This window comes from Neisseria elongata subsp. elongata (assembly GCF_900113545.1).
Classification (GTDB): Bacteria; Pseudomonadota; Gammaproteobacteria; order Burkholderiales; family Neisseriaceae; genus Neisseria; species Neisseria elongata.
In genome coordinates this window covers 1-57671 of sequence record NZ_FOPS01000003.1, presented here as the reverse complement: position 1 = coordinate 57671, position 57671 = coordinate 1, and the positions used below count along the sequence as shown (strand labels likewise).

49 protein-coding genes, 2 tRNA genes and 4 pseudogenes (1 of these 55 running past the window's edge) are annotated in these 57671 nt (G+C 52.6%); 29 read left to right on the top strand and 26 right to left on the bottom strand.

Annotated features, from left to right (window positions below):
- The 13 genes from BM261_RS03795 to BM261_RS03735 all read right to left on the bottom strand — a co-directional run.
- On the bottom strand, positions 1 to 551 hold the 5' portion of the coding sequence (locus BM261_RS03795; protein WP_240317936.1) for a metallophosphoesterase family protein. The gene continues 49 nt to the left of window position 1, outside the view; 551 of the gene's 600 nt are visible here — the first part of the coding sequence; its start codon is at positions 549 to 551; its stop codon lies beyond the left edge, outside the window.
- 125 nt (positions 552 to 676) lie between these two features.
- Positions 677 to 1330, bottom strand: a complete 654-nt coding sequence (locus tag BM261_RS03790; RefSeq protein ID WP_074895332.1) for an IS1595 family transposase — start codon at positions 1328 to 1330, stop codon at positions 677 to 679.
- Positions 1331 to 1351: 21 nt separating this feature from the next.
- Complete coding sequence (locus BM261_RS12860) at positions 1352 to 2023, bottom strand: DUF4917 family protein (protein ID WP_074895330.1); 672 nt, start codon at positions 2021 to 2023, stop codon at positions 1352 to 1354.
- Between the two features lie 407 nt (positions 2024 to 2430).
- Positions 2431 to 2688: a DUF1524 domain-containing protein gene (locus BM261_RS03780; RefSeq protein ID WP_240317859.1), complete on the bottom strand. Its 258-nt coding sequence runs from the start codon at positions 2686 to 2688 to the stop codon at positions 2431 to 2433.
- Entirely contained in the window at positions 2651 to 3055 is a 405-nt protein-coding gene (locus BM261_RS03775) for a hypothetical protein (RefSeq protein WP_174888220.1), read from the bottom strand. The genes BM261_RS03780 and BM261_RS03775 overlap by 38 nt, the downstream gene beginning before the upstream one ends.
- A 16-nt stretch (positions 3056 to 3071) precedes the next feature.
- On the bottom strand, positions 3072 to 3794 hold the full coding sequence (locus BM261_RS03770; protein WP_074895328.1) for a hypothetical protein: 723 nt from the start codon (positions 3792 to 3794) through the stop codon (positions 3072 to 3074).
- Positions 3791 to 5806 carry a BREX-3 system phosphatase PglZ gene (gene pglZ, locus BM261_RS03765; protein ID WP_074895326.1) on the bottom strand — a complete coding sequence of 672 codons (2016 nt, stop codon included), beginning with the start codon at positions 5804 to 5806 and terminating at the stop codon, positions 3791 to 3793. The genes BM261_RS03770 and pglZ overlap by 4 nt, the downstream gene beginning before the upstream one ends.
- Positions 5803 to 8634 carry a DEAD/DEAH box helicase gene (locus BM261_RS03760; protein WP_205277211.1) on the bottom strand — a complete coding sequence of 944 codons (2832 nt, stop codon included), beginning with the start codon at positions 8632 to 8634 and terminating at the stop codon, positions 5803 to 5805. The genes pglZ and BM261_RS03760 overlap by 4 nt, the downstream gene beginning before the upstream one ends.
- A gap of 49 nt (positions 8635 to 8683) precedes the next feature.
- A complete protein-coding gene (locus BM261_RS03755) occupies positions 8684 to 9403 on the bottom strand; it encodes a hypothetical protein (RefSeq protein ID WP_074895324.1) in 720 nt (239 codons plus the stop codon).
- A gap of 116 nt (positions 9404 to 9519) precedes the next feature.
- On the bottom strand, positions 9520 to 12336 hold the full coding sequence (locus tag BM261_RS03750) for a DNA methyltransferase (RefSeq protein ID WP_074895322.1): 2817 nt from the start codon (positions 12334 to 12336) through the stop codon (positions 9520 to 9522).
- Between the two features lie 48 nt (positions 12337 to 12384).
- Positions 12385 to 16125 carry a DUF6079 family protein gene (locus BM261_RS03745; protein ID WP_205277212.1) on the bottom strand — a complete coding sequence of 1247 codons (3741 nt, stop codon included), beginning with the start codon at positions 16123 to 16125 and terminating at the stop codon, positions 12385 to 12387.
- 23 nt (positions 16126 to 16148) lie between these two features.
- Entirely contained in the window at positions 16149 to 16604 is a 456-nt protein-coding gene (gene brxF, locus BM261_RS03740; RefSeq protein WP_074895665.1) for a BREX-3 system P-loop-containing protein BrxF, read from the bottom strand.
- Positions 16605 to 16614: 10 nt separating this feature from the next.
- On the bottom strand, positions 16615 to 17529 hold the full coding sequence (locus BM261_RS03735; protein ID WP_074895320.1) for a helix-turn-helix transcriptional regulator: 915 nt from the start codon (positions 17527 to 17529) through the stop codon (positions 16615 to 16617).
- 159 nt (positions 17530 to 17688) lie between these two features.
- Between BM261_RS03735 and BM261_RS03730 the strand changes: the two genes are divergently transcribed.
- The gene (locus tag BM261_RS03730; RefSeq protein ID WP_074895318.1) at positions 17689 to 17925 is read left to right on the top strand and encodes a hypothetical protein; all 237 of its coding nucleotides are present in this window, start codon (positions 17689 to 17691) and stop codon (positions 17923 to 17925) included.
- An 80-nt stretch (positions 17926 to 18005) separates the two neighbouring features.
- On the opposite strand, the gene BM261_RS03725 is transcribed toward BM261_RS03730, so the two are convergent.
- Positions 18006 to 18227: a hypothetical protein gene (locus tag BM261_RS03725; RefSeq protein WP_074895315.1), complete on the bottom strand. Its 222-nt coding sequence runs from the start codon at positions 18225 to 18227 to the stop codon at positions 18006 to 18008.
- 106 nt (positions 18228 to 18333) lie between these two features.
- On the opposite strand from BM261_RS03725, the pseudogene BM261_RS12320 reads away from it, so the two are divergent.
- Positions 18334 to 18450, top strand: a pseudogene (locus tag BM261_RS12320) (IS5/IS1182 family transposase); the annotation flags it as partial.
- A 162-nt stretch (positions 18451 to 18612) separates the two neighbouring features.
- On the top strand, positions 18613 to 18981 hold the full coding sequence (locus BM261_RS12990; protein WP_205277219.1) for a minor capsid protein: 369 nt from the start codon (positions 18613 to 18615) through the stop codon (positions 18979 to 18981).
- On the opposite strand, the gene BM261_RS03705 is transcribed toward BM261_RS12990, so the two are convergent.
- Both BM261_RS03705 and BM261_RS03700 read right to left on the bottom strand, forming a co-directional pair.
- A complete protein-coding gene (locus tag BM261_RS03705; RefSeq protein ID WP_074895310.1) occupies positions 18976 to 20256 on the bottom strand; it encodes a hypothetical protein in 1281 nt (426 codons plus the stop codon). The genes BM261_RS12990 and BM261_RS03705 overlap by 6 nt on opposite strands.
- A gap of 249 nt (positions 20257 to 20505) precedes the next feature.
- Complete coding sequence (locus BM261_RS03700) at positions 20506 to 22605, bottom strand: GTPase (protein WP_083426643.1); 2100 nt, start codon at positions 22603 to 22605, stop codon at positions 20506 to 20508.
- Between the two features lie 168 nt (positions 22606 to 22773).
- Between BM261_RS03700 and BM261_RS03695 the strand changes: the two are divergent.
- Positions 22774 to 23277, top strand: a pseudogene (locus BM261_RS03695) (IS1595 family transposase); the annotation flags it as partial.
- A 27-nt stretch (positions 23278 to 23304) separates the two neighbouring features.
- Here the strand turns inward: BM261_RS03695 and BM261_RS12050 are convergent.
- From BM261_RS12050 to BM261_RS03670, 6 genes are all read right to left on the bottom strand, one after another.
- The gene (locus tag BM261_RS12050) at positions 23305 to 24141 is read right to left on the bottom strand and encodes a hypothetical protein (RefSeq protein WP_114910537.1); all 837 of its coding nucleotides are present in this window, start codon (positions 24139 to 24141) and stop codon (positions 23305 to 23307) included.
- Positions 24142 to 24173: 32 nt separating this feature from the next.
- On the bottom strand, positions 24174 to 24491 hold the full coding sequence (locus BM261_RS12045; RefSeq protein ID WP_083426641.1) for a hypothetical protein: 318 nt from the start codon (positions 24489 to 24491) through the stop codon (positions 24174 to 24176).
- 249 nt (positions 24492 to 24740) lie between these two features.
- Entirely contained in the window at positions 24741 to 25796 is a 1056-nt protein-coding gene (locus tag BM261_RS12985) for a TniQ family protein (protein ID WP_074895304.1), read from the bottom strand.
- Complete coding sequence (locus tag BM261_RS03680) at positions 25793 to 26674, bottom strand: TniB family NTP-binding protein (RefSeq protein ID WP_083426639.1); 882 nt, start codon at positions 26672 to 26674, stop codon at positions 25793 to 25795. Before BM261_RS03680 ends, BM261_RS12985 begins: the two co-directional genes overlap by 4 nt.
- Positions 26674 to 28575, bottom strand: a complete 1902-nt coding sequence (locus BM261_RS03675; protein ID WP_074895299.1) for a Mu transposase C-terminal domain-containing protein — start codon at positions 28573 to 28575, stop codon at positions 26674 to 26676. Before BM261_RS03675 ends, BM261_RS03680 begins: the two co-directional genes overlap by 1 nt.
- Positions 28568 to 29203, bottom strand: a complete 636-nt coding sequence (locus BM261_RS03670; protein ID WP_074895297.1) for a TnsA endonuclease N-terminal domain-containing protein — start codon at positions 29201 to 29203, stop codon at positions 28568 to 28570. The genes BM261_RS03675 and BM261_RS03670 overlap by 8 nt, the downstream gene beginning before the upstream one ends.
- 208 nt (positions 29204 to 29411) lie before the next feature.
- On the opposite strand from BM261_RS03670, the pseudogene BM261_RS03665 reads away from it, so the two are divergent.
- A pseudogene (locus BM261_RS03665) lies at positions 29412 to 30062 on the top strand (ATP-binding protein); the annotation flags it as partial.
- Between the two features lie 42 nt (positions 30063 to 30104).
- Here the strand turns inward: BM261_RS03665 and BM261_RS03660 are convergent.
- The 4 genes from BM261_RS03660 to BM261_RS03645 form a co-directional block, all read right to left on the bottom strand.
- Positions 30105 to 30941, bottom strand: coding sequence for an alpha/beta hydrolase (locus BM261_RS03660; RefSeq protein ID WP_074895293.1), 837 nt, complete (start codon positions 30939 to 30941; stop codon positions 30105 to 30107).
- 137 nt (positions 30942 to 31078) lie between these two features.
- Positions 31079 to 31154: transfer RNA gene (locus BM261_RS03655), tRNA-Ala, on the bottom strand.
- Between the two features lie 6 nt (positions 31155 to 31160).
- Positions 31161 to 31237 (bottom strand) — tRNA-Met (locus BM261_RS03650).
- 97 nt (positions 31238 to 31334) lie between these two features.
- Complete coding sequence (locus BM261_RS03645) at positions 31335 to 32489, bottom strand: class I SAM-dependent methyltransferase (RefSeq protein ID WP_074895291.1); 1155 nt, start codon at positions 32487 to 32489, stop codon at positions 31335 to 31337.
- Positions 32490 to 32810: 321 nt separating this feature from the next.
- On the opposite strand from BM261_RS03645, the gene BM261_RS03640 reads away from it, so the two are divergent.
- From BM261_RS03640 to tuf, 24 genes and pseudogenes are all read left to right on the top strand, one after another.
- Positions 32811 to 33266, top strand: coding sequence for a division/cell wall cluster transcriptional repressor MraZ (locus tag BM261_RS03640; protein WP_003774032.1), 456 nt, complete (start codon positions 32811 to 32813; stop codon positions 33264 to 33266).
- Positions 33263 to 34231, top strand: a complete 969-nt coding sequence (gene rsmH / locus BM261_RS03635) for a 16S rRNA (cytosine(1402)-N(4))-methyltransferase RsmH (protein ID WP_074895289.1) — start codon at positions 33263 to 33265, stop codon at positions 34229 to 34231. Before BM261_RS03640 ends, rsmH begins: the two co-directional genes overlap by 4 nt.
- A 15-nt stretch (positions 34232 to 34246) precedes the next feature.
- A complete protein-coding gene (gene ftsL / locus BM261_RS03630; RefSeq protein ID WP_074895287.1) occupies positions 34247 to 34507 on the top strand; it encodes a cell division protein FtsL in 261 nt (86 codons plus the stop codon).
- Between the two features lie 22 nt (positions 34508 to 34529).
- Positions 34530 to 36527 (top strand): peptidoglycan D,D-transpeptidase FtsI family protein, encoded by a 1998-nt coding sequence (locus BM261_RS03625; protein WP_074895285.1) that lies wholly within the window; start codon positions 34530 to 34532, stop codon positions 36525 to 36527.
- Between the two features lie 30 nt (positions 36528 to 36557).
- On the top strand, positions 36558 to 38036 hold the full coding sequence (locus tag BM261_RS03620; RefSeq protein WP_074895282.1) for a UDP-N-acetylmuramoyl-L-alanyl-D-glutamate--2,6-diaminopimelate ligase: 1479 nt from the start codon (positions 36558 to 36560) through the stop codon (positions 38034 to 38036).
- A 35-nt stretch (positions 38037 to 38071) separates the two neighbouring features.
- Positions 38072 to 38158 (top strand): annotated as a pseudogene (locus tag BM261_RS12980) (M23 family metallopeptidase); the annotation flags it as partial.
- 24 nt (positions 38159 to 38182) lie between these two features.
- Positions 38183 to 39043 carry a hypothetical protein gene (locus tag BM261_RS03610; protein ID WP_049230309.1) on the top strand — a complete coding sequence of 287 codons (861 nt, stop codon included), beginning with the start codon at positions 38183 to 38185 and terminating at the stop codon, positions 39041 to 39043.
- 39 nt (positions 39044 to 39082) lie between these two features.
- Entirely contained in the window at positions 39083 to 40450 is a 1368-nt protein-coding gene (locus tag BM261_RS03605; RefSeq protein WP_074895662.1) for a UDP-N-acetylmuramoyl-tripeptide--D-alanyl-D-alanine ligase, read from the top strand.
- A 2-nt stretch (positions 40451 to 40452) separates the two neighbouring features.
- Positions 40453 to 40617 (top strand): hypothetical protein, encoded by a 165-nt coding sequence (locus BM261_RS12310; RefSeq protein WP_114910538.1) that lies wholly within the window; start codon positions 40453 to 40455, stop codon positions 40615 to 40617.
- Between the two features lie 14 nt (positions 40618 to 40631).
- Entirely contained in the window at positions 40632 to 41057 is a 426-nt protein-coding gene (locus BM261_RS03600) for a DUF2127 domain-containing protein (RefSeq protein WP_074895280.1), read from the top strand.
- A 91-nt stretch (positions 41058 to 41148) separates the two neighbouring features.
- The gene (mraY, locus tag BM261_RS03595) at positions 41149 to 42231 is read left to right on the top strand and encodes a phospho-N-acetylmuramoyl-pentapeptide-transferase (protein ID WP_074895278.1); all 1083 of its coding nucleotides are present in this window, start codon (positions 41149 to 41151) and stop codon (positions 42229 to 42231) included.
- 125 nt (positions 42232 to 42356) lie between these two features.
- A complete protein-coding gene (locus BM261_RS03590; protein ID WP_074895276.1) occupies positions 42357 to 43277 on the top strand; it encodes an SEL1-like repeat protein in 921 nt (306 codons plus the stop codon).
- A gap of 85 nt (positions 43278 to 43362) precedes the next feature.
- The gene (gene murD, locus BM261_RS03585) at positions 43363 to 44700 is read left to right on the top strand and encodes a UDP-N-acetylmuramoyl-L-alanine--D-glutamate ligase (protein ID WP_074895274.1); all 1338 of its coding nucleotides are present in this window, start codon (positions 43363 to 43365) and stop codon (positions 44698 to 44700) included.
- Between the two features lie 28 nt (positions 44701 to 44728).
- The gene (ftsW, locus tag BM261_RS03580; RefSeq protein ID WP_074895272.1) at positions 44729 to 45895 is read left to right on the top strand and encodes a putative lipid II flippase FtsW; all 1167 of its coding nucleotides are present in this window, start codon (positions 44729 to 44731) and stop codon (positions 45893 to 45895) included.
- A 3-nt stretch (positions 45896 to 45898) separates the two neighbouring features.
- On the top strand, positions 45899 to 46972 hold the full coding sequence (murG, locus tag BM261_RS03575; RefSeq protein WP_074895270.1) for an undecaprenyldiphospho-muramoylpentapeptide beta-N-acetylglucosaminyltransferase: 1074 nt from the start codon (positions 45899 to 45901) through the stop codon (positions 46970 to 46972).
- A gap of 301 nt (positions 46973 to 47273) precedes the next feature.
- A complete protein-coding gene (murC, locus tag BM261_RS03570) occupies positions 47274 to 48686 on the top strand; it encodes a UDP-N-acetylmuramate--L-alanine ligase (protein WP_074895268.1) in 1413 nt (470 codons plus the stop codon).
- A 124-nt stretch (positions 48687 to 48810) separates the two neighbouring features.
- Complete coding sequence (locus BM261_RS03565; protein ID WP_074895659.1) at positions 48811 to 49722, top strand: D-alanine--D-alanine ligase; 912 nt, start codon at positions 48811 to 48813, stop codon at positions 49720 to 49722.
- The gene (locus BM261_RS03560) at positions 49712 to 50461 is read left to right on the top strand and encodes a cell division protein FtsQ/DivIB (RefSeq protein WP_074895266.1); all 750 of its coding nucleotides are present in this window, start codon (positions 49712 to 49714) and stop codon (positions 50459 to 50461) included. The genes BM261_RS03565 and BM261_RS03560 overlap by 11 nt, the downstream gene beginning before the upstream one ends.
- Before the next feature lie 24 nt (positions 50462 to 50485).
- On the top strand, positions 50486 to 51733 hold the full coding sequence (gene ftsA / locus BM261_RS03555) for a cell division protein FtsA (protein ID WP_074895264.1): 1248 nt from the start codon (positions 50486 to 50488) through the stop codon (positions 51731 to 51733).
- Positions 51734 to 51869: 136 nt separating this feature from the next.
- On the top strand, positions 51870 to 53117 hold the full coding sequence (gene ftsZ, locus BM261_RS03550; RefSeq protein WP_074895262.1) for a cell division protein FtsZ: 1248 nt from the start codon (positions 51870 to 51872) through the stop codon (positions 53115 to 53117).
- Between the two features lie 197 nt (positions 53118 to 53314).
- On the top strand, positions 53315 to 53686 hold the full coding sequence (rpsL, locus tag BM261_RS03545; RefSeq protein WP_002218431.1) for a 30S ribosomal protein S12: 372 nt from the start codon (positions 53315 to 53317) through the stop codon (positions 53684 to 53686).
- 117 nt (positions 53687 to 53803) lie between these two features.
- Positions 53804 to 54274, top strand: a complete 471-nt coding sequence (gene rpsG, locus BM261_RS03540) for a 30S ribosomal protein S7 (RefSeq protein ID WP_003745196.1) — start codon at positions 53804 to 53806, stop codon at positions 54272 to 54274.
- An 18-nt stretch (positions 54275 to 54292) separates the two neighbouring features.
- Positions 54293 to 56398, top strand: coding sequence for an elongation factor G (fusA, locus tag BM261_RS03535; protein WP_074895260.1), 2106 nt, complete (start codon positions 54293 to 54295; stop codon positions 56396 to 56398).
- 88 nt (positions 56399 to 56486) lie between these two features.
- On the top strand, positions 56487 to 57671 hold the full coding sequence (gene tuf / locus BM261_RS03530) for an elongation factor Tu (RefSeq protein WP_074895258.1): 1185 nt from the start codon (positions 56487 to 56489) through the stop codon (positions 57669 to 57671).

Sequence of the window (57671 nt, the reverse complement as noted above, 5' to 3'; positions counted from 1 at the left end):
ACATCGGGGTCGTGTTTGTTTTTCAGGCAGTCTTTAACAAAGCGGCGCAGGGTTTGCCGTTCATATTCCTGAATAAATTCGCCGTGCGGCCGCTGTTTCCTATCGCCAATGCGCCCGATGCCGAGAATTTCCAGCGACTCGCCATCCTTCTGCAACACAAACGGCTCGCCCGTTTTCAGCACCCAAACGCGCCGGTACGCATCAATCGGAAAAGCAGCCTGCACGCTTTGCCGCTCCAATTCATCCAAAAAATCATGGTCTTCATGATTGCCGCGCACGCAGAGCATATTGAGGTTGAGCCGCTCGAGGAATTGGGCGATCGGCGGCTTGGCGTGTACAAAGTCATCCATAAAGCCCAATTCATCGCGGTCCCTTGCCGCATGACGCAGCGTGGCCTTGTCCATACGGCTCTTATCCGGGAATGCGCCCATATCGCCGCATTGGACAATTAAGTCTATGGATTTGCCGGTGGTTTGCTGGTAGTGGTGCGCCAGCTTGAATGGGAGCAGGAATTTGCCGTGGATGTCGGCGAACAGGGCAAGGCGGATCATGGGAACGGTTGCAATTGAGTGATGGAAACAAAACGCAGAGACGGCGGCGTGTCGGTTAATTGGAAAAATATTTGGTGTTATCCTAGATAAGCAGGGAAATTTAATGGGGCTGTACTAGATTAGCCTTAAATTCCACACCACTCCCGCAGGATTTTTAGCTGCTGAGATGGTGTGCCGAAGTTAAATCGAAATTCGCATTCTTTCAAGAACAGCGGAAAAGATTTGCGATCGATTCCGTTGTATTTTCGCAAGACGCGTTTTGCCTGATTCCAAAAATTCTCAATGCCGTTAATGTAGTTTTGACGGTCTGTAAATTCCTTGGAATGGTTGATGCGGTGATGGGTAAAACCGCTCACGTCCAACTTGTCGTAGCTGCTCAGACTATCGGTATAAACAATACTGTCCGGCATGATTTTCTTTTTGATGACAGGGAGTAACGTTTCAGACTTGGCATTATCTACGACAACGGTATAGACCCGTCCGTTGCGTTTCAGAGTGCCAAAGACAACCACTTTTCCTGCCGCACCGCGACCACGTCTGCCTTTACGCCGTCCGACGAAATAGCTTTCGTCCAACTCGACAGAGCCCTCAAAAACCTCATCGGTAGCCAAGGCCAAATGATAGCTGATGACCATACGGATTTTGCGGTAGAACAGAATGGCGGAGTTGGGCTGAATGTCCAAAATATCGGCAGCGGAACGGGCGGTAACTTGGAGTACAAAAAATTCAAGCAGTTTCTTTTGAGTTCTCTTGCTTAATTTACAATTGGTTATCTGTATTTTTGTAGCCTAGCATAACTGCTAATCTACGTCAGCCCCTTCGTCAAAGCTCCAGCCATACATGACCAAACTCTCTCCGAGGCTGGGCAAAACCTCTTCGTACACGTTCGTCAGGTAGTGGCTCCGACGAATTGCGGCAATTTTCTGCTTGCTGGTTCCCTCGCTAACAAACACGGGCACGTAGTTCCCGGATGACCACCTGAGCGTGATCGTGTCTAGCAGGTCGCCTGCGGCTCCCGCGTCAACAGCGAGCTTTGTCTCATCACCAAGGTAGTCACGCGCAACCGCAAGACTGCCGTGAGGGTAGAAAACCAATGTTGCGCCTGCAGCCTGTCCATAGGGTCTCCGTAGATATTCCAAATCCGTTTGCCCCCCGTCGTGGAACGCGTCATTGAACCAACTCCCATGCGCCGCATTGAGCAGCAGCATAGCCCAGTACAAGGTGAGGTCGTAGTTCAGGCTGACGCCAGTTGGAAATACGCTCGCAAACGCACTGGTCTGCTGTAGGTCGGTGGCAACATCGGCATGCACCGGATGCACACTGTGCACCGCTTCGATCAGCGCTGTGCATATTTCCGAGTAGGCAGGACGGCGTCCACAATGCCACGTTGACGTGCTCGAAATCAGTTGTCCAGAGCTTGGCGAATATTGGAGCAGTGGGGACAAGCAATCCTTTTGCATCAGCAATGCCATGGAGTGTGGGGTTTGCAAACTCCTTGTGGATGGCGATGCTGGCGCCGTTGCCCAGAACGAGAGAGCTCCAACCTTCAGCGCTGATGTGTGCCCAAGTGTCGATATCGATTCTGTCCATAATCTTCACGGCGCGTCATTGTGGGTTGATCTCGCCATGCGAGTCGCCACAGCTATGCAACCCATCCAATGCCGCACGATCCGGTCTCGTGCAGCCATTCGTGGCCGCACACTTTGCAGCGGTAGTAAGCCTCATCGGCAGCGCCCATCATCGACGAGACCTTTCTGCCATCCTTGTACTCGAGATTTGCATGAGGCTTGGTGCTTCGCGACGCACCAATCAAAGCCTTGCAGTCATCGCACATCGGCGCAGGTGGTGATGCATTACTCATGTTGATAGACCTCCATCATCAGACGTCGGTTGGTGTCGTCTTCCAGACTTCCTGCGCTAGCGCGATGAGCAGCGCGTGGCGCTTCTCGATAGACGCGGCATTCCACGCAGGAAAAGCCTCCAGCTTGGCGTTGATCCGGGAAATCGATGTGTTCTGGCCGACCTCGGTCAGCGCCACCAGACTGCGCGTCAGGTAGTTGCCGCTCTTGCCGTACTCAGTCTGCTTCGCCTTGTAGAAGTCATTGCCTGCAACGATGTTGATCGGCTTCCCGAGCAACAGGCTTTCGATCCTCGTCGCCTTCCCGGACTTTCTGCCATACCGACGATTGCACATAAGCTTCGGAAAGCAGCTCTACTTCATCGTCCGAAAGTGTCTTCGCTATCTCAGGATCGAGGGGAATACGTTCCGGTGTCTCATCAGATTCCAACGCCAGGCTGCCTATGCTGGTGAGGAAGTTTCTGATCTGATCGATGGCCTCCGCAGGCTCCAGCTTTTCGAAGTCAGTCATATCTCGTACCCGAAGCGGGTACAGATAGATGCGGCCAATCGATGTCTCAACCTCGGCAACGGGCTTCGACTTCAGCAGTAGCTTCAGCGATTTTTTCTTCGGCTCGTCGCCATGCGGTTGCTTCGATTCCGTCATTGACCAAGTTCCGTTTTCATATCGTGCTGCGCAAAGCGACGAACTGGTTACTCGGGCCTTCCGACCGGAGGTCGAGGCTCGGGCTGTTCGACGCCACGTAGGCCAGGGGCCGCGTCAAGTTGAACGGGAACAGCACGGGCAGCGACTGCAGACTGGGTACTGAAACGGGCTTACCTGCGTAGCGCACAGCAGCTTCGATCAGCCAAGCAGTGAGCGCATCGTTGTCGATGCTCGTCTGTGGCAAGCGAATGACCCGCTTGCCTTTTTCGACCCGCTCCACGGCGCCCCAACTCGCCTGGCTTTGGATGACCATGTTGGTCATACGCCGGGTGCCTTCGCGCTCCCCATAGGTTTCACTCATGCGCCGATGGACCTCGGCGGACGCGCAGTCGCCCTGAATCGCGGACAGGCGGCCCACCAGCTCGGCTACCTTCCCAAAGAACGGGTACGTCGCCACGGACATGCCCCAGCACAGTGCTGAGATGGGAGTGTCCGGCTGCGTCTGGTGGATGGCCACGCCGCGATCGGCGTACTCGACCAATTCGGCGCGTGGCTCCAGCCACAGCCGATTCAGCACGGTGCGTGTTTTCTTCTTGGCTTCCAAGCCAAGCTCGGCTGCATCGAGCAGTGCATTCAGATCATTTAGCCCAGCCACGCCCGCACGAACATTCAGTGCCGCAGCCGCCCAATCAAGCTGAATGAACCGATCAAAGCCTATTTTTGGGGCTGATGAATTCATTCGGTACCAATCACATAACTGACTTTCACAAAGGGCACGATCAACTCTTCGACCGACACCCCGCCGTGGACTACCACCTGCTCACCCTCCGGCACAAAGGCGGTTCGTCCGCCTGCGAATAGGGGCATGAAGTTCGCGGGCAGTCCAGCGATGTCCAACCTGACTGTGGTGGGATAGGCCGCAGCAGAATCGGCCAGCAGTGGCTCACTCCGGTAGACCCGAACGCGCTCGCCGCGCGTCTCGGCAATCACACCTTGGTTGGGTCTGCCGACGCCGGTGGACTCTACGTTGCCGTGGTCCGCCGTGAGATAGATGTGGTATCCCTTGTCCAGCAGCAGCGAGAAAAGCCGGTCGACGAAACCAGTCGTCAACCAGTTCCCGATCCACATCGCCACGTCCTTCTTGGACCGCTCCTTGTGGAGCCGATCGTCCACCTCATCGATGACCAGGCCCACCACCTTCGGTCGACGGTCATTCAAATCCACTTCAAGTGCGTCTAGCTGATGGGTCTGACGTAGCGCACGTCGATACATCACCTCATTCGCGTTGACGCCTTCGTTCTGCCAGAACGTCTTCCACAAGGATTCCTCCTTGTCCGTCCGGTCGATGGAGTCGTCGAACTCACGCGGTTTCAATCCAGAAAACAGCGCCTGGCGCGATACCGATGTCACGGTCGGCAGCCATGCGAATGCGGTTCCCTCATCGAACGCGAAGCGCTTGGTGGTGGCAATCAGGCGCTCCCGGATCTGCACCCACTGGTCGAAGGCCAACCCGTCGAATACCAGCAATGCGACCTTGGTTTCCCCTGCGGACCGCCGATGGCGCAAGAAGCGTGGCACGTGGTGCACCATCACCGGGCCTTTGGTCACTGGTTGCAGGATCAGGTCGGCGTAATGCTTGGCTGCGACCCAGGCTTGCAGATGCTCGTCCGATTGCGCCTGCAAGGTCTTGATCCGTTCCCGAATCACGGGTAGGTGTTCGCTGCCTTCCGTGCCGGGCAGGCTATGCGTGCGAGCCAGGATCTCGCCGTAGCGCTTGGCGAACTCGCTCCAGTCCTTGTGCGAGGAGGCGGCTGTTGGGGTCGTCTCGATCAGGCCATCGATGCCTTTGAGCACCAAAGCCTGCAATGCAGCGGGGTCCTGGACGATGCCGGCCTTGATCCAACTCGGCATCCCCGCCAGAACATTGTGCGCCGCGAGCGGACTCAAGCTGCCGTCGAGGAACATGGAGTCGACCAGCACCTGCACATCGGAGTGATCGAACGGAATCTCGATCTTTGCGACGTAGTCCGGTGGCGGAGGTTCGCCAGTTCGGGTGCCATCCAGCCCCAGGTTTTTCAGGTAGCGATACCACGCGTCCTGCACGACGCGCAGCAGCGCACTCTTGGATGCCAGCCATGTGGCGACGGGTTGGTCGACGAGCAGCCCCTTGCCTTGAATGATGCCTGCCGTGTGTTGAGCAAACAGAGGTGGCAACGAGCGGTTGGCGAAGTGCATGCGCAGCAGCTCGCGCCAGAAGTCGACCGGGTTGCGAATGGATCTCGGCGTCAGTTGGTAGACGTGTTCGAGAATGAAGTCCTTGGACTCGTTCTCGCCGCGCGCTGACTGCAATTCGGTCTGGTGGGCATGAAACAGCCCGGCAAAATGCTCCGGCTCGACTTGCTGTACCGCGCTGTATGCCAGTCTGGGGAAGAGCTCCGCAAGGCTTAATCGAACCACACGTCCGTGGTGCACGATGTCCCAAGGCAGCGCATTCGCGTCGGCGCTGCGCAGATGCAGAACCAGCGAAGGCGCTGGCCCCGGTTCACCGCAATCCCAGGCTGCGCGATAGCGTTCCTCGTATTCAGCACGGAAGGCGAACGGGTCTTCGTACAGCATGACCTCGAAGCCGCGACCGCGCAGTTCGGACAACAGCTTTTCGTCCAGCAGCACATCGTCGGGGTCGCACGCCACCCACAGCCGGGTGAGATCGGCCGTGAAGTGGCTGAGAATGCGTTCTGACCACTGGCTCATCCCACCTGTCCTCCGGGCATCACATCGCCGGAGACGCGCACCATCATCACGGCATTCAAATCCGGCACGCTGGCCTCCATCTCGTCCAGGGCGGCCATGCGTGCATCGTGTTCTTGTTGCAGCCGCTTGCGCCGGTGCTCACGCACGGCGGGTAAGCCAATTCGTCCAATGGCCTGACCTCGGACCTCGAACGCATACAGCGCACGTTCGCGCTCTTCTTTCAGCCGGGCGCGGTGTTCGGTCAGCAGCTCGGTGAAGATCCGTTCACCCTGGGTACTGGCAGCCACATGCGATGCCTCGAACCACCTCACCGACTCCTCGGAACCCGTCACGGCATGCACGTCTACGGTTTCAGTGAGCAGCAGATCCCAGACGCGCTTGGCGGTCGGCACGAAGGGCCGGCCTTCCTCGTTGATGAACACCGGCAGGAAGCGCTTCCGGCTCAGGCCTTCAGCCGCCAAACTGATCTCCCACAGCGACCAGATGCCGCGTACCGAGTCCGGAAGACCTGTCACGCGGATCACCGGCAGCGGCTGGCCAGCGACAAAGCGCGGCAGCTCGCTGATCACAGCACGGGCGCGTGGGTCTTCCATCGTGACCCATTCCAACTCCGGGTTCTCATCCGCAGTGCGGGCGTCAAAGCAGGCCTGCGCCGATTCGCTGCCGTCTGCCCACTTCACCCGCCATGCATTGCCCGCCTTGATGGCGGAGCCACCGCGCGCTGCCAACCCGCTGGTGATGGCGCGCTCCAGCCAGAACTGTGCTGGGTGGTCACGCCACTTACGGACATCGTCGGCATCCAGATCATGTTCAGTAGTGAGCAGATCGCTATTCTTCTTCGACTCTACCAGGGTGGAGCGCAGTTGCGACACCACCGCGTCGCACTCCTGTTCGATGGCATCAGGGTTCTGCAGACCGTGGACGAACAGCTCGTCGAAGATCGGATCGGTCTCAACCGAATCCATCACATCAGCCGCCTTGTCGACGCCAAACTCCTGTGCGATGACCTCGAGCTTTTCTTCCAGCACCTGGCGCACGCGGTGCTCCACGGTGTCTTCGAGCACGAAGTTGATGGCACGCACCACGTGCTTTTGTCCGATACGGTCTACCCGGCCAATGCGCTGCTCGATCCGCATCGGGTTCCACGGCATGTCGAAGTTGACGATGACATGGCAGAACTGCAGGTTCAGACCTTCACCACCGGCATCCGTTGATATCAGCACGCGCACGTCTTTGGAGAACGCCTGCTGCGCACGCGTGCGCGCTTCCAGGTCCATGCTGCCGTTGAGCGTCGTCACCGAGAAACCTCGGCTCTCCAGGAAATCGGCCAGCATCGCTTGGGTGGGCACGAACTCGGTGAAGATCAGTACCTTCAGCGCCGGGTCGCCTTCCTCCTGCTGCAGCTTGTAGATCAGCTCCAGCAGCGCCTCAGCCTTGGCATCGGTTCCTGCGGCCTCGGTTTCCCGCGCCAGCTCCAGCAGCATCTCGACTTCGGACTTCTCCAGCTCCCAGCCGCTGGACTGCATGGCCAGATCCACCTGGGACTGGCCGTCCAGGTCCGCCCACTCGTCGGCGCTGGTGTTCTCGAACAGGTTGGCTTGCGGTTGCGGCGCATCGAGCAGGGCCTGGCGCTTTTCCAGTGTGGTGCGGATGGCTGCCGTACTGGACGTCACCAGCCGCTGCATCAGGATCATCAGGAAGCCGATGTGGCGCTGCTTGTCCACCATGGCCTGGTTGTAGCCGTGGCGCACATAGTCGGTCACGACTTCGTACAGGTGCTGCTGCGCGCCGTGTCGGGCCTGCCAGGCCACGGCCTGCAGCCGGGTCACGCGGGGCTTGAACAGCGGTTGCCCCTCGGCGTTGATGGACACACGCTTCTCGGTGCGGATCACAAAGGGCCGCACCCGGTCGCGGCTGACGCTGCTTTCATCGGGGAAAGCTTCGCGGTCCAGCAACTGCATCAGCCGCATGAACTGGTCGGTCTTGCCCTGGTGCGGCGTGGCCGACAGTAGCAAGAGATAGGGCGAGGCTTCGGCCAGCGCCGCGCCCAGCTTGTAGCGGGCCACCTGTTCGGTGCTGCCGCCCATGCGGTGGGCTTCGTCGATGATGACCAGATCCCACGACGCTGAGATCAGGTCTTCGAAGCGCTCGCGGTTGTATGTGTTGAGTTGCTCCAGGCTCCAGCCACGACGGCCCTCCAGCGGCTTCACCGAATCCAGCGAGCAGATCACCTGGTCGTGCACGCGCCACAGGTTCTCTTCCTCTCCCGCGCCGCCGCTGCGCCACTGCCGGAAGGCAGCAAGCTCGGACGGCTCGATGAACTGGAATTTCTCGCCGAAGTGCAGGCGCATTTCCGCCTGCCACTGGCGCACCAGCCCCTTGGGCGCCACCACCAGGATGCGCTTCACCCGGCCGCGCAACTTCAATTCGCGCAGCACCAAGCCGGCCTCGATGGTCTTGCCAAGGCCCACCTCATCGGCCAGCAGGTAACGGATGCGGTCGCGGCTGATGGCGCGGTTCAGCGCATAGAGCTGGTGCGGCAGCGGCACCACGCTGGACTGGATCGGTGCCAGCAGCAGGTTGTCCTCCAGCGCATCCAGCAGCTTGGCTGCCGCCGTGGTGTGCAGGATCTGCTCCACGCTCGGGCGCACGCTTTCCAGCGAGGCCAAGTCCACCGAGCGCGCTCGCACCACCGCGTCCTTGGCTGGCAGCCAGACGCGGTAGGCAATCTCGCCCCAGACATCTTGGCGCTCGACTACGCGGCACGCAGTAGCCTGCCGGGAGAACCAGCACCAGTCACCTATGGAAAATCCTGACAGAAACTTCACGACTCAAATCCGGGATCAGTAAATGGACTGCATTGGGATAACTCATTCATTAAATCTGGTTCATGAAGCTTTGGAACGAGCAGAAGATGGCATTCGGAGGAACCTGCCCCTTCGAAAGCAAATCGACTGCAGCCGCTGTTAGTGGAAAATAGAGAACATTTCCATTTGTCTTTAGAGCACTGCCGACTTTGCCAACGGTGTTTGCAAATACCATGTGGTATTCAATATTTAAGTCTTGCGCGGCTGCCGCAACTTTTTGAAGGGCATGAGCACCGTTCGGTCCGCTCCAAGATGGCCGTCTATTCATCGTTGAGACGAGCCTTTTTGCTTCTGCTTCGGACGAGAAATCCATCCAATACGTCGTCAGTTCGAAGCCACGAAATACTTCTCCGTTGTGCCAAACATAATCAAGATCTACGGTACTGTAGCCTCCATTGATCGGAGACAATATGTAGTCATAACTATTGTTAAACTGTGGATCTACAAATTGGGAAAAGAACGGATCGTTTGGAATTATCAGCCTTGGCTGGGCTGTGTAATCGAGGTAAACTTCACCCACTCCTGAATTGCTTTTTGGACGAGTGTCACCTTGCGAGTTAATAAGGTTATTGCTGTTTCTCTCAAAGATATAAGCCAACGTTGAGGTATTGTTGGACAGCGCAATTGGCCATACGACTGACTGATGCCCATACTTGTTAACAAGAGCATCCACAATTGGCTTTTCCGGTTTTCCTGTTGCAAATCCATAGCTTGGCGTAGCTTGTGCCATTTTTCACCTCATGAGGCCATAGGCCTCAAAAGGCCACAGCGATTAATAAAAAGTCGAACGAAGAACTCGTCCTGATTGGTCGATCAATACGAGTTTTAGAATGATCTTCTTTGAGCTTACATCCCTAACCTAGTTAGAGCTTGGTCGTACCAAAGCAATAGTTTTTCGTCCTCCTGCAAAGCATCCTCTGGAAGTTTTTGGGCAACCGAGACGATAGTTCCGTAGTCTTTCCTTGCCCAAGCATCCTTAAATCCCGCGCGCATCACTTCGAGCCTGAATTCTTTTAGGCGACGTCCTGCAAAATCTTGATACTGCGCAAAATCTTTGAGCAGCACCTTCTCTCGTTTCTTCTCCAAATCTAGAGCTTTTGTTGGGTCAGGCACAAACCATCTATCCAAGGCTCTCTCAACAAGCCTCGAATCAGACTTTGCAAGCCCACGAAGGTCCTTGAAATTTGAAGATAGATAGCTGTGAATTTGACTGGGAACCTCTCCATTACCTGTGTACTTGAGGAAGTTCTCCTCAAGAAGTGATAGCAGCTCCGGTTTTTCTTCGTGTTTTTTCCACCCAGCACCCAGCTGACTAATAAAATTACCATGAAGATCTTGGTACGTTGAGGGCCTCACTTTCAGATAGTCACTTAACCAATCAATCGCACTACGCTCGTCAGCAATAAAAAGCTCCATCTGCGGTGCATTTGCAAACTGGAGACGCTTTTTGTCGTATTCCATCGCCTGACTCGAAAGGAAGACCATTCCATCCCTAATTTCGAAGTGAGCGCCTAAGCCAGACTGGAATTCTTGTGATGACATGGGAACCGGCATATTGTGTCGGACAAACCAGGCAATCATTCTGTCGAACAAAATTCGTGGATCACGTTCCCCAACAAATTCGAGCATTCCATTTGCGTGTTTGACGACTGGCAAGTAGCCCAAGTGGGTTCGCACGAAATCCCAAACTGATTCTTCGGTGCCACCGCCACGAGTCGTCCGATCTTCCAATCCGCCATTTGGCTTATATGCAGAAATCACCAAATCTTGCTTAACGGCAGTAGTCGTTGTAACGGCCTTGAAACTTCCCTGCTGCTTGTCAAGCGCCGAAACATTGGCCACGACAAAGCCAGCTTCTTGAAGTGCCGTCTGTATCGCGTTCCATACCGAAGCCTGAGTGTTTGAAAACTCCACGGTCATCCACCGACCTGGCTTTAATGCCTCGTAGGCCCGCTTAAAAGAATCCGCCATCAGTCGCCGGTAATCATCAAGGCCCTTTTTTTGCGCTTTACTGGCTATGGCCTCATGGCTGTTATCCGTTCTAATTCCGAGCCATGCCTCCCATAAAAAGCTCAGCTCTGAATAGTCAATATTTGCGCCAAAAGGAGGGTCCGTGAAAATATAGTCAGCAAGCACAGGGGCCTCATTGGTTGCTGAGCTTGTTCCAACGATATTGAAGTGCTTAATTTGCGAGAAAGCCTCAACAAGCCTATTAAGCTTGTTCTCGTATGCCACGTAGACATCCGCCTCCGAAATCTGCGAGCCGATATAGAACGTTCCACTGAGCGGGTTATACGGAAAAGACACTTCCGGCCTGTAGCGATTTAGCTTGCTTACGTTGATTAACTGCGCGTTAAACCAAAGCGTTGTCTGCGGCGACTTGCATCTAGCTTTGAGTGCAGCCAGGTAGGCAAGATTTCGTCTCGAATAGAAGTGGTGCACATGGGTCAGTCCAATTGGATCATTTCTCCGCGTCTCTCGCCCTTCGATCATGCGATCTTTGGGAAACCAATATGGAATTGTCATTGCGTCTATCTGCGCAATCAGTTCGAGGTCAAAAGCATCAGGTTTCTTTTCGAATCGACTTTTACCAACCGAGTAGTTGATAAGAACCGGAATCTGTTTTACCTGCTTAATATTCTTCCCGAGCGCATCATCATGGATCAGTACTAGCAGCTTATCCATCTTCCGTTTTGTTAGTTCTGATCCGCAGTGAGGGCAATCAAATGCATCACTTACCTTTCCGCTACTCTTGTCTACGGCAGCCTCCCAGAAGACAACTTCGCCAGCACAATCTGGGCAAGTAAAAACATCGGACCATACGGTGTAGTTGATGCGCCCCACTTTATTTGAAAGTTTGGCTAACAGCTTCCGCTCTGACCGGATTGAGTTAATCGCATTAACAACCTCCTCTTCGGTTGGCTGATGGAGTGTTTGATACATCCAGCCAAACTCGCATTCGACCTCGCGCAGGATAGACAGCGCCTCGTCTTTGAAGGAGTGCACATCGACGGGAGAGTTGTAGTTAGCTGCAATAAAAGAAGCAACCGGCGATAAATCATTCAATATCGCATGGCGAGCGCCAAGCCTTGAGAACGGCACCCATTTCCCGCCTGCATCTTCTCGATCTTTTGAATACACAACACCGTCTTTATCCACCATGTACCCAAGAGACTCGATTACCTTCTTATCGCCACACATCTGCGCAGCGACCCCGGTCATGCCAGTCCCGCAAAATGGGTCATAAACAATATCGCCAGGCTGCGTGTAGTGTAGGATGTAGCGCATGATGGCTTTATGAGGAACTTTTGTGTGGTAACTATGCGCTTTATAGATTGGGTCCATCTTCCCTTCGCTGACATCTGCAGCAAACGGTTCGTGTACAAAGCTGCCATTTGGCACGTAGGGTTTGCCTAGATGCTGAACGAAGCTCGATATAAATGGGTTCGGACATGCTGTGTAGTAAGGAGGATTCGAGAGCGAAAGAATTTTCTCGTCTGACCCAACAGGAAACCCTTCTGTTTTTCGAAATGTCGGATCTTTAAGCTTCTCAGCAAGCAGATTCAGATAGTGCTCGCGGCGAGCCTCGTCACTCGGGAACGTTTGCCCGAGGCATTCAACCGGGCCGGACTTGGCCGCGTGGTTCTGGAAAAGATCACTCATCAGTCGTACCTCAAATTCTGGTTGTCATGGTCGGTTGATCACGTCGCATCACTCGATCACGAAGCGTAGCTTGGTGGCATCCTTGCCCTTGCAGCGCTCGTTCATGAAGGTGTCGAAGCGCTTGCGCAGGTCGTCCGACGTGGCCGGCGAGCCGCCTTGCAGCAGCGCTTGTTTGATCTCGTCGCCCTTGACCGCGATCTTCTCCAGCCCCGACAGCGCCTCCTGCACGGCATTCGCAAACTCGGTGGTCATCGGGTCCGGCAGCTTGCGCGATGTCAGGAAGGCGTCGATTAGCTTCTTGGACGCGGGAGGCAGGAGGCCCAGACTGTCTTGCGTGAACGGGTCTTCCAGGTTCTCCAGCAGGGTCTGCTGCCAGTTGGCCAGCAGTTCGTCCAGATCGTCATCCAGCTTGTGCAGGCGGTTGGCCGCCGGGATCAACTCCAACTGCTCGACGGACGGGCGGAACTGGCAGTGCGGGCAGACGGCGGCCGTGACCAGGGTCGGCTCATCCAGCGAGGAACAGCTCTTCAAGCCGTTGAGCGACTCCTCGAAGGCAATGAGTTGGCTGGTGGGCATCAGCGAGACGCCGGCCAACACGCGCAGCGCCAGCAGGCGGTCGTCCTTGCGCAGAGCGTTGCGGGTCTTGTCCTCAGCCACGCCCAGCCGCGCCTTGCTGTGGCTGGCGATGTAGGCGGTGATGTAGTCCTTCTTGAGCTGGTTGAGCGTTTGCCGGTATTCGGCGGCGTGCTCGGCCGTGCGGTCCTGGCTCAGCCTCTCCTGTAGCGCCTTGCGGGCGGCTTCGGCCTGCTTCACCCACGGATGCTCGGCGGGCAAAACCATCTCGGCCTGCGAGAGGTAGGACGCCGTGCCGCCTAGCTCCACCACCAGTTCGAGCAGACGCTCGACGGCAGCCAGGATCTCCAGATTTTTCTTCTGGCTGTCTAGGTCTTCCTGCGTGACGCGCAAGTTCTTCAGCTTGCCGACGGTGTTGTACGGCGCCAGCGACTCGGTGAACTTCTTCAGCGAATCCAGCCGGACGAGCCAGTCTTTGGTTTCTTCCTCGCGCAGCAGGTTCTGGCCCCAGAAGCCGAGCTTGCCTTGCTGCAGATCGGAACCGGCCTTGAGCACACGGGGCACCAGCGCACTGATTTTCTCCTGCAGTTTGATGACCGGCTCGGTGTCGCCCTGGCTGGCCTTCTGAGCCAGGCCCGACGGCAGGTCGAACAATTCGAACAAGGCACGAAGCACCGCGAGGTTGATCTCCTTGGGTGCTTCGATGTGCTTGAACTGCTTGAGTTCCTCCAGCGAGCGTTCTGCCAGCTGGGTCAGCTTTCCGGAGTCGATCTTGTCGCCGGTGATCGACAGCACGATGTCACCGGAGTAGACCAGCCCGCCCAGCACAGTAACCAACAGGTCGGGTTCCAGCCGGTACTTGATCGGCGTAAAATACTCGACGTCAGACGTTCCTGACAGCAGTTCGCTGCGGTTGAGCACCTGACCGTGGCCCTTGGCCTTGAGTCGGTTCAGCACTTCCTGCGCATAGCGTGAGTTGGCCGGATCGACGCGGTCGCCATCGAGCAGTTCTAGCGCATCAAGCACGGCGAGTGCATCCTTGGTGCGAGTACCGCCGGCCAGTGCGCGCAGCGCGTTGCCGATCAGTTGCTTGCGGTTGGCCTCGGTGACAAGCACCGAGAAGGTGGGATATTCCGGCGAGAGATCGACAAAACGCTGGTCCAGTGCCAGGCCGGAGACGATGTTCACCACGTCGCGGAAGTTGATGCGCTCGTCCGAGCCCAGTCGCGCACGGTCGCGCAGGGACACGCCCTTGAACCAGTCCTGCAGCGTCTTGGTCTTGCCCTGGTAGGTGACCTCGAACGCGGTCATCTGCTTTTCCTGCAGCCATTTGCTCATGGACCGCAAGGAATCTTGAGCCTTGGACAGGTAGATGGCCTTCGCACCGCCGCTGGCGGTGGACGCCAGATCCAGTGCCGCCGCGTATTGTGACAGGTAGCGCTTGTAGTCTTCGTCGGGTGACTTCAGACGGAAGAACACTTCGTCAGCCAGGTTGTTGTCGCTGAACTTCGGCTTGTCGAAGGGCTGGAGGAAATAGATGTAGAAGTCACGCTCAGGCTGCGCCGTGGGACGGTCGTTCGGTGCCCCGAAGAACAGGTAGCCCATGCGCTCGACGCGGCGCTCCTGCCACTCGATCTGGTACTGCCAGATCTGGAAGCCGGGGTAACGCAGGTCGTCGCTGCATTCCATCAGTGTTTTGATGGCTCTGTAGTAGGCGCGGTCTAGCGCATCGTCGGACAGGGCTTCGGCGCGCTTTTCAATCTGCGCGTCGTAGTCGATGTCTTTCTTGAGATCGAGGTAGTACTGCTCGGTGTCCGGCGCCTTGGAGATGAACTGGCCGTTGACGGTTTTCAGCACTTCCCGCATCACGGTCTGGACCATAGAGAGCAGGTTCTCGGCTGGATCGCCGGGCATGTCCTCCACGCCCGGCTGGAACAGGCACAAGGCATCGCGCAGCTCGGCGGCCGTGGGGCCGATGGGCACATGAATGTCGCCGCCCGTGGTCAAACGGTGTACAGCCAGCGCATTGATAACGCGCAGAGCCATGGCTTTGTAAGCCGGGCGCGTGAAGGCTTGCTGGACCCGCGACTCCAGCACTTCGGACACGCGCATAACCTCCTTGATGTTCGGGTCAGCGCGCAGTACCGAGTTGGCCTTGACGGTGTTCCAGAAGCTCTCGTAGCTGATGAGCAGCGGCTTGTCGTCGGGTACTTCCTGGTCGAGGATGGCCAGCATGGCGGCCTCGATGGTCTTGAGTGCGCCGCGCTTCTCGGTGAAGTGGATCTGCTCGAATGTCTTCAGGTAGTCTGGGTGAACCGGGAACAACCTCACGTATTCATCCATGAGCTCGTTCATGGAGCCGTAGAACTTGGCGAACGGCGTGAGGTATTCGCGGATCTTGTTCTGCTGGTCGGCCGTTTTCTTGAGCAGGCGCGCGGAGACGACGAAGCTGACGTCCTGGCGGTCGATCAGGATCTGCGTGAAGCGCTCGTTAACGCGGCGCATGCTGTCGGCAACGTGCTGGAAGCGCACGCTGTCGAAGATGGCTTCCTGCACGCCAGCCACGAAGCGGAACTTCAAGTGCTTGGTGACTTCGCCAATCTGACGCAGGATGGCCAGGTCCTGCACCAGCTCGTGATCGCGACGGGACTGCAGGTACTCCAGGAACTCATCGACAACCAGCAGCACACCCTGGTCCGGGAATTTCTCCGCGAACGCGGCCATCATCTCCTCGAAGGAGTCCTTGTTGTTAAGCTCCTTATCGGCGGTCGGGAATGTGTAATCGACGCCGAGCTTTTCGAGGAAGCGCTCAAGCTGTAGGGTGATGATCTGGCGCAGCGGCATCTGCAGGCCACCCACCTCGATGCGCAGCACCTTGAAGCGACCAGCGATTGGGGCAACCGCCTCGGCGACCTTGGGGTGGCGGATCAGCGGTGCGTAGGCCACATCTTCGGCCACCAGCGACAGCACCGACATCAAGTGCGACTTACCGGTGCCGTAGTTGCCGACGATCAGCATGCCCTTGTGATCGACCGAGTCGTCAAAACTGAGCTGAGGAACCATGAGCTTGGAGATCCGCTCGGCCATGTCATCAGAGATGACGTATGTCGCGACGAGCTTCTTGGCCTCGTCCGGGCACCCGGCATCGAGCAGTTGAATGACTGACTCGATCTGCTCGAACTGGATCAGATCTCCGTATTTCATGTTCTTGGCCATATGGTTCTCTCTTCCCCGTAGCGTCAAATTTCAAGTACGGCCACGCCATCACGGCTGTAGTCACGATGTTCTGGATGGCTCATGTCGGCGTACACCAAGCGATCACAGCGCAGCTCGCCAGGCCAGACGGCCACGACGCGCTTGGAGTGAGCCAGCCGCCTGATGAGGTCAAGCGGGTTGATCTGCAGGCCCGGCTCGAACAACAACTCCAGGTTGTCGAGCAGCAGCGGGTCTTCAGTTCGTTCCTTGTCCGCGATCTCCCGCAGCAGTTCGCCTGCCGAGAAGCCGCGCTTGTTGTTCGGCGTAGCAGCCAAACGGCGCCCCAGCTCCAGGCCGACGTTGAGCGGCTCGATGTTGAGCTTGGCGCTGAGTTGGCGCAGCAGTTGGGTCTTTCCACTGCGGCTGGGTCCGATCAGCAGGATCAACTTGCTGTTGAGGTCGCCGATTTCGCCGATGAGTCGTTCGAGTTTTGCGAGCATGCTCATTCCCTCAGTCCGACTCGGCTTCGAGCCGTTGTTGATCAGGGGAGCGATAGCCTGGCGCCAGCACGGCATTGTGCACGCCGTAGATAGCCAGGTGGTCCTTCAGCCATAACCGGTACTCGTGCCCACGCAAGCTTTGGTCGAGCGTGCAGTCCACACTCCATTGGCGAAGGATATAACCGGTGGTGGCTGCACGCAGCTTCATCCGCAGCACGCCACCCTGCATGCTGTAGTCAATCTCTGTAATCTCTGGCCAGGGTTGATCGGGGTGTGGCACCAGCTTCAGCTCGACGATCTGGTGCCACTGAATGTCCTGATCACTCATCTCATCAGGTGCCACTGGTTGCCCCTTGAGCACCACCGGTCGCTTGATCCGAGTGATGACGAAATCTCGGAACTCTTGGGACTTCCGGTCGAAGGCGCGGACGTGCCAACGAAGGCCGTTGTCAATCAGTGCGAACGGGAGGACCTCCCGCTCAGTGCGACCACTGGAGATAGAGTGGTACTCGATGCCGAGCGGATACTCCTGGTGGATCGCCCGGGTCACGCTCGCCAGCACATCCAGATCCGGATGCGTGAGCCGTGACGGGCTCTCGCTGGTCACCCACGCCTTTAGCCGCATCGGCTCGCCATCGCCAAAGCCCTGAGTTAGCCACGACAGCACCTGCTCCGGGGTGAAGTCGAAGACTGGCCGGAAGTCTGGCCACAGGACGTAGGACTTGCCCTTGGAGTCGTAATCGATGTTGCCCAGGGCTAACTCCTTGTACAGCGCCAAATCCCTGGATGCGGCGGCGGACTGGATGCCAAACCGCGTGACCAGGTTCTGACGGCGTATCTCTCCGATGAAGCGCACGCGTAACTTCACAAACACGAGCCGGTCGCGTTGTGGCTGGGTGAGATCTGCAAGCTGTTCGTTCGACATCCTGGCTGGCTCGTTCGGGTTAGCAAATGCTTGTGCTGATTATTGCGGAAAGTATATGGTCTGCCCTAGAATTTGTCCATGACTCTATTTTGATTTGTGTGTTCGTCGTATTGTGATAACCACAATCGGCGCAGCGGCAAAAGGATCGATACGGGCGTCATGCAAAATTTCGCAGAGCTTCATCTCAAGCCAGAGACGCTGGCAAAGTACGGGTTGCCGGACATCGCGTACCCCGTTCGAGCAGCCAATCTGAAGTCGACCTTGCTCGACAATGGGGATCTTCCGCTGGCCGCGATGCTGCACGGCCTGCAACAGCGTAGCCGTGATGGGGAGGTCGAATGGCAGCGGCTCGAACCCGCGATGGATCGGCCTTGGCACAAATCGTGGCACAAATGACCGCAGCCAGTAGTATATGAACAGATAAAAAACGCCCTAAATCAAGGGCGTTTGTCTATACACATACTACTGGTTACGGGCTAGGTGGGTTCGGTTCCGTGTTCCACCACCAAGATATCTGATAAGTATCCTATACTTATCTCCATTTCTGTGTTTTTTGGCACACTATTGGCACATTTTCCATCAAAAAGCTGCTCGATTTTAGACTTTTCACGCTGCTTGTCAGCCAAGTCAATCCAGCGGGAGTAGTTTTCAAGTAGCCTTTTCATGGTGCTGTGTCCCATCTGACGGGCTACCCACATGGGGTTGGCTCCGGCCATGAGGTTGAGTGTAGCAAATGTATGGCAGGAGTTGTAGGGTTTCCTGTACCTTACCCCCGCTATTTTTATGGCGTGCTGCCACGGTCTCTACGCCCGGGCAGCCTATTTTGGTCTGTGTAAAGTAAGTGCGCAAAGCCATCTGAAGGCGATGTGTTTGAACCTGTTGAAAGCGGCTAACAGGCTAAGTGTGCCTGTTGTCGCCTAAAAAGCGGCCCGGATGCCTGATTATCAGGTATCCGGGGAGGATTAAGGGGGTATTTGGGTAAAATCAGGAGTGATTGGGGGCGGAAACAGCCGAAAACAGCCGAAAACCTGTGTTTGGGTTTCGGCTGTCGAAGGAAGGGCTTTTTTGTAAAGGTCTCAGTCTATCGTCGAGGGAAAAGGAACCGACGACATCGTTCGGGATCTTGGAAAGGTGGTGATATACAAGGACTCGTTCAAACAGGCAGGGACAAAAGTATTCAGCAAGGCCCAGTACCGCATGGAGATGATCGCCCGGACAGAGGTGCTCCGGGCACATAATATGGGGCGTCTAAAATTTCATCAGCACGTGGGAGTCAAACAGCTTGAATGGATGACAATGGGCGACGAACGAACCTGTCCCGTTTGTGGCCCCCTTAACGGAAAAATATTTCCGGCGGAAAAGTTTCCGCAGCAGCCAGCGCATCCATTTTGTCGATGTACAAACTTGCCCGACATGAACTCTTTCGAATTCGAAAAAATCGAGAAACTATGAAACTGATCCGCTCTCAGTTGAGTGAATGCTTTTGATAAGCTCCCTGGTCTCTTCCAGCAGTCCTAGAAGATTTTGAAACAGGTCACTCCGGGTTTGCTGCAAATTACGGAGTTCATCCAACTGTGAATCAACATTTTCTATCTCGGAAGAAATGGCACTTGAGACAAATGATTGTGTCGCCTTATCAAAGTGCATTTCAATTACATGCGCGGCATCGTTAAATCCAGACCTCACCGCCGAACGACTTTCTCTAAGATCAACTTCAAGTTGAGCTGCATCTGCGTCTTCTTTGATTTGCAATACAAATGTAAGAACCGTTCCCGCCACTGTGAAAACTCGTCCAACATTTGCCACAGTGCGTGTCCATTTGACCGCTTCCCATGGCTTGAAGGACTTCCCGAAAAATTTACCAATAGCTTTCACTGCACCGTGGGTTGCCGTACCGGAATATTGGTTGAGTTTGAAAAGGCCTCCGAGGGTTCCAGTTTTTGGCGTAAAAGAGTTCCTGACCAGAAATTCACCCAGCTTGGAAGATATATCCGATGCTTTTTTGAGGTTTTTCATTGCTTCAGGCGAAATAGATGCCTGCTCAATCCGATGAACGAGGCGCGGAAGCAACTCTTTGGCAAGCTCACTGTTGGCAATATCGCCAACGCGGTCATCTAATGCTTTCATGTGCTTGCCAATGACAACCTGAACAGATTTTTCAAGCTGTTCAGCAAGGTTTTGAACGCGATCCTGTGCGGCTTGCAGCTCCTGATCAACAGCTTTCTGATCGGCAGAACCATTGATCATGTCCGCGACTTTTCGTCCTTCCTGCCGGATTTGAGAACTCGCGTTTTGAATTTCTCCTTCCACCGCCCGTGGTATACGATCCTGTGTATACAAGAGTGCTCGGCGACGCTGCAACAAAAGCGCTTCGAGTGCATCAATGTCCTTATCACCCGTGGATTCACTGGCAAGTGCTTCTTGGAGAATCTGCTCAAGGCTATAAAGCGCCGTTGTGTATCGAGAAGACAACCCTTTTTCTCTAACGAACCTGTTTAGCTCTTGTGTGAATCCGTCGACGCCGCTTTTCTTCAACAGAATTTTTGCTATTTCGTCATCTGTCTCTGTTTTGCTTTCGAGCGCAGCTTCGGCATCGATAAAGGTAGTGCCAAGGTCTTCGGGGGTGAAAGGGGCGAGGACCTTGCGAAGATCCTCACGAATAACATTCTGTGCTTCCTGGCTGTTGCCTTTGGCGCACCTTCTCATTTTGTTGACTACAAGCATCATTTCATGTGCCTTGTCACGTTCTATGGCAAGGTTGCGAAAATGTTTTGCGAGGTGAGAATCAAACAGCTCATTTGTTACAACAAAGACAAGGAGGTCGGCACCTGCAATTGCTCTGTATGTAATTTCATCATGATCGGGCCTTAGGGGCGGTCTCCAAACACTGCCTTGAGCGAAAAAGCAAATTATTACCGATGGTTGTCCATTGATATAGTTCGAATTTTTCGGTGGCCATATAATCTCCTTCGTCGTTTATCTCATTACATGGAAGCCTGTAAGTTGCTGGGCAAGCCTTACTCGCGCTTTAGTTACCGCATCAAGGTCATCAAGGGGGACATGCGCAACACGTATTTTTTTTTCGATGCTGATTTTGTTTTTTCCACAATTCCGCCCAATGGCCTGTGAAAGAATCGAAAATGTGTTTTTCGTATCGATAACGAACCAGATTTGCTCACCCAGTAGCTTTTCAAGTTCGCTGCGAATTTGACCAGGAAATGTAACATTGGGTTTGATCAAAAACATTGTGGCAAGACCCGGAACCCTGGCTACATCCATTATCGAGTCAAGCAGACCTACTGCACCCAGCTGGCTCAATGCTTCCCTCGCAAGAGTACGCCCAAGATCTTTTTGTCTGTCATTTAACGTCCAAGCTAGTGCGCGTTGAGCATCGGCAAGCTCAAACAATCCTGATGTAACCGCACCCAAATCGACCAAGAGAACGTCTATCTGCTTGCCCAAGAGCTCTTGATGGAACCAGTCACCTAAGTTCTTTCGAAGGTCGCGTTCCATTTTATTGATATTGTCGATGAGCCGCCTGCTTAATTTTTCTCTTGCTCTTCGGGCTTTTTCCTCTCGATCATCGAAAAACAAAGAGATAAGCCATCCCACAGCACCAACCGCTGCCGCCGCCCAACCTAGCGGTCCATTAGCAAGAACCAGGGCGGCAATTCCAAGTCCGCCAGCAAGGATATTGGTTCCCCAATTCCATGCACGTTTCACATTAAAGATACTATCCATCTTGATGTGGCGGTCACTGGAAAGACTTGCAACAAGCGAAAGTTCAGACTTCAATTCCCGAGCGACTTCACTAAGGGCTTTTTTGCATTCATCGAGAAGTTCTTTTTGAAGTTTTTCGACCTTACGGATCACACCGTTGGATTCAACAAGCCGTTTCCAGCTTTCTCCAGCGGACCGGTTCTCGTAATGGTCTTCAGCGAAAGAGGGGACTTCATCGCGGAGTGAATCCATAGCTTTTGAAATCAAAGTATTGATCCGCTCTTGACCAGAGGTTCTAAACTCTTGTGCCCAATCTCGGAACTGTTGTCTTTTATCTATTAGAACCCGTCCACTGCTGGAATTTTTAGCACTAAATTCTAATAGCAGGTCGGTAAGATCCATCATGGAGGTAACAGATCCGTCGACGAAACTTTTCACTCGTAAAAAAGTACCTCGACCAACGACTTCGTTAACGATACGGGATTCAACACCATCGAAACGGCTTGCCTTGAGTAGTTTACCTCGATGCTTTTCAAGCCCAGGCTGATATGCGAGAAAACGTGAGCGAAGATGGGTTACCACGAAAGGTATCCGCTTTCCAGGTATATGCTGGTCGGCAAGGAGATGAAATTGTTGAAGCAGTTGATCTATGCGCGTTCGATCAAAGGGGCGGTGTGGGGCTCTTAGAAATAGTAGTAGGTCATCTTCATCGTCAACGGCAGCCTTGACGTTGCATATTCCCAGAACAGGTTTTCCCAAGCGGCGCACTTGCGCCAAGCATTCCGCTTCAACCGGCTGAGGGGCATCATCTGTAATCAGAAAAAGAACCAGATCGGCTTGGGCGGCAGCTTTAAATGCAAGCTCCTCATCTTCTGCGCCCTCAAACGCAGCAACACCCGGCACATCTGTTACTTCAAGCCCGTTCCACTGATAACCTCGGACGTCACGCGTGGTTCTTTGTGATCCGGTACCGATTGATTCTCCGTCTCCACGCGTGAGAATTTCCATCAGTGTTGACTTCCCAGCCATGGTGCGACCGAAAAGGGTAATGGAAAAACTGTCCAGGCTCTTACGGCGTTCTTCCAGGGCCAAATCGGACGTTTTCTGTAAACCTTCGAGCTCAGTAACTACACCGGATAGTTGTGACTTGAGCTGGTTTACAATTCCCGGAGTGCGCACCGATCCATTCTCGAGCGACATCAAGCATTTGGATAGCGAATCAGAAACACCCTTAATGGCTTTGGCGGTTTCCTGAAGATTTTCTTTGGCAATAGCGTATCCATGGCGGGCTGCTTTACGACAACTCTTGAGCGCATCCTCAAGCTCTGTGCCTGAATCAACATCGTATTGAAACATTATTGGATGCCATCCTTATTTCTCGAAGTAGAAAACTTGTGACTTTTCACCCAGTCATCGATCTTGTCTCGGTCGAATCGCCATTGGGTTCCGATCTTGAAACTGGCAGGTCGCCTTTTGGGGCCATCTGATAGAGCTTGCTGCGGCTCATTTTCAGATAGCCGGAAATGCGAACAGCACACGCCTTTCTACGACATTGTAGAATTAGACGAATCCTATTTCGGTGCAAAGCGCATCCGAGGTAAACGCGGGCGCGGAGCAGGCGGTAAAACCATCGTCTTCGACATCCTCAAACGAGGCGACAAGGTTTATACCGAAATCGTTCCCGATGCTTCCAAAGCAACGCTGCAAAAGGTTATCCGAGGCCGTATCGTGATTGAGGGTGTGACCAATACCGACGGCTGGCGGGGCTGTCAGGGATTGGTCGACATGGGTTTTGCCAAACATTTTAGAGTTCGTCACGGCGACAATGAGTTTGCTCGAAGTGTGCAACATATCAACGGTATTGAATCCTTTTGGAGCTATGCCAAGCATCGTTTGGTACAATTTAACGGGGTACCGAAGCATACCTTTTACCTGCATTTAAAAGAAACCGAGTTCCGCTTCAACTACCGGCATGATGATCTGTATAAAGTGCTATTGAAAATGTTGCGGAAAAACCCTTTAAAATGAATAATGCTAATGTAACCGGCATGGATGCTAATTTATTTCAGCCATAACTTTTTTCATAAAACTAAATTCACCTGTCAGTTTGGGGACAAACATTTCTTCTCCCAATTGAGATACCATATAGCCGTCGGGACGTTCGATAACAGTATACTCTGAGCGTATTTCCCGCCAATGGAAATACGGCAGGGCCAGTCTGAGCCAATCATGTAACCGGAAAGCATCCGGATCTTTGTAGCAACGCATGATATAAGCAATCACCTTTTTTTCCAAAGCATTCCTTTTGGCAACTTTCATTCGCTGTTGGTCTTTTTTCGTGACTTTGCTGATGTGCAAATCCAAAGCATGCTCACGGCGTAGGTAACTGATAAACCCAGTCAGTGCGGCTCTCTGCCCTGGTTTTTTTCTCAAATAGGCATCAATATCCTTCTGAGTCGGAAAATGGTTAAAGCCTTGCATTAAACCGATAACAGGCTGCATCGCTAAACGGATGGAAGTAATGGATGTTTTACCAGCGTGATACTTTGAAAGCAATTTGTCGTGATAGCTGTCAAATAAGCTTTCTGCAACGGGGTTGCCGGCCAACTTCCCCCGTAAAACTTCAATCCTGTCCAGCTCGGCCAAGTCTACGGCCAACTGCTTGTCGGTTTTCTGATTGGGTAATTGTTCCAACCATTGTTTGACCTTGAGATAACGGCGCATGCCTTTGGGTTTAAAGTGGCTCAAAATGGTTGGAAAATCCGGCAAGGTAGGCCATTGTTGCGCTGCATCGCGGAAAAAAGGGGCATAACGCTCTATGGTCATGGCGGCTTTATCGTTGCCGACATCTTGTGCCAACCACAGGGCGAAGACAGGAAATGCGTCCCGCACTGCCCCTTTCCGAACGGAAACTTTGAGTAAATTTATTCGGTGTGCCAACCTTTCTGCCCAAGCGCAATCATCACACTTTTTTCCTTTTCCTGCGGGTATTTCTGCATGGCAGATTGTGCATTTGGTATGCCCTTCAGTAGCACATTTTTTGCACATGAGTCCATGCTCTGTTTTTTGTAACATCCGGTGTCTACCGCACTGGGGACAGCTGGCATGGCCTCTCGCCTTGCCATAACAACTTGGGCAAAACCAAGCGCCCGTACCGCTTTTCCCCAAACGGGTAGCTCCGAAAGATTGCTTTTTACAGACAGAGCAGATTTTTTTCTCCCTGAAATAAACAGCACAAGCATGACACACCGGACCGTACTGAGTCAGCTTTCCGATGGAGTAATGTTCTTTTCCGCAACGCAGGCACGGACGGTTTTTCTGGCACTTGTCACAAACGACGTCTTTTTCTCGGTGAGGCAGGCGGTAAATCTCGCCGCACTTGGCACAGGGCTTGTGTTTGAACTCCCGATTATAGCAGGCAGCACAATACCCCATTCCGTTGAAGACCCGGTTGTATATCCGCACGGATTTACCACATTGGGAGCAGTCTTTCATGATGCAATGACTCTTTGAATTTTACGTTCCAAACGAGCCCATTTCTTCATTACGGCTTGTTTCGATTGTGGACAGTTGTGCTTGGTTTTTGACCCTGAAGTCCGCTCACTAACCGGGAGATGATCGTATAATTCGACAAAAACAGGAGACCGATCTCTATGCAATGTGTTTAGTAAAGTGCTTTTTGTTACACGATTTTTCTGAGCCGATTGAATCAAATTGGACATGCGTTGGCTTATCACGCAGGCCGCGGCTTCTAATAAGGCATGACGTTCCCAAATTGGCAACCATTCGAATGTTCCGCCGGTTTTCGGAGACTCCGGTAGTCGGATTAGTCCTAAATCATGCAACATGGTACTGATGTATCCGGTGGGTGCCAAAGTTGCTCTCCGAATTAAACAGACTGCATTATCCAAAGTGAGCAGCCATGTGGACATATCGCATTTCTGCCCGAAACAACACAACTTATTCTTCTCGATTGCAGACTGTATGGCAGAAAAAGCAGGCTTAACTGAGTTTTTCCGCATGTCGTGGCCACAGTGATGACAAAATACCATGCTCCTTTCGAAGCCGGTTAATTTGGTAGGGGAATATAAAAATCCGCATTCCGGACAGCAATCTTGCAATAAAATCCGATGCTTATTGCAAGCTGTTGCCCACGCCATACGCCACTCGCGACGAAGATGGGGAGTGCCTTCTTGAAAGCATTGCGGGCAAAATGGTTGTCCGATTGACCGGCTTCTATAACAGATACCGATAGGTATCATCCAAGGCCAAATTTTGCCCGCAGTGTTCAATACTACTGTATGCTGTCGCACAGAGTGAATCAGCAGTAGAGCATCAATCTCGGCATACGGTCTGCCAGAAACCTCCGACAGTTGATGGATACGTTCTGCAGGGAGATTTCGCTCGAAGTCACTCGTAAGGAGGCGGCCTTTCTCCCAGACTTTCCAAGATAAAGTCCACATATCGCAAGCGTTCAACAAAGATATGCGTATCATCCAAGAGCTTAAAGATTCTTCCGGAATAATTTTCGGAGTACGTATTTTCATACTAGCCCCTTTATAGTAGACATAAAGTTCTGCTGCTTCTCAATGGCTTTCAAATTTATTTTCTCTGTTTTTGTCCGGATAGCCTCAACCGCACAGCGCTCCAAAAGCCTGCTCACATTACCCAAATTGCCTTTGCTTTTGTAAAAGATTGCTCTTGCTATATCAGGGCTTGCAAGATTGGATGCTTCTCTTAAAGGCAAAACGGATTCAAAAGACATCATCAAGCGCAGGAAATCCTCGTTGAATTCCCATGCCGGCAATTCCCAGACTTCAAAACGGCTGGCGAACTGTTTGTCCGTATGTAAAATATTGACCGCATTTTCTGTACCTACGCCAATGATCGGAATCTGTAATTCGTTGCACAGACGTTTTAAAGTATTCATCATGTCCCGCTGTTTGCGGGCCGTTCCGCTGAACATTGAATGAAATTCATCAATGATCAGCATTTTTACCCCGAAAGTACGCATTAAATGCAAAGTTTGCGTGTAAAGCGTCTCAACTGACGCCGTATCCCGGTATACCGCCATTAACTCATTCAAAATAGCCATATATAATGCTTTTTCACTGGCTATAGCAGGGGACTCGATCATTAGAATCGGCTTGACCAAGTTCAGATCTTCGTCTTCGTATGCCTCACCATGCTTTTTGTAGAAATGATGAATCAAGGTTGTTTTGCCGTTATTTGATTCACCAACCAACAAAATATTTGGCATACGCGGTTTCTTCGGGTAATTCAGCATTTCTTCCAACAGCTGCAGGATTTCCCGCGCTTGACTGTAACCAATCCAACGAGATTCCCGGATAAAAGTGATCCGCTCTTCATCCGACAATGATAAACAGTGTCGAAACTTCGGGTTGATATGTGGATAGCGTTCCATCACTCAATGTCCTCAAATGGTTTGATTTCAACTTTTACGGCCACATCCGGTACTGCAATCTCCGAAACAGGTGGCAGGTTTCGGGATACATCGGGTTTAATAGGGGTAATCTGCCTATCGTGAAGAACATTGCGCTGCCTTTTCCGTCGTGCTTTCAAAGTTTTTTGTTGTGCGCTCTCTTCTAAACGACTCATCTGCTGTATTGCCTCAATCAATTGATGCTCGTTGTAATTTTTTCTTCCCAATTCACGCAAACGTTTTTTTGTTTCCCGCAGTTGCCATACGCTTGTTCGGGGAAACTTTTGATCCGCTGCAGGAATACCGACATAACTTTTTGAATTCGGATTAAAAAAGTAAATGACTGCCACATTGCGCGGATCCCGTCGAAACAGGTATTCACACGATTTGCCGTTCTCACTCTTCCCAATAAACGGTGCCAGACAGAAGTCGAAATAACGCACTCCGTCCCACGTCACGCCATTAGCCTGTATGGTACGGTAGGTAAAAGGCATGAAATCCAACATGAGCCTTTCTTTATCCACAGGGATATCAGGTAATCCGCATCCGATGTGTTCACGACCGTTACCGAAAATGCCGAGATCCCATTTATCTTCAGGCCGCATTTCAATACCACGGTGAATACGCTTGTGATAAATATTCACAATCAAATTCAACAGCCATTCTTCCAGTTCATCAAACGTGAACGATGCCTTATTGACTGATTTATAATTATCTTTTTCTTTTATATTGGAAAACGTAGTGCCGGCTAACTGATGACTTTCCCGCATCAAAGTACCAATCAGGCGTTCAATATGACCACCGTAATTCGGCATCCTGACAGGTCGGTATTCCAAGGTAATACCATACTCAAGGCAGGCTCTTTTCAGGGTTTCGGTACGGAAATCCATGCCATTGTCCACATGGATTTTTTTCGGCAACCCCCAAACCTTCCACTCTCCATTTACACCTTTGGCTGACAGCCATTCCTCTTTCGGTAGTACACAATGGGCAATACACATAGCAACCGAAATTTCAGACGGAGCATCCAAAGATAGGTAATAACCACAAATCATGCGGCTGTAAACGTCAATGGCAACCGTCAACCAAGGCCGTCCGATAGCTTGGCGGGTTTTATCGTCCACCAAGATGATATCCATCGGCGTATGGTCAATTTGGATCACATCCAAAGGGTAAGATACATCGGGAAAGCGGCCGGGCTTCGGCTGGAATTTGTTTTTGGCCTTTTCTTTGTAGCCGCGCCTACGCAAAATTTCCTTCTCCGACAGTTCATTCATCCGCTTCCTGATTGAATTGTCTGCCGGCGGTTTGATGCCCTGCTGATGGCATAAAACCCGTATTTGCTGGATGACTTTGATCGGGGAGAGACGTTGTTCTGATAAGTAGTATTTCTGAATGGATTCCTGAATGATTTTCTCTGTTTCTTGATCCAGTCTGGATGCACCTTTCAACCAGCCTCTTTGTCGGGAAATTAGAGAAGAAATACTGTTGCTGGTTTTATAAACACGCAGCCAGCGGTAAAGAGAGGAATAACCCACTCCTTTTTCCTTTGCATACGCTTCAATGGCTGTTCTGCCGGCGATTTCATCTTTCAACAATGGCTGGATCAACTCATGGCGATATTTTGCTTCTGCCCAAAGCTTATCCTCAAGTTGATCCAAGTCTCCCGTATAAGGAGTAATATTGGTTTCCGGTAACCCCAATTCTTCAATTTTTAATACTTTTTCTTGGCCGTTTTCATTAGCAGCCAAAATATAAGTGTGGTCAATCAGCTTACTGATCCGGTACTGCCGATTGGTAGGAATGTGACGCACATACTCATTGACAGAAAGGCTTAATTTACCTCGGGAAGTTGCCTTTTTTTGTTTGTCCGGATCAGTCATTTTTTCTCCATATCAAAGTATCGGCAGAGAGAGGACCTTCTAAGTCAAAAAACAACCCTCGATTTGCCAGCATCCGATAGACCTCCGAGCTGCAGGCAGGAAAAGTTGAAAAGTGCGACAAAATATCTCCCATCGAAACCATGCTGTCACCTACAAAATCAGCAATCAGACCGGCCAGTGCATCGTCAGACTGCTTATCGAGAAAACGTGAAAGTGTTTTGATATTCGCTAACCGCTGTCCTCTTATGCGTGACTCATCATAAATATGAAACAGGAAATCCCGCTCAACAGCCCAACGGTAAGCAGCCTTCCATTTCGACAACCAAGAACGCCAATGGTTGCGCCATTCGGATTCCGGTTTGACTTCGACCAACATTCCCCGCTTTAGACAACTTTGCTCAAACAGCACAAGGAAATCCGGCGTATAGTGATAATTTCTTCCTTTTAACAAAAAAGGAATCTTGATGGGCTGGGCAATAACTTCAATGACAGAACTGTCAAATTCTTGCAATACAATAAAATCGCGCTCTAAAGACGATTCGTAAGCAAGTGAATACTGTTTGCGGAATGGATACACCCCGGATACACTGCGTCGTGTAGGTTTGATCTCTCGCACAGGATGAAACATAAAAACACCCTTATAAAATAACTACTTGAAATAAGATTATAAGAGTGTTTTATTTATTTCTGATGTGATTTACTGTGTTTTACTTATTTCTGGTATAAAAAGACCGTGTTTCATCTATTTCTGAATTTTTGTGTCACATTATTCTGAATATTTTACGAAGAGATTAGGGTTTTAGCAGAGTTTTGTGTCAGGTTATTCTGAATATCACAACAGCAATAATCTTCGGCCTGGTGAGATTTCATTGGCCCACAAGGGAATTTTGTTTCTCGATGAGTTGCCGGAGTTTGACCGCAAGGTGTTGGAGGCGTTGCGCGAACCTTTGGAAACGGGGGAAATCCATATTTCGCGTGCGGCGCGGCAGGCGGTGTTTCCGGCCGAATTTCAATTGGTGGCGGCGATGAACCCCTGTCCGTGCGGCTATCTCGGCCACCCGACCAAGCCCTGCCGTTGTACGCCCGACAGCATTTCGCGGTATCGCGGGAAAATTTCCGGACCTTTGCTGGATAGGATTGATTTGATTGTGGAAATACCCGTGTTGTCGGCTGCCGAACTGTCAGATATGAAGCCCGGCGAGAGCAGTGCCGATGTTTTGCGGAGGGTGTTGCAGGCGCGGGACAGACAGCAGGCGAGGCAGGGGAAGCCCAACAGCAAATTGCTGCCGACGGATTTGGACAAGCCTGATTTAATCAGCCCGGAAGCGAAGGCGGTGTTGGCGGGTATGCTGGAAAAGCTGTCGCTTTCCGCGCGCAGTTTCCACCGTATTTTGCGCGTTGCGCGTACGCTTGCCGATTTGGCCGGCGATGAAACCGTACTGCCTGCCCATGTTTATCGGGCGGTGGCATTTAGGCGGGCGTTTTGACGAAAGAGGCCGTCTGAAACTGATTTTCAGACGGCCTCAAAATTATTCGCTGTGTCGGTTGAAGAAATTTAACAGCAGTTGTTCGTATCCCGATTTGCCTTGCAGACCGAGGTGTGTTCCGTTTGGGATGAGTACCAGCTGTTTCGGTTCGCCGGCCAAGTCGAACAGTGTTTGGGAGTGTTTGTCCGGAATCACTTGGTCGGCGGTTCCGTGAATCAGCAGCAGGGGAACCGGGCTGATTCGGCCGATGAAGCGGCGGGAGCTGTAAGTGTTGCGAACCAGCAGGCCGCTGCCGCTGAATTTGTCGTTGGCAATATCGGAGTAGGATGAGAAGGTCGATTCTATGGCGACGGCGCGTATGCCGGCCTGGTTGCCTGCACCAACTGCCGCAATCGCATTGGTGCCGCCCAAGCTTTGGCCGAAGACGAACAGGCGGTTTTTGTCCACATCCGGGCGGCTGCGGACATAATTTAAGGCGGCATTGCTGTCGGCAAACAGTCCGGCCTGATTTGGCCGGCCTTCCGAAAGCCCGTAGCCCCGATAGTCGAAAAGGAATACGTTGTAACCGTGCGCAGGCAGCCATTGTACGGCTTCTTTGTGGGCGGAAAGGTTTTGGGCGTTGCCGTGGAAATGGATGATGGTGGCGCGCGCCGGTATCAGTCCGCCTGCGTTTTGTGCCGGGATGAACCAGCCGTGCAGGCGGGTGCCGTCTTCGCTTTGAAAGAATATGTCTTCATGTTGCAATTCGGCTTGGGCAGGTGTGCCGTAGTCGGCGTGGTCGGGATAATAAAACGCTTGCTGGGCGCAGGACGACAGGCCGAACAGCGAACAGCCGAGTAGGAGGGCGAAGAGGAGGGGGAGTTTGCGGTTCGGGCGCATGGAAATTCTTTCAGACGGCCTGATGGTTGTGGGTTGGGCTTGGTTTTGAAAATGCGTTTATTCGTTGTACGCGGGTTGGTGCAAAGTATCGGTAAAACAAAACGGCCTAATCTAGTTGATTAGGCCGTCTGAAAATATGGTGGAGGTAAGCGGGATCGAACCGCTGACCTCTTGCATGCCATGCAAGCGCTCTACCAACTGAGCTATACCCCCGGAATTTGGTGGCGAATCAGGGACTCGAACCCCGGACACAAGGATTATGATTCCTCTGCTCTAACCGACTGAGCTAATTCGCCGTGAAGTGAAGCCGCGATTATACGGATTTTGCAGGAACTGGCAACAGGTCTGTCGAAGTTTTTTTCTTTCCATATGATTTTACGGTTAAAAAAGTATTTACAGCTTGTGGCAGATGTCGCCGCGCGCAAAGCCTTGCCAGTCTATGCTTATGTTTCTGCCGAACGCGATGACTTTGAATAATTCGCCCATTTCGTGCGGCATCAGCAGTTTGTGCAGGGCGGAGGCCGTCTGAATATAGGCGGGCGAGTCGTGGGCGATGTCGGGCGGAATCAGTTTGGTGATACCCAAATTCAGTAGGAAATCGGCCTGTGTGGTGTAGCCGATCAAATTCAGGCCGCCATCGGTTCCGGCTTGGGCGATGTCGGTAAAGTTGACGTGCGCGGTCAGATCGGTCAGACCGATATTGAAGAATGGGTCGTGGACGGTGTGGTGGCGGTAGTGGCCGATCAACGTACCCATATGCCGTTGCGGATGGTAGTACTCGGCAGCGTCGAAGCCGTAATCAATCATGATGACGGCACCGCGTTGCAGTTTGTCGGCCAATGTGCGTATAAAGGCATACTGTGCCGGATGAAGTTCGCTGGTGTAGGGTTCGGTGTCGGGAAAATAGCTATGTGCGGCATCTATGAGGGACGTGTCGCTCAGGGTGTGCGGAATGAGGGAAAGCTCTCCATTTTCTATCCCGACGCCGATTTGCAGGAATCGGCCTTCGCTGCGTCGAACCAGTTCGCATGGCATGGCATCCAATACTTCGTTGCCGATAATGATGCCGTCGAGAGAGTCGGGAAGGGCGGACAGGTGGCGGACTTTGTGTGCTGCTTTCGGGGCGGTTTGTTTAATGTGTGCGAGTTGCCGTTCCGCCAGCTCGGCGGAAAGTTCGATGATGCAATATGTTTTCAGATTGTCGTTTGACAGGCTGTTCAGCAGGGTGGCGGCTAATTCTCCCGTTCCTGCACCAAATTCGTAAACAATGCCCGCAGTTTGCGGCAGAAGAAAGTCGATTTGCCGGGCGAGGGCTTGTCCGAACAGTGGGCTGATGACGGGTGCGGTAACGAAGTCGCCTTCTGCACCTATCTTGTGTGCGCCGCCGGTGTAATAGCCGTAGCGAGGGGTGTATAGGGCCAGTTCCATGAATCGGGAAAAAGGCAGCCAGCCGCCTGAGGTTTTGATTTCGTTATAGATTATTTGCTCTAGTTTTTCGGAGGACTGTTTGGCTTGAGGGTTTGGGGTGGGTAAATGAAGGGTGTTCATAGTTAAGTTGTGTAAAAATAAAATGACATTTGGAATGGTTGAGTAAGCAAGTATACGGCCTATGAAGATGCAGGGAGCGGGATTAGTAAAGTTAAGTCTGTGTATTTTATAGTGAGAAGGCTGGTAATGTAATGCCTCGAGCAGACTATATATGCATATTTGTCTTGAATTTTGGTTTTTAAGTGTCTGTTACTCCTTTTATTTTTCCGGCAAACCGGTTTGACCGCGTGCCGGTTTTTTTTTATAGTTTCGACTTATGTGGGGGAAAGTGGTGCAAAGTGTGTCAATTTTCCCTGAAAACGGAGTTTAGGCGTATTTATTATGTTCGGCGGCATTCATGATTTAAACATCGACAGTAAGGGGCGTTTGGCTGTTCCGGCCAAATTCCGCGATCTGTTGTTGCGCCGGTATACGCCTGCCTTGGTGGCAACTCTGGAAAACCGCGAACGTTTGCTGCTGTATCCGGAAAGTGTGTGGGAGCAGGAGGCGGCCAGGCTGATGGCGGTCAATGCGGCAGGCAATCCCGTGCTGTCGGCTTGGCGCGATTTGTTGTTGAACAATGCCGAAGTTCTGGAAATGGATGCGGCAGGCCGTATTCTCCTGCCGGCCGGCTTGCGCCGTAAGGTTCGGCTGGATAAAGAGGTTTCCCTCACCGGCCGTATGAACCGCCTCGAGTTATGGGATAGGGAGAAATACCATCTCAAAGACGAAGCCGCATTGGATATCGATCCCGAAGAATTGGCATCCGAATTGGGCCAGGCCGGATTTCAGCTATGAGCAGTCAGGAATTCCAACATGTTACCGTCCTGCTTCATGAAGCGGTGGATGGTTTGAATGTCGTTTCAGACGGCGTATATGTGGATGGCACGTTCGGCCGCGGCGGTCATTCGCGCCTGATTTTGTCCAGATTGGGAGAAAAGGGCCGCTTGGTCGTTTTCGATAAAGACCCGCAGGCGATTGCCGTTGCGCACGAATTGGCGGCTCGGGATGGCAGGGTCAGCGTGGTGCACGACGGTTTTTCCTCTTTTCAGACGGCCTTAGATGGGTTGGGTATCGGTCAAATCGACGGTGCTTTGTTTGATTTAGGTATTTCCTCGCCGCAAATAGACGACGGTTCGCGCGGTTTCAGTTTCCGCTTTGATGCGCCTTTGGATATGCGTATGGACACAACGAGGGGGATGTCCGCCTCCGAATGGTTGATGTCTGCGGATGAGGATGAAATTCACGAGGTAATCAAAAATTATGGTGAAGAGCGGTTTAGTCGCCAGATTGCGCGTGCCATTGTTGCACAGCGGGCAGACAGCCCCATCGATACAACCGGCAAGCTGGCGCAGATTGCGGCGCAAAACGTCCGTACTCGCGAGCGCGGCCAAGACCCGGCGACGCGGACGTTTCAAGCCGTTCGGATTTTCATCAACCGTGAGCTTGAAGAAATAGCGGCGGTTCTGCCTCAGGCGGCAGGCCGTCTGAAAAGCGGCGGCAGATTGGCGGTGATCGCCTTCCATTCGTTGGAAGACAGGATTGTCAAACAGTTTGTCAAACGCTATTCCACACATGCGCCGTTACCGAAATGGGCTGCCGTGCGCGAGGCCGATTTGCCGCAACCGCCGTTGAAAAGCATAGGCAAGGCAATCAAGGCCTCGGCGGACGAAGTGGCTGCAAACCCACGTGCGCGTTCGGCAGTGTTGCGTATTGCAGAGCGGACTGAAGGTATATTTTCGGAGGACGGCCGGGCCGTCTGAAAAACAGATTTTTAAATGAATTACATTAATATTGTTTTGTTGACGGTGGCGGTTGGTTCCGGCTTTGCCGTGGTTACCCAGCAAAATTTGGCACGCCAGCGGCATGCGGAACTGAGTGCGGCAGAAAAGCAGCAGAGAGAATTGGAGCAGGAGTATTCGCGCCTGCAATTAAAACAGGCCGAGTTGTCCAATCACCAGCTGATTCGGAAGGCGGCCGAAAAAGGAAAATTGGTACAGCCGAGCGCGGCGGATACCAAAGTTATTGAAATAGAATAAAAAAGCAGTCGGAAGTAATTACATGTTGATTAAAAACGAATATAAGCCGAAGATGTTGCCCAAGCAAGCTGTAGGCAAAAAACCGGTTACCAGCAACGGGCGGATTGTTTTCGTCCTGGGTGCGCTCGGTATCGGTTTTTTGGCATTGATCGGGCGCGGCTTATATCTGCAAACCTCAAATCACGAATTTTTGACCGAAGAGGGCAATAAACGCTTTGTCCGCACGCTCAAACTGCCGGCTTCGCGCGGCGTTATCAGCGACCGAAACGGTGCCACGCTGGCCCTGAGTGCGCCGGCCGAATCGCTGTACGCCATTCCTTCAGAGGCTAATTTGACCGACGAACAGATAGAGGAATTGTCGGGTTTAATCGATTTGCCGTCCGAAATCATCCGCGAACGCTTGGACCGCAAAAGCACCGTTTCGATTATTGCACGCCGTCTGAACGAAAATACCATCCAAGCCGTCCAGGCTTTGGGAATCGAGGGTTTGAAATTCCGTAAAGGCAAAGCGAAAGGCGATTCGGGGACTTACGAACTGTATGTTAAGCCGTCTGAACTGGAAAACTTGCCTTCCGATGAGAAGTTGCAGCAGTTGGCCGATGTATTGAACCCTGCCATCCAGTCCAAGCTCGATAAGAAAAGTGTGTCTGTCCTGAAAGAGGATATGGGCAAGAAGATTGATTTCGTCTTTTTAAAACGGCAGATGAAACCCGAATTGGCCAAGCAGATTGCCGATATGGGCATTCAAGGGCTGGCTTTCCAAAAAGAGCCGCAGCGGCACTATCCGATGGGCAGCCTGTTCGCGCAAATCATCGGCTTTACCAATATCGACGGCCAGGGGCAGGAAGGCTTGGAGTTATCCCGTGAAAAAGAACTGCACGGCAAAGACGGCCAAAGCAATGTTTTGCGGGACAATAAAGGCCAAATCGTCGAAAACATCGATTCCGAAAACAACAGGCCGTCTGAAAACGGCAGCGACATCGTTTTGGCACTCGACCAGCGTATCCAAACTTTGGCTTACGACGAATTGACCAAAGCAATAGCGCACCATCAGGCAAAATCCGGCAGTGCGGTGGTATTGGATGCGCGCACGGGCGAGATTTTGGCATTGGTTAACGGCCCGTCTTACGACCCGAACGAACCGGCCGAAGCCGACAGCGATCACAGGCGCAACCGTGCCGTAACCGATATGTACGAATTCGGTTCGGTTTTGAAACCGTTTCCGATTGCCAAAGCATTGGACGACGGAAAAATCAGCACGCGTTCGCATTTCGATACCCGTCCGTACAACGTAGGCGGCCATCCGGTGCGCGACACGCACCTTTATCCGTCGCTCGACGTGCGCGGCATCATGCAGAAGTCTTCCAACGTAGGCACCAGCAAAATCTCTTTGATGTACAGCCCGGAAGAGATGCACAGTTATTACCGCAGCATCGGATTCGGTAAAAAGTCCGACATCCGCTTCCCCGGCGAGAGTACGGGTGCGCTGCGCGATTGGAAGAAATGGGGCAAATTCGAGCAGGCAACCATGTCGTTCGGTTACGGCATGCAGCTGAGTCTGCTGCAATTGGCCAGGGCGTATACGATTTTTACCGCCGATGGCAAGCTGATGCCCGTTTCTCTTGAAAAACAAGACAGCGTACCTGCCGGCGAACGGATTCTGAAGCCGGAAACAGCCAAAGCCATGCGCCAAATCATGGTATCGGTAACGGAAAAAGGCGGTACCGGGCAGAATGGCGCAGTGGAAGGTTTTAATGTTGCCGCCAAAACCGGTACTGCGCAAAAAGTCCTGAACGGCCGTTATGCCAAAGACAAACACATCGGCACCTTTATCGGCTTTGCGCCGGCAGAGAATCCGCGTGTGATTGTTGCAGTAGCCATCGACGAACCGCGGGCAAACGGTTATTACGGCGGCGTGGTGGCAGGCCCGGCATTTAAAGGCATCATGGCGGGTACACTGAATATCTTGGGCGTACATCCGACCAACGCCGTCAAAGCCGTCGACCTGGCTGCGAAGTAACTCTAACTGCCAATCAGGAATTTTTAATTTATGTTCAGCAAGTTAACCCCTTTAGCTGAAACCAACTTTCCGCCTCTGCTGTGTGCAAACGCAGCAGGGCGTTTGTTGCATTCAGACAGCCGTCAAATCAAACAAGGTGATATTTTCGTTGCCTGTCAGGGCGAATATACAGACGGCCGCAGTTATATCCCCGCAGCCATTGCCAACGGCGCGGCTTTTGTTTTTTGGGACGACGACGGCAAATTTGCGTGGAATCCCGAATGGAAAGTCCCCAATCAAGGCATCAAAGATTTGAAACACCGTGCCGGCATGTTGGCGGCGCAAGTTTACGGCAATGTTTCAGACGACCTCAAAGTCTGGGGCGTAACCGGCACCAACGGCAAAACCTCCATCACACAATGGCTGGCGCAAGCCGCCGATTTGTTGGGCGAAAAAACCGCCATTATCGGCACGGTCGGCAACGGCTTTTGGGGCGTATTGGAAGAAACCACGCACACCACTCCTGCCCCCGTAGATGTCCAAACTTTGCTCTACCGTTTCCGTCAACAAGGCGCAACAGCTGCCGCGATGGAAGTCTCCAGCCACGGCCTTGACCAATCGCGCGTCAACGGCGTGCCATTCTGCAGCGCAATTTTTACCAACCTCACCCGAGACCACCTCGACTACCACGGCACGATGGAAGCCTATGGCGCCATCAAGTCGCGCCTGTTTTACTGGCAAGGCTTGAAACACGCCGTCATCAACGTAGATGACGAATATGGCGCAGAACTCGCAGGTCGTCTGAAAAAAGACTGTCCTGATTTGGCCGTTTACGGCTACGGCTTCAGCGAACACGCTGACATCCGCATTGTTCATTTCACTGCCTCTTCAGACGGCATGGAAGCCGTATTCCAAACCCCGTGGGGCGAAGGCCGCTGCCGCACCCGCCTGCTCGGACGCTTCAACGCGCAAAACCTTGCCGCCTGCATCGCCTTGCTTTGTGCCAACGGCTATCCGCTTGATAAAGTATTGGATGTGCTGGCAAAAATCCGTCCCGCCTCAGGCCGCATGGACTGCATCATGAACAGCGGCAAGCCCTTGGTCGTTGTCGATTACGCCCACACACCTGACGCATTGGAAAAAGCACTCGCTACTTTGCAGGAAATCAAACCGCAAGGTGCGGCTTTGTGGTGCGTATTCGGCTGCGGCGGCAACCGCGACCGCGGCAAACGCCCACTGATGGGTGCCGCAGCCGTACAGGGCGCGGATAAAGTCGTCGTAACCAGCGATAACCCGCGCTTGGAAAATCCGCAAGACATCATCAACGACATCCTGCCTGCCGTGCCCGCGCCCGAATGCGTCGAAGCCGACCGTGCCGCCGCCATCCGTTACGCAGTCGAACGCGCCGCGGCAAACGACATCATCCTGATTGCCGGTAAAGGACATGAAAACTATCAGGATGTACAAGGCGTGAAGTACCATTTCTCCGATTTTGAAATCGCAGAAAAAGCATTAGCAGAACTCAGGTAAAAATATTTTCCAGATAATTCCTTAAGGCCATTGGCAAAACCACACCGGCGCACCTGCATTATGGCGTGTATTTACCAAACGGAGCGATCAATCCCTATCCGTTGATTAATCAGGACAAATAGGTCGTCTGAAAAAAGAGTGAAGAGATGAACGCAAAAAAATTGGTCAAGGCAACGAACATCATCGGTATGGTAGCAGTGACACTGCTGGTGTACTGGGTGTTCGCGTTGATATTGATTCAAGTCTTCGGACTCAAGGTGTTCCGTGAACACATTACAGAAATTTTCCTGATGAGTATTTTGGGGATTTTGGCTGTGATGGGCGGCACGTTGATGCTGAACATCATGTTGAATCTGACCCGTATTGCCGAGCGCGGGCAGGAAGAAGAAGTCCGTGGCGGTAGGAAAACCGTATATCTGCTGTTGGCGGTATTTCCTATTTTGGCGGTGTTGCTGTTCGGCGGCAATTACCTGACTATTCAACAAAAACGCGATATCTTAATCCAATCGTCGGAGCGCATCGTCAAAGACAATTCTGCTCAACTCGATGCGTTGGCCGATTACCGTTTTGACTTGGCGTATATCAGAAAAACGTCGGAAATCTTGGATTTGATGGCTAAAGATGATTCTTCGTTCAACGCTGCCATGATTATCGTGCCGGATAAGATCGGCAACAAACCGGTTTATCTGGCTTTTTCAGCCGACTCCACCCGTCTTACCCTGAGTGACGAAGTCGTGCCTGCCGCCAATCAGAATGCAGAAGGTGGCGATAATTTCGTCGTGAATCGAAATGGTGAGAAAGTGGCGGTCAAGAAAACGGACTATGTCTATTCCCCGGATTTGAAGGGGCGCGAATACCTGCAAAAAGTATTTGCCGGACAAACCCAGGAAATGCGCTATGAAGCGGAAGACGGTCATTACAGCCTCTGCCATCCTTACCGTAAAAACGGTAAAACCATCGTATTGTGTTTCTCCGATTATCAGGAGTACGGAAAAATCGGTAGCTGAGTGTCAAAAAACTGTCTGAAAAAACAAATGAAAGAAACCATGAAACCACTAGACCTAAACTTCATCTGCCAAACCCTCAACCTTCCGACGCCGTCTGAAAACAAACCCGTTTCGCGCATCGTAACCGACAGCCGCGACATTCGCGCGGGCGATGTGTTTTTTGCTTTGGCGGGCGAGCGGTTTGACGCGCATGATTTTGTTGAAGACGTATTGGCTGCGGGTGCGGCGGCGGTTGTGGTTTCGCGCGAAGATTGCGCTGCTTTGGATGGCGCGTTGAAAGTCGATGACACGCTTGCCGCGTTGCAAACGTTGGCGAAGGCGTGGCGCGATAATGTGAACCCGTTTGTGTTCGGCATTACCGGCTCGGGCGGCAAAACGACGGTGAAGGAAATGTTGGCCGCGGTATTGCGCCGCCGTTTCGGCGATGATGCCGTGTTGGCGACGGCGGGCAACTTCAACAACCATATCGGCCTTCCGCTGACTTTGTTGAAATTAAACGAAAAACACCGCTATGCCGTGATCGAAATGGGCATGAACCATTTCGGCGAACTGGCGGTTTTGACGCAAATCGCCAAACCCGATGCCGCCTTGGTCAACAACGCCCTGCGCGCCCATGTCGGCTGCGGTTTTGACGGTACGCTCGATATTGCCAAGGCGAAAAGCGAGATTTATCAAGGCTTGGGCGAAGACGGATTGGCTTTGATTCCGTGCGAAGACGAACATGCCGCCGTGTTTCAGACGACCTCCCAAGGTCATCAGCAGCGGACTTTCGGCGTCGATAGCGGCGATGTCCATGCGGAAAATATTGTGCTGAAACCTTTGTCGTGCGAATTTGATTTGGTGTGCGGCAACGAGTGCGCCGCCGTGGTGCTGCCCGTTCCCGGTCGCCACAATATCCACAACGCCGCCGCTGCCGCCGCGTTGGCTTTGGCGGCTGGTTTGAGTTTGAACGATGTGGCGGAAGGTTTGCAAGGTTTCAGCAACATCAAAGGTCGTCTGAACGTCAAAGCCGGTATCAAAGGCGCGACCCTGATTGACGATACGTACAATGCGAACCCCGACAGCATGAAAGCTGCGATTGACGTGTTGGCGCGTATGCCTGCGCCGCGAATTTTCGTGATGGGCGATATGGGCGAACTGGGCGAGGACGAAGCCGCCGCCATGCACGCCGAAGTCGGCGCGTACGCCCGAGACCAAGGCATCGAAGCGGCCTATTTTGTCGGAGACAACAGCGTCGAAGCGGCGGAAACGTTTGGTGCGGACGGTTTGTGGTTTGCCGCCAAAGACCCGTTGATTCAAGTGTTGAGCCACGATTTGCCCGAACACGCCACCGTGTTGGTGAAAGGTTCGCGCTTTATGAAGATGGAAGAAGTGGTCGAGGCATTGCTCGATAAAGAGGTCGTCTGAAAATGAACAGCAGCGGCTTTGTGAAAGCCTTATTGCTGATTGTCGCGCTGGTTGGTGCGTTTTATGCCGGAATGCGGACGCAGGCGTATCTTTATGAAGACCTTTGTCTGGATTTGGGCGGCGGTAAGCATCCAGGGAATTATCCGATTTGCGTGCTGGAACGGTAAGAGGCCGTCTGAAAATGAAGCAGGAAGCAAAGCGGCCTTTGCTGTTGCAGTTTATCGTTTGGATGATGATGACGGTGGCGGTTTTATGGTCGGCGGGGGCGGTAATGGCGGTGTGGCATGCTGTCGAAGCGTTTGACCGCGAGGCTGTGGAGGCCGCAAGCGGCATAGGCTGGTGGCTGGTGATGGCCTTCCAACCTTTTGTGTTGTCCTTGATGATGGTGGTAACGGCAGTCGGGTTGTGGCGCGGCAAGAATTGGGCGCGTTGGTTGTGTTTGATTTGCTGTATGCTGTATATCGCTGTCAATACGGTAAAATATTTGGCCTTCCCGTGGTTGGGCGGGCTGTCTTGGCTGGATGTCGCCACCTGTGCCGTGGTTTGCTTCAGCCTGTTTTTCCTGCTGCCTAAGGATTATTTCCGCACCCGTGAGGGGACGGATTGATTTTCAGACGGCCTCATCAATGGTAGGCCGTCTGAAAAGGATATATTTTGAAATTTGATGTTTAACACACAATAAATCTAGGAAGTTACAGATGTTTTTATGGTTTGCCCGTTTCAGCGGCTCTTTGTCCGCGCTGAACCTGTTCCAATACACCACATTCCGCGCCGTGATGGCCGCACTGACCGCGTTGGCGTTTTCATTATTGTTCGGCCCGTGGACCATACGCAAACTGACCGAACTCAAAGTCGGCCAGGCTGTCCGTACCGACGGGCCGCAAACCCACCTTATCAAAAACGGCACGCCGACCATGGGCGGTTCGCTGATTCTGACCGCCATCGCCGTGTCCACGCTGTTGTGGGGCAACTGGGCGAACCCGTATATCTGGATTCTCTTGGGCGTATTGCTCGCCACCGGCGCACTCGGTTTTTACGACGACTGGCGCAAAGTGGTCTATAAAGACCCCAACGGCGTGTCCGCCAAATTCAAAATGGTGTGGCAGTCGAGTGTGGCCGTGATTGCCGGACTGGCCCTGTTTTTCCTTGCCGAAAATTCGACCAACAATATTCTAATCGTCCCCTTCTTCAAGCAGGTCGCCCTGCCGCTTGGCGTGGTCGGCTTTATGGTGCTGAGTTATCTGACCATCGTCGGCACTTCCAACGCCGTGAATCTCACCGACGGCCTTGACGGCCTGGCCGCCTTCCCCGTCGTCCTCGTTGCCGCCGGCCTTGCCATCTTCGCCTACGCCAGCGGACACTCGCAATTCGCCCAATACCTGCAACTGCCTTATGTCGCCGGCGCGAACGAAGTCGTGATTTTCTGTACCGCCATGTGCGGCGCGTGTCTCGGATTTTTGTGGTTCAACGCCTATCCCGCGCAAGTCTTTATGGGCGACGTCGGCGCGCTGGCATTGGGTGCGGCACTTGGTACCGTTGCCGTCATCGTTCGCCAAGAGTTTGTTTTAGTGATTATGGGCGGTTTGTTCGTCGTCGAAGCTATATCCGTCATGCTTCAGGTCGGCTGGTACAAGAAAACCAAAAAACGCATCTTCCTGATGGCGCCCATCCATCACCACTACGAACAAAAAGGCTGGAAAGAAACCCAAGTCGTCGTCCGCTTTTGGATTATCACCATCGTATTGGTGTTAATCGGGCTGTCTTCGTTAAAAATCCGCTGAACCTATGCCGTCTGAACACCTTTCAGACGGCATTTGAACGCGCAATAAACCTGCGGCGGCAATCCGCCCCGCCTTATCGTTAACGGCGGCTGAAACCCGCCTTATACTAAAACAGGAGTAAAACCATGAAACAGACAGTCAAATGGCTTGCCGCCGCCCTGATTGCCTTGGGCTTGAACCAAGCGGTATGGGCGGATGACGTATCGGATTTTCGGGAAACCTTGCAGGCGGCAGCACAGGGAAATGCAGCAGCCCAACATAATTTGGGCGTGATGTATGAAAATGGAGAAGGTGTGCGTCAAGACGATGCCGAAGCGGTCAGATGGTATCGGCAGGCGGCGGAGCAGGGGTTAGCCCAAGCCCAAACCAATTTGGGCTTGATGTATTACAAAGGACGAGGCGTGCGCCAAGACGATGCCGAAGCGGTCAGATGGTTTCGGCAGGCGGCAGCGCAGGGGGATGCTGCCGCCCAACATAATTTAGGCGTGATGTATGAAAATGGGCAAGGCGTGCGCCAAGACGATGCCGAAGCGGTCAGATGGTATCGTAAGGCAGCGGAGCAGGGGTATGCCGCAGCCCAAACCAATTTGGGCTTGATGTATGCTAACGGACGCGGCGTGCGCCAAGACGATGCCGAAGCGGTTAGATGGTATCGGCAGGCGGCAGCGCAGGGGGTTGTCCAAGCCCAATACAATTTGGGCGTGATGTATGCCAAAGGACGTGGAGTGCGCCAAGACGATGCCGAAGCGGTCAGATGGTATCGGCAGGCGGCGGAGCAGGGGGTAGCCCAAGCCCAGTATAATTTGGGTGTGATGTATGACGAAGGACAAGGCGTGCGCCAGGATGATGCCGAAGCGTTCAAATGGTATCGGCAGGCGGCAGCGCAGGGGTTTGCCCAAGCCCAAGTCTTGTTGGGCATGATGTATGAACACGGGCACGGCGTGCGCCAAAACCGCGCCCTTGCACAAGAATGGTTTGGCAAGGCTTGTCAAAACGGAGACCAAAAAGGCTGCGACAATAACCAACGCCTGAAGGCGGGTTATTGAACAGCTCGCGATGCCGTCTGAAAGCGGCTTGAGCAGGAGCGGACATCTTCCTGCTCAATATGATTTGTTTTAGGACAAAACCAAAATGACTTTCCAAAACAAAAAAATCCTCGTCGCCGGACTCGGCGGCACGGGTATTTCCATGATTGCCTACCTGCGCAAAAACGGCGCGGAGGTGGCTGCGTATGATGCGGAGCTGAAAGCCGAGCGCGTGTCGCAAATCGGTAAGATGTTTGACGGGCTGGTGTTTTACACGGGTCGTCTGAAAGATGCGTTGGACAACGGTTTCGATATTCTGGCGCTCAGTCCCGGCATCAGCGAGCGTCAGCCGGATATTGAGGCGTTCAAGCAAAACGGCGGGCGCGTGTTGGGCGACATCGAATTGCTGGCGGACATTGTGAACTGCCGCGGCGATAAGGTGATTGCGATTACCGGCAGCAACGGCAAAACGACGGTAACGAGCCTGGTCGGCTATCTCTGCATCAAGTGCGGGCTGGATACCGTCATCGCGGGCAATATCGGCACGCCGGTTTTGGAGGCGGAATTGCAGCGAGAAGGCAAAAAGGCGGACGTGTGGGTGTTGGAGCTTTCCAGCTTCCAATTGGAAAACACCGAAAGCCTGCGCCCGACTGTAGCGACGGTGCTGAACATTTCCGAAGACCATCTCGACCGCTACGACGACTTGCTCGACTATGCGCATACCAAAGCCAAGATTTTCCGTGGCGATGGCGTGCAGGTTTTGAATTCAGACGACGTTTTCTGCCGCGCCATGAAGCGCGCCGAGCGCGAGGTGAAATGGTTTTCGTTGGAACACGAAGCCGATTTTTGGTTGGAACGCGAGACAGGCCGTCTGAAACAGGGCGATGAAGATTTGATTGCCACGCAAGACATCCCGCTGCAAGGTCTGCACAACGCCGCCAACGTCATGGCTGCCGTCGCCTTGTGCGAAGCCGTCGGTTTGCCGCGCGAAGCATTGCTCGAACACGTCAAAACCTTCCAAGGCCTGCCGCACCGCGTGGAAAAAATCGGCGAGAAAAACGGCGTGGTGTTCATTGATGACAGCAAAGGCACGAACGTCGGCGCGACAGCCGCCGCGATTGCCGGTTTGCAAAACCCGCTCTTCGTGATTTTGGGCGGCATGGGCAAAGGGCAGGACTTCACGCCCCTGCGCGATGCGCTTGCCGACAAGGCAAAAGGCGTGTTCCTGATCGGTGTAGATGCGCCGCAAATCCGTCGCGATTTGGACGGCTGCGGCTTGAACCTGACCGACTGCGCCACTTTGGAAGAAGCGGTTCAGACAGCATACACCCAAGCCGAAGCGGGCGATATTGTGTTGCTCAGCCCCGCCTGCGCGAGCTTCGATATGTTCAAAGGCTATGCACACCGTTCGGAAGTGTTTATCGAGGCGTTTAAGGCTTTATGAGGCCGTCTGAAAAAATATTAGGACAACGATGATTAGCGAATCCAAATTACTTGACCGCAAAGTATTGAAAAACGGCCATAAGTTTGACCAATCCCTGTTGTGGATGCTGGTGCTGTTGGTGTCGTTCGGCCTTTTGATGGTGTATTCGGCATCCGTCGCCTGGGCGGGATACAACGGCGGCAATCAGTGGCAGGTAGTGGAAAAACAGGCGCAGTTTGTTGCCGGGGGACTGGTGTTCGCCGTATTGGCTTTTTGCGTCAAAATGTCGGTTTGGCGCAAGGCATCGCTGTGGTTACTGTTGGCCAACACCTTTATTTTGCTTTTGATTTTGTTTGTCGGTCGTGAAATTAACGGCGCACAGCGGTGGATTAACCTTGGCTTTTTCAGTTATCAACCGAGTGAAACCTACAAGCTGGCGATGATTCTCTACTTGGCCGCCTTTTTTAACCGCCGCGCGGAAGTATTGAAACATCTGAAAAGTATGATATTCCCTGGTATTGCCATCGGAGCCGGATTGGCTTTGATTCTGGCCGAGCCGGATTTGGGTGCGATGGTTGTGGCCTCGCTGATTGGTTTGGGTTTGTTGTTTTTGGCTGATTTGCCGAAAAAATGGTTTTCGGTGGCGGTTATTGCGGGTGTGGTAACCATTCTGTTTGCTGTATTGGCCGCACCCTACCGCATGGCGCGTGTGGTTTCTTTCTTGGATCCTTTCAATGACCCCCACGGCGCAGGATATCAATTAACTCATTCCCTGATGGCGTCCGCACGCGGCCAGTGGTTTGGTACAGGGTTGGGGGCCAGCCTCGACAAGCGGTTTTATCTGACCGAATCGGAAGCACACACTGACTTTATCTTCGCCGTTATCAGCGAGGAATGGGGTTTTTTCGGTATGTGCATGCTCGTATTCTGCTACGGTTGGCTGGTGTGGCGGGCGTTTTCCATCGGCAAACAGGCGCGCGATTTGGAGTTGTTTTTCAGTTCGTTCGTCGCTTATGGCATCGCATTGTGGCTGGGCGTGCAGAGTTTTTTCCATATCGGCGTGAACATCGGCCTGCTGCCGACCAAGGGACTGACGCTGCCTTTGGTTTCCTATGGCGGTTCGGCGGCGGTGGTAATGCTGGTCAGCATGGCCTTGTTGCTGCGCGTGGATTATGAAAACCGCCGTAAAATGCGCGGTTATAAAGTGGAAGGATAAAGAATGGGCGGTAAAACCTTTATGTTGATGGCCGGAGGCACCGGCGGCCATATTTTCCCCGCTTTGGCGGTGGCCGAAGCCTTAAAGGCGGCGGGGCAGCATGTGATTTGGCTGGGCAGCGAAGGTTCGATGGAAGAGCGGATTGTGCCGCAGCACGACATCTTGTTGGAGAAACTGGCGATTAAAGGTGTGCGCGGCAACGGCATCAAGCGCAAACTGACGCTGCCGTTTACACTTTTCAAAACCATCCGCGAAGCACAGCGGATTATCAGGAAACACCGGGTCGCCTGCGTCATCGGCTTCGGCGGTTTTGTTACTTTCCCCGGCGGCGTGGCGGCGAAATTGTGCGGCGTGCCGGTTGTGATTCATGAACAAAACGCCGTGGCCGGGCTGTCCAACCGGATGTTGGCGAAAATCGCCCGTCGTGTGCTGTATGCCTTCCCGCAGGCTTTCGGAGCGGAAGACGGATTGGTCGGCAATCCCGTCCGCGCCGATATTGCCAATCTGCCTGCGCCCGCCGCACGCTTTGCTGGGCGAGAAGGCCGTCTGAAAATTTTAGTCGTCGGCGGCAGCTTGGGGGCGCAGGTATTGAATGAAACCGTGCCGGCGGCATTGGCCGCATTGCCCGCTGAAATACGCCCGGATGTGCGCCACCAATCCGGGCGCGGCAAATTGGACGCGCTTCAGACGGCCTACCGCGAACACGGCGTAGGGGCGGAGTGCTGCGAATTTATCGACGATATGGTTTCGGCCTACCGCGATGCCGATTTGGTGGTCTGCCGCGCAGGCGCGCTGACGATTGCCGAGCTGACGGCGGCGGGCGTGGGCGCGCTGCTGGTGCCGTACCCTTATGCCGTGGACGACCATCAAACCGCCAATGCGCGCTTTATGGTGCAGGCCGAAGCAGGCCTGCTGCTGCCGCAAACACAGCTGACTGCGGAAAAGCTGGCGGAAATCATTGGCGGGCTGAACCGTGAAAAATGTCTCGAATGGGCGGAAAACGCACGAACACTGGCCATGCCCGGCAGTGCCGGACGGGTGGCCGAAGCAGCCATGTCGGCAGCAAAGGCCGTCTGAAAAAACGAAATGCGTCCTTCCGGTTTTCAGACGGCCTCAGACCCTGATGTGAGGCCGTCTGAAAATATCCCGCACATCGGTATGCAAACCTGTTTTTACTTTAAACAACATGACATCAGGCAGGTAAAAACCTTACAATCCCTTCCTTTTGCCACGCTTGCGGGCTTGGGCGGAAATGCCTGCGCGCAAACGTTTTCAGGCCGTCTGAAAAATAGGGTGAATCGACGTTAAGCCGCTGCGGCACTGCTTCCTTTGAACCGGCTTCCAATCCGATTCGCCGTCAAAAATTATTTGGAACACCATCATGAAAAACAGAGTCAAACACATCCATTTTGTCGGCATCGGCGGTTCGGGCATGTGCGGCATTGCCGAAGTGCTGCACAATCAAGGCTATACCGTTTCGGGTTCAGATCAGGCGCAAAGCGCGGTAACCCGTCATTTGGCCTCGCTGGGCGTGCAGGTTTACCCCGGCCATACGGCCGAGCACATTCAGGGTGCGGACGTGGTGGTTACTTCCACTGCAGTGAAAAAAGACAATCCCGAAGTAACGGCGGCGGTGGCGCAGCAGATTCCCGTCATTCCCCGCGCGCTGATGCTGGCGGAAATGATGCGTTTCAAAGACGGCATCGCCATCGCGGGCACGCACGGCAAAACCACCACCACCAGCCTGACCGCCTCCATTTTGGCCGCCGCGGGGCTGGACCCCACTTTCGTGATTGGCGGCAAACTCACTGCGGCGGGCACCAATGCCCGTTTGGGCAAAGGCAGCTACATCGTTGCCGAGGCCGACGAATCCGACGCATCGTTCCTATACCTCACGCCTTTGATGTCGGTAGTAACCAATATCGACGAAGACCATATGGACACTTACGGCCACAGCGTCGAAAAACTTCATCAGGCCTTCGTGGATTTTATTCACCGTATGCCATTCTACGGTAAAGCATTTTTATGTATTGACAGCGAGCATGTCCGCGCCATCCTGCCGAGAATCAGCAAACCCCATGCAACTTACGGGCTGGACGACAGTGCCGACATTTACGCCACGGATGTGGAAAGCATCGGCGCGCAGATGAAGTTTACCGTCCATGCGCGGTTGAAAGGCCATGAGCCGCGTACGTTCGACGTTGTCCTCAATCTGCCCGGCCGCCACAATGTGTTGAATGCACTGGCCGCCATTGGCGTGGCCTTGGAGTGCGGTGTCGATGAAGAAGCCGTCCGCCGCGGTTTGGAAGGATTTGCCGGTGTTGGCCGCCGTTTCCAAAGCTATGGCGAAATCGATCTGCCTCAGGGCGGCAAGGCTTTGGTGGTGGACGACTATGGCCATCATCCGGTGGAAATGGCGGCTACTTTGTCGGCTGCGCGGGGTGCATATCCGGACAAACGCCTGGTGCTGGCTTTCCAGCCGCACCGCTATACCCGCACGCGGGATTTGTTTGATGATTTCAGCAAGGTGTTGAACACGGTTGATGTGTTGGTGCTGACCGATGTTTATGCGGCAGGGGAAGACCCGTTGCCGCAGGACAGCCGTGCGTTGGCGCGTAACGTCCGCGCCTACGGGAAGGTCGATCCGCTTTATTGCGCCGACGTGAACGAATTGCCCGCCATGTTGCTGGACGTCTTGCGCGACGGCGACGTGCTGCTGAATATGGGTGCGGGCAGCATCAATAAAGTGCCTGCCGCTTTGGTGGAATTGTCCCGGCAGAACGGTAAATAAAATGTGGGAAACGACGGCCGGCCGGATGCAGGCTGAGGCCGTCTGAAAAAAATGTGTCAATCAAGATGCCGTCTGAAACCGGTTGGTTTTTTCAGACGGCCTTTGCAGGATGAAGAAGGAAGTTATGCAGGATTTTGGTAAAGTAGCCGTATTGATGGGCGGTTTTTCCAGCGAGCGCGAGGTTTCCCTCGCCAGCGGGCAGGCAGTATTGGAGGCATTGCGCAGCAAAGGTGTCGATGCCCATGCGTTCGACCCGAAAGAAACGCCGTTGGGTGAATTGAAAACACAGGGTTTTGATTGTGCGTTTAATATTCTGCATGGCGTGTTCGGCGAAGACGGCACGGTGCAGGGCGCGTTGGAGGCACTCGGTATCCGCTACACCGGTTGCGGCGTGCTGGCTTCTTCCATCGGTATGGACAAATACCGCAGCAAGCTGCTGTGGAAAGGTTTGGGTTTGCCTGTGCCGGATTATGCCGTGTTGCGCGACGACAGCGATTTCGACGCAGTAGAACGGCAGCTCGGATTGCCGATGTTCGTCAAGCCTGCAAATGAGGGCAGCAGTGTCGGCGTGGTGAAAGTAAAAGAAGCAGGCCGTCTGAAAGAGGTGTATCACGAACTGAAGCAGTTTCGCGGTGAGATTATTGCCGAAGCCTTTATCGGCGGCGGCGAATACACTTGCGGCATATTGAACGGCCGCGCCCTGCCCAGCGTGCGGATTATTCCTGCCACCGAGTTTTACGACAAAGAGGCCAAGTACGACCGCGACGATACGGTTTATCTCTGCCCGTCTGATTTGAGCGAGGAAGACGAACGCCTGATGCGCGATTTGACCGTCCGCGCATTCCATGCCATCGGCGGCAGGGGTTGGGGGCGGATTGATTTTCTGAAAGACGAGTCGGGCCGTTTGTATTTATTGGAAGCCAATACGCTGCCGGGCATGACCTCCCACAGCCTGGTGCCCAAAGCTGCAGCGCAGCAGGGTTTGGATTTCGCACAGTTGTGCGTTGAGATTCTGAAAACGGCTTATGTGGAATAATGCACAAGCCATGCGCCGTGCCAGCAGGTGGCTTTATGTGGTGGTGTTTGTCATGCTGCTTGGTTCGGCAGGCGTATGGCTGTATCATTCGTCATATTTCCCCGTCAAGCAGGTTAATATCAACGGAGATTTGCAATATACCGATGGGGAAGAATTGCAGAACATTGCCGCGCGCTATATACGGGGTAATGTCTTTAAAGCCGATTTGAACGGTGCTCAGGCTGCGTTTGCCGCAATGCCGTGGATAGCCAAAGCCGAAGTCCGCCGCCGTCTGCCTGATACAGTGGAAATCCGATTGAGTGAGCGCGTACCTGTCGCGTATTGGGAGGATGGCGGTTTGGTAGACAGCGAGGGCAATGTTTTTGCGGGCCGGCTGGATGAGGAAGTGGTTTTGCCGAAATTCAAAGGGCAGGATGGTGCGGGAAAGGTTATGGTGGAGCGTTTCTCCATGTTCAAACGTGAACTGGCAAAAGAAAAGCTGTCCGTCGCCACTTTGGCCTACACGTCCCGTTCGGCATGGGAAATCGTGTTATCCAACGGTATTACGGTAAAATTGGGGCGCGACAAGGTTGTCGAACGGCTGAAGCGTTTTGTCCGCGTTTGGCCGACATTGCTTAAACCTCAGGCAGATGGTCTTCATTATGTCGATATGCGCTATAAGGACGGTTTTGCCGTCCGCTTGAAAGAACAACAAACAGATAATCAGGGCGGCTTGGAGAGGCCGTCTGAAAATAATTGAAAAATTTAAAAAGACTGGAAGATTATGGTTAAAGGTAAACACTACATCAGTGCCTTGGATATCGGCACCTCCAAAGTAATCGCCCTAATCGGCGAAGTGCAGGAAGACAATCAAATCCATATCGTCGGTATTGGGCAGGCACCTTCACGCGGTTTGAAGGCGGGTATGGTAACGAATATCGATGCAACCGCACAGGCCATCAAACATGCGGTCAGCGAGGCCGAATTGATGGCTGATTGCGAGGTTGGCAGTGTGACTACGGGAATTGCGGGCAACCATATCCGAAGCCTTAATTCCCAGGGCGTGGTTAAAATCAAAGACGGTGAAGTCAGTCAGGCGGATATCGACCGCGCCATCGAAACGGCGAAAGCAGTCAATATTCCGCCGGATCACAGTATTCTGCACACTGTGGTTCAGGAATATATTATCGATAACCAGCCCGGCGTGCGCGAGCCGATCGGGATGAGCGGTGTGCGGTTGGATACTCGTGTCCACATTATTACCGGCGCGGTTACCGCATTGCAGAATATTCAAAAATGTATTACCCGCTGCGGTTTGCAGATGGATCAAATTATGTTGCAGCCCTTGGCCAGCGGCCAGGCTGTATTAACCGATGATGAAAAGGATTTGGGCGTCTGTGTGATTGACATCGGTGGCGGTACGACCGATATCGCGGTTTATACCAATGGTGCCATCCGTCATACCGCAGTAATACCCGTTGCCGGCGATTTGATTACCAGTGATTTGGCTCAGGCTTTGCGTACGCCTTATGCAGCGGCCGAATATATTAAAATCCATCACGGTGCGGCTCATCCAGATCTGCCGGATGAAGATATGGACGAGATGGTTGAAGTGCCAAGCGTAGGGGAGCGTCAACCGAGACAGATTTCACGCAAAGTGCTGGCCAGCGTAATCGGTCCGCGCGTGGAAGAAATTTTGGAATTAACCCGTAATGAATTACACAGAAGCGGTTTCTTCGAAGATATGCTGACTTCGGGAATCGTATTGACGGGCGGTGCGTCTATGTTGAACGGTATCGTTGATTTGGCCGAAGATATTTTCGGCCTGCCTGCCAGAATCGGCGTTCCGCCGGAAATGCCGGGTGTGTCGGAAAGAGTTCGTAATCCTCGAAATGCCACAGTAATAGGTCTGCTATATGCTGCCCGTGGTGATACTGAAGGCAATCAAATTGCCGAAACCGGGTCTGTATATCATGAGCATAAAGACGGGTTTTGGGGGAAACTGAAAGACTGGTTGCTGAATAGTTTTTAAGTGCCCATAGGAATATGAGTAAAAGTTATTGAAGGTTTTTGCTAAGATTCGGTAGCTTCTTATATAATCCGCTTATCATTCGCTGTATTTTGTCAAAGTTGTATTGTCCCATGCAGGGCACGAAGGAGTAGTTTTAATGGATTTGGTTTACGACGTAGTAGATTCAGCTGCAAGCCCTGCAGTAATTAAGGTAATCGGCATTGGCGGTGGCGGATGTAACGCTATCAACAATATGATTAAAAACACTATCCAAGGTGTAGAGTTTATCAGTGCGAATACTGATGCGCAGGCTTTGGGAAAGAGTGATGCGCCCAAGCGCATACAATTGGGTACCAATCTGACCAAAGGGTTAGGAGCGGGAGCCAATCCGGAAGTTGGGCGAGAAGCTGCCTTGGAGGAAAGAGAGGCTATTACCGAAGCGGTTCGCGGTGCCAATATGTTGTTTATTACAACAGGCATGGGTGGTGGTACCGGTACAGGTGCTGCTCCGGTTGTTGCTGAAATTGCCAAAGAGATGGGTATTTTGACTGTGGCAGTCGTTACACGTCCGTTTGAGCATGAAGGTAAGCGCATCCATATCGCTCAGCAAGGAATTGAACATTTGAAGAGTCAGGTGGATTCTTTAATTGTGATTCCCAATGATAGACTTATGACGGCTTTGGGTGAGGATGTTACGGTACGTGAGGCGTTTCGCGCAGCTGATAATGTATTGCATGCTGCCGTGGCCGGTATTTCTGAAGTGGTAACTCGCCCTGGCTTTATCAACTTGGATTTTGCCGACGTTAAAAACGTTATGAGTATTACCGGCATGGCTATGATGGGTTCAGGCTCATCGCAAGGGGTGGATCGTGCACGTTTGGCTACGGAAGAAGCTATTTCCAGCCCGCTGCTTGATAATGTAAGTTTGGACGGCGCACGCGGCGTTTTGGTCAATATTACTACTGCTCCGGGTTGCTTGAAGATGTCTGAGTATCGCGAGATTATGCGCGTTATAGATGATTATGCGCATCCTGACTCTGAGCGGAAATATGGTACGGCAGAAGATGAAAATATGCCTGAGGATGCGATCCGCATAACCATTATTGCAACAGGGTTGAAGGAGAATAATCACTATGCCGCATCTGCAACGACATCGTATAGTGGTAGAGAAATTCAATCAGGTCGTGTCCGTGGTCATGTATCCGGAGATGGGTATGGCGCAGTAAATGCGAAAATGTCGGAAGAGAGTGATTTTTCTAATATCGCTGGTGTGATTACGTCTGGTCGAGATGTTAGAAATATGAATTTGGCGGCTCCCGACTTTTCTGATCAGAGAGTGTTGGATGATTTGGAAATTCCTGCAGTATTGCGCCGTCAAAGAGGAAGCATTGACGAAGTATCTTAAGATTTTTTATTGATTAAAAAGTTATTGTCAGGCCGTCTGAAATTCAGACGGCCTTTGTGTTATCAAATTTAGTCAATATCCTACCCAAAGATGCGGTTTAAGTGTTGATTTCTTGACTGAAGATTGTCCAGGATAATATAATTCGACTCTTGCCGACATGGTGTCGGCAAGTATTTAACTCAACAGGACGAGAAAATATGCCAACTATTAACCAATTGGTACGCAAAGGCCGTCAAAAGCCTGTGTACGTAAACAAAGTGCCTGCACTGGAAGCCTGCCCGCAAAAACGCGGCGTATGCACCCGTGTATACACGACTACCCCTAAAAAACCTAACTCTGCATTGCGTAAAGTATGTAAAGTTCGTCTGACCAACGGTTTTGAAGTGATTTCATACATCGGCGGTGAAGGCCACAACCTGCAAGAACACAGCGTCGTACTGATTCGCGGCGGTCGTGTAAAAGACTTGCCGGGTGTACGTTACCACACTGTACGCGGTTCTTTGGATACTGCAGGTGTTAAAGACCGTAAACAAGCCCGTTCTAAATACGGTGCTAAGCGTCCTAAATAATTACAGGGACTTAAATAGGCACGTCGGTCGCCTAAGCTGAACAACGGCCGAGTAAGTGAATGCTCTTTTGGGTATTCATGGGAATTGACCCGACTGAATAGATTAAAGGAAATTAAAATGCCAAGACGTAGAGAAGTCCCAAAGCGCGATGTATTGCCTGATCCTAAATTCGGCAGCGTCGAGCTGACTAAATTTATGAACGTATTGATGATTGACGGTAAAAAATCTGTTGCCGAACGTATCGTTTACGGTGCGTTGGAGCAAATCGAGAAAAAAACCGGCAAAGCAGCAATCGAAGTATTCAACGAAGCCATTGCAAATGCCAAACCTATCGTGGAAGTGAAAAGCCGCCGTGTAGGTGGTGCAAACTACCAAGTTCCTGTTGAGGTTCGTCCTTCACGCCGTCTGGCTCTTGCAATGCGTTGGGTTCGCGATGCGGCCCGTAAACGTGGTGAGAAATCCATGGACCTGCGTTTGGCAGGCGAATTGATTGATGCGTCCGAAGGTCGCGGCGGTGCGTTGAAAAAACGTGAAGAAGTACACCGCATGGCTGAAGCAAACAAAGCATTCTCTCACTTCCGTTTCTAATTTTGAAAGGCTAATAAAATGGCTCGTAAGACCCCGATCAGCCTGTACCGCAACATCGGTATTTCCGCCCATATTGACGCGGGTAAAACCACTACTACAGAACGTATTTTGTTCTATACCGGTTTGACCCACAAATTGGGCGAGGTACATGATGGCGCGGCTACTACCGACTACATGGAACAAGAGCAAGAGCGTGGTATTACCATTACTTCTGCTGCCGTAACTTCCTACTGGTCCGGTATGGCGAAACAATTCCCCGAACACCGTTTTAACATCATCGACACCCCGGGACACGTTGACTTTACCGTAGAGGTGGAGCGCTCTATGCGTGTATTGGATGGTGCGGTAATGGTTTACTGTGCGGTGGGCGGTGTTCAGCCACAATCTGAAACCGTATGGCGTCAAGCCAACAAATACCAAGTGCCACGCTTGGCGTTTGTAAATAAAATGGACCGTCAAGGCGCCAACTTCTTCCGCGTTGTCGAGCAAATGAAAACCCGTTTGCGCGCAAACCCTGTACCTATCGTAATCCCGGTTGGTGCAGAAGATAGCTTCAGTGGCGTTGTTGACCTGCTGAAAATGAAATCTATCATCTGGAACGAAGCTGATAAAGGTACAACCTTTACCTATGGCGATATTCCTGCTGAGTTGGTTGAAACTGCTGAAGAATGGCGTCAAAACATGATTGAAGCTGCAGCAGAAGCCAGCGAAGAATTGATGGATAAATACTTGGGCGGCGACGAGCTAACTGAGGAAGAAATCGTAGGCGGATTGCGTCAACGTACTCTGGCAGGCGAAATCCAACCTATGTTGTGTGGTTCTGCATTTAAAAACAAAGGTGTTCAACGTATGTTGGACGCAGTTGTAGAATTGCTGCCAGCTCCTACCGATATTCCTCCGGTTCAAGGTGTTAACCCTAACACTGAAGAAGCTGACAGCCGTCAAGCCAGCGACGAAGAGAAATTCTCTGCATTGGCGTTCAAAATGCTGAACGACAAATACGTTGGTCAACTGACTTTCATCCGCGTTTACTCTGGTGTCGTGAAATCCGGTGATACCGTATTGAACTCTGTAAAAGGTACTCGTGAACGTATCGGTCGTTTGGTACAAATGACTGCTGCGGACCGTACTGAAATTGAAGAAGTACGCGCTGGCGACATCGCAGCCGCTATCGGTCTGAAAGACGTTACTACCGGTGAAACCTTGTGTGCAGAAAGCGCGCCGATTATCTTGGAACGCATGGAATTTCCTGAGCCGGTAATCCATATTGCCGTTGAGCCGAAAACCAAAGCTGACCAAGAGAAAATGGGTATTGCCCTGAACCGTCTGGCTAAAGAGGACCCGTCTTTCCGTGTTCGTACAGACGAAGAATCCGGTCAAACCATTATTTCGGGTATGGGTGAGCTGCACCTGGAAATTATTGTTGACCGTATGAAACGCGAATTCGGCGTGGAAGCAAATATCGGTGCGCCTCAAGTGGCTTACCGCGAAACCATCCGCAAAGAAGTCGAAGCCGAATACAAACACGCTAAACAATCCGGTGGTAAAGGTCAATACGGTCACGTTGTGATCAAAATGGAACCTATGGAGCCGGGTGGTGCAGGTTACGAATTTATCGATGAGATTAAAGGTGGTGTGATTCCTCGCGAATTCATTCCGTCTGTCGATAAAGGTATCCGCGATACCCTGCCTAACGGTATCGTTGCAGGCTACCCAGTAGTTGACGTACGCGTACGTTTGATCTTTGGTTCTTCACACGACGTTGACTCCTCTCAACTGGCCTTCGAATTGGCTGCTTCTCAAGCCTTCAAAGAAGGTATGCGTAAAGCCAATCCTGCTCTGCTTGAGCCAATCATGGCCGTTGAAGTGGAAACCCCTGAAGAATACATGGGTGACGTAATGGGCGACTTGAACCGTCGTCGCGGCGTCGTATTGGGTATGGATGATGACGGTATCGGCGGTAAAAAAGTCCGTGCCGAAGTACCTTTGGCAGAAATGTTCGGTTATTCTACCGACCTGCGTTCTGCAACCCAAGGCCGCGCTACTTACTCTATGGAGTTCAAGAAATATTCTGAAGCTCCTGCCCACATAGCTGCTGCTGTAACTGAAGCCCGTAAAGGCTAATCAGGCAAATAGGTCGTCTGAAAGGCTGAAATGATTTTTCAGACGGCCTCTGTTCTTTAATCGATCTTTAATGTAAAGGAATTAGCTCATGGCTAAGGAAAAATTTGAACGTAGCAAACCGCACGTAAACGTTGGCACCATCGGTCACGTTGACCATGGTAAAACCACCCTGACTGCTGCTTTGACTACTATTTTGGCTAAAAAATTCGGCGGTGCTGCAAAAGCTTACGACCAAATCGACAACGCTCCCGAAGAAAAAGCCCGCGGTATTACCATCAATACCTCACACGTAGAATACGAAACCGAAACCCGCCACTACGCACACGTAGACTGCCCGGGACACGCCGACTACGTTAAAAACATGATTACCGGTGCCGCACAAATGGACGGCGCAATCTTGGTATGTTCCGCTGCCGACGGTCCTATGCCGCAAACTCGCGAACACATCCTGTTGGCCCGCCAAGTAGGCGTACCTTACATCATCGTGTTCATGAATAAATGCGACATGGTTGATGATGCCGAACTGCTGGAACTGGTTGAAATGGAAATCCGTGACTTGCTGTCAAGCTACGACTTCCCAGGCGACGACTGCCCGATCGTACAAGGTTCCGCACTGAAAGCCTTGGAAGGCGACGCAGCTTACGAAGAAAAAATCTTCGAACTGGCTGCTGCATTGGACAGCTACATCCCGACACCTGAGCGTGCCGTGGACAAACCGTTCCTGTTGCCTATCGAAGACGTATTCTCTATCTCCGGCCGTGGTACAGTAGTAACCGGTCGTGTAGAGCGCGGTATCATCCACGTCGGTGACGAGATCGAAATCGTAGGTCTGAAAGAAACCCAAAAAACCACTTGTACCGGTGTTGAAATGTTCCGCAAACTGCTGGACGAAGGTCAAGCAGGTGACAACGTAGGCGTATTGCTGCGCGGTACCAAACGTGAAGAAGTGGAACGCGGTCAAGTATTGGCTAAACCGGGTACCATCACTCCTCACACCAAATTCAAAGCAGAAGTTTACGTATTGAGCAAAGAAGAGGGTGGTCGTCATACTCCGTTCTTCGCTAACTACCGTCCACAATTCTACTTCCGTACTACCGACGTAACCGGTGCGGTTACTTTGGAAGAAGGTGTAGAAATGGTTATGCCTGGTGAGAACGTGGCCATCACTGTAGAACTGATTGCACCTATCGCTATGGAAGAAGGTCTGCGCTTTGCGATTCGCGAAGGCGGTCGTACCGTAGGTGCGGGCGTGGTTTCTTCTATCATCGCTTAA

Coding starts and splice junctions, on each gene's coding strand:
- BM261_RS12860 (WP_074895330.1), bottom strand. CDS start 2,023: ATGGCATTGCTGATGCAAAAGGATTGCTTGTCCCCACTGCTCCAATAT.
- BM261_RS03775 (WP_174888220.1), bottom strand. CDS start 3,055: ATGACGGAATCGAAGCAACCGCATGGCGACGAGCCGAAGAAAAAATCG.
- BM261_RS03770 (WP_074895328.1), bottom strand. CDS start 3,794: ATGAATTCATCAGCCCCAAAAATAGGCTTTGATCGGTTCATTCAGCTT.
- pglZ (WP_074895326.1), bottom strand. CDS start 5,806: ATGAGCCAGTGGTCAGAACGCATTCTCAGCCACTTCACGGCCGATCTC.
- BM261_RS03755 (WP_074895324.1), bottom strand. CDS start 9,403: ATGGCACAAGCTACGCCAAGCTATGGATTTGCAACAGGAAAACCGGAA.
- BM261_RS03750 (WP_074895322.1), bottom strand. CDS start 12,336: ATGAGTGATCTTTTCCAGAACCACGCGGCCAAGTCCGGCCCGGTTGAA.
- BM261_RS03745 (WP_205277212.1), bottom strand. CDS start 16,125: ATGGCCAAGAACATGAAATACGGAGATCTGATCCAGTTCGAGCAGATC.
- brxF (WP_074895665.1), bottom strand. CDS start 16,604: ATGCTCGCAAAACTCGAACGACTCATCGGCGAAATCGGCGACCTCAAC.
- BM261_RS03735 (WP_074895320.1), bottom strand. CDS start 17,529: ATGTCGAACGAACAGCTTGCAGATCTCACCCAGCCACAACGCGACCGG.
- BM261_RS03730 (WP_074895318.1), top strand. CDS start 17,689: ATGCAAAATTTCGCAGAGCTTCATCTCAAGCCAGAGACGCTGGCAAAG.
- BM261_RS03725 (WP_074895315.1), bottom strand. CDS start 18,227: ATGTGGGTAGCCCGTCAGATGGGACACAGCACCATGAAAAGGCTACTT.
- BM261_RS03705 (WP_074895310.1), bottom strand. CDS start 20,256: ATGATGCTTGTAGTCAACAAAATGAGAAGGTGCGCCAAAGGCAACAGC.
- BM261_RS03700 (WP_083426643.1), bottom strand. CDS start 22,605: ATGTTTCAATACGATGTTGATTCAGGCACAGAGCTTGAGGATGCGCTC.
- BM261_RS12045 (WP_083426641.1), bottom strand. CDS start 24,491: ATGCTTGTGCTGTTTATTTCAGGGAGAAAAAAATCTGCTCTGTCTGTA.
- BM261_RS12985 (WP_074895304.1), bottom strand. CDS start 25,796: ATGAAAATACGTACTCCGAAAATTATTCCGGAAGAATCTTTAAGCTCT.
- BM261_RS03680 (WP_083426639.1), bottom strand. CDS start 26,674: ATGGAACGCTATCCACATATCAACCCGAAGTTTCGACACTGTTTATCA.
- BM261_RS03675 (WP_074895299.1), bottom strand. CDS start 28,575: ATGACTGATCCGGACAAACAAAAAAAGGCAACTTCCCGAGGTAAATTA.
- BM261_RS03670 (WP_074895297.1), bottom strand. CDS start 29,203: ATGTTTCATCCTGTGCGAGAGATCAAACCTACACGACGCAGTGTATCC.
- BM261_RS03660 (WP_074895293.1), bottom strand. CDS start 30,941: ATGCGCCCGAACCGCAAACTCCCCCTCCTCTTCGCCCTCCTACTCGGC.
- BM261_RS03645 (WP_074895291.1), bottom strand. CDS start 32,489: ATGAACACCCTTCATTTACCCACCCCAAACCCTCAAGCCAAACAGTCC.
- BM261_RS03640 (WP_003774032.1), top strand. CDS start 32,811: ATGTTCGGCGGCATTCATGATTTAAACATCGACAGTAAGGGGCGTTTG.
- rsmH (WP_074895289.1), top strand. CDS start 33,263: ATGAGCAGTCAGGAATTCCAACATGTTACCGTCCTGCTTCATGAAGCG.
- ftsL (WP_074895287.1), top strand. CDS start 34,247: ATGAATTACATTAATATTGTTTTGTTGACGGTGGCGGTTGGTTCCGGC.
- BM261_RS03625 (WP_074895285.1), top strand. CDS start 34,530: ATGTTGATTAAAAACGAATATAAGCCGAAGATGTTGCCCAAGCAAGCT.
- BM261_RS03620 (WP_074895282.1), top strand. CDS start 36,558: ATGTTCAGCAAGTTAACCCCTTTAGCTGAAACCAACTTTCCGCCTCTG.
- BM261_RS03610 (WP_049230309.1), top strand. CDS start 38,183: ATGAACGCAAAAAAATTGGTCAAGGCAACGAACATCATCGGTATGGTA.
- BM261_RS03605 (WP_074895662.1), top strand. CDS start 39,083: ATGAAACCACTAGACCTAAACTTCATCTGCCAAACCCTCAACCTTCCG.
- BM261_RS12310 (WP_114910538.1), top strand. CDS start 40,453: ATGAACAGCAGCGGCTTTGTGAAAGCCTTATTGCTGATTGTCGCGCTG.
- BM261_RS03600 (WP_074895280.1), top strand. CDS start 40,632: ATGAAGCAGGAAGCAAAGCGGCCTTTGCTGTTGCAGTTTATCGTTTGG.
- mraY (WP_074895278.1), top strand. CDS start 41,149: ATGTTTTTATGGTTTGCCCGTTTCAGCGGCTCTTTGTCCGCGCTGAAC.
- BM261_RS03590 (WP_074895276.1), top strand. CDS start 42,357: ATGAAACAGACAGTCAAATGGCTTGCCGCCGCCCTGATTGCCTTGGGC.
- murD (WP_074895274.1), top strand. CDS start 43,363: ATGACTTTCCAAAACAAAAAAATCCTCGTCGCCGGACTCGGCGGCACG.
- ftsW (WP_074895272.1), top strand. CDS start 44,729: ATGATTAGCGAATCCAAATTACTTGACCGCAAAGTATTGAAAAACGGC.
- murG (WP_074895270.1), top strand. CDS start 45,899: ATGGGCGGTAAAACCTTTATGTTGATGGCCGGAGGCACCGGCGGCCAT.
- BM261_RS03565 (WP_074895659.1), top strand. CDS start 48,811: ATGCAGGATTTTGGTAAAGTAGCCGTATTGATGGGCGGTTTTTCCAGC.
- BM261_RS03560 (WP_074895266.1), top strand. CDS start 49,712: ATGTGGAATAATGCACAAGCCATGCGCCGTGCCAGCAGGTGGCTTTAT.
- ftsA (WP_074895264.1), top strand. CDS start 50,486: ATGGTTAAAGGTAAACACTACATCAGTGCCTTGGATATCGGCACCTCC.
- ftsZ (WP_074895262.1), top strand. CDS start 51,870: ATGGATTTGGTTTACGACGTAGTAGATTCAGCTGCAAGCCCTGCAGTA.
- rpsL (WP_002218431.1), top strand. CDS start 53,315: ATGCCAACTATTAACCAATTGGTACGCAAAGGCCGTCAAAAGCCTGTG.
- rpsG (WP_003745196.1), top strand. CDS start 53,804: ATGCCAAGACGTAGAGAAGTCCCAAAGCGCGATGTATTGCCTGATCCT.
- fusA (WP_074895260.1), top strand. CDS start 54,293: ATGGCTCGTAAGACCCCGATCAGCCTGTACCGCAACATCGGTATTTCC.
- tuf (WP_074895258.1), top strand. CDS start 56,487: ATGGCTAAGGAAAAATTTGAACGTAGCAAACCGCACGTAAACGTTGGC.